Below are 57,671 nucleotides of genomic sequence, written 5' to 3'. Positions count from 1 at the left end.
TAAAGGCCGTTTAGATCCTTCACCAGCCGCTGAATGCCGACATGCTGAGGCCGGTCCAGCACATCCCAGGTCACCGACCCATCATGGTTCCACTCGCCAGGCTGGGCGATTTCGCTCCCCATGAACAAGAGCTTTTTGCCGGGATGACCCCACATGAAGGCGAGATAGCTGCGCAGATTGGCGAACTTCTGCCATTCGTCGCCCGGCATTTTCGCCAGCAGCGAGCCCTTTCCGTAGACGACCTCGTCATGTGAAATCGGCAGAATGAAGTGTTCGGAATAGGCATAGATCATGCCGAAGGTCATCGTGCCATGGGCGTAACTGCGGTAAATCGGATCCTTCTCGATGTAGCTCAGGCTGTCATGCATCCAGCCCATGTTCCATTTGATGTCGAAGCCCAGCCCCCCCTGCTCCGGCGGCTTTGTCACCCCGGGCCAGGCCGTCGATTCCTCGGCGATCGTCATCGCGTGCGGGCAGCGCTCGTGAATGATGCTGTTCAGGTGTTTGAAGAATTCGACCGCTTCCAGATTCTCGCGACCACCATATTGGTTGGGGATCCATTCGCCCTCGTTGCGGCTATAGTCGCGGTAAAGCATCGAAGCCACGGCATCGACCCGCAAACCGTCGATATGGTAGCGCTCCAGCCATTCCAGCGCGCTGGCAATCAGGAATCCTTTCACCTCTTTGCGGCCGAGATTGTAGATCAGCGTGTTCCAGTCGCGGTGAAAGCCTTCGCGCGGGTCTTCGTGCTCGTAGAGCGCGCTGCCGTCAAAGCGGGCAAGCCCCCAGACGTCTGTAGGAAAATGGGCCGGCACCCAGTCGAGGATGACGCCGAGCCCGGCGCCATGGCACCGGTCGATGAAATAGGCGAAATCCTCAGGCGTCCCATATCGGCCGGTCGGAGCGAACAGGCCAAGCGGCTGATATCCCCAGGAACCGCCGAACGGATGCTCCATGATCGGAAGCATCTCGATATGGGTAAAGCCCATGTCGCTGACATAAGGAACCAGCCGCTGGCTGAGTTCCACCCAGTCGAGCGACCTGTTGCCATCCTTTTGGTCGCGAAGCCAGGAGCCGACGTGCACTTCATAGACGGAGAAGGCGCCCTCCAGTCTGTCTTGCCGGGACCGTCCCTTCATCCAACCGTCATCGGTCCATCGAAACGGCGTCGACGATGCGACAATGGAAGCGGTCGAAGGGGCGGCCTCGCTCGCCCTGGCCACCGGATCGGCCTTCTGCGGCAGGCAAGTCCCTTGTGCATCGACGATCTCGAACTTGTATCTTTCGCCGGGGGCGAGGCGCGGAATAAACAGCTCCCAGACGCCCGCCGACGGTCTCAGCCGCATCGGATTTCGCCGCCCATCCCAGGCATTGAAGTCGCCGACCACCGAGACGCGGCGCGCATTCGGTGCCCAGACGGCGAAACGAACACCCGATATCCCGTCGATCGACATATCAACCGCGCCAAGCGTCCGGCTCAGACTATAATGGGTGCCCTCCGATATCAGATGAAGGTCGAGCTCTCCGAGCAGCAGGCCGAAACTGTAGGGATCCTCGGTGATCTGCACGGCATCCGGCCATGTGATCCGCAGCCGGTATCCCGTCCTCGACGCGGCTGCTGCCGCGAACAGGCCGGACGGATGGGCGATGCTGAACGGCGTCACCACCCGACCGGTCGCTGCCTCGATGAGATCGACAGCTTCCGCTCCGGGCAGATAGGCCCGCACGATCGTCATGCCGCCGGTTTGGTGGGGACCGAGGATCGAAAAAGGATCGCCATGGCGCCCGTCGATCAAGGCCCATAGCGCATCCTGGCCGATGCCCGCCAGAAGTTCCGAGCGCTCAACATTCATGCCGTGACCCCCGCCAGACGCGATACGATTTCGGTAAGGCCAGATAGCGGGATCGGCAGCCATTTCGGCCTGTTGCGAGCCTCATAGGCGATCTCGTAGGCGGCCTTTTCGAGAAGAAAGGCATCGAGAACCCTGCGTCTTTGATCGGGTGGCATGTCAAGCTCCTTCGATACGGAGACCGCCTGCCAGTAGGCATCCAGAAAGGCCTCCTCGGCATTGCGCCCGAAGCGGGCGATCGCCTCGCGGCGGACCTCGTTGTCGTGTTCGATGACCGCGTCATTATCGAGCTGCGCGGTGGCCACGAGGTAGCTCAGCGACCTCAAAAGCCCGGCGACATCGCGCAGCGGGTTTGTCTTGGCGCGGCGCTCGGTCAGATTTTTCGCAGGCTCGCCCTCGAAGTCGATGATGACGGCATCACCCTCGCTGACAAGGATCTGGCCAAGATGGAAGTCGCCATGCGTGCGTGTCATCAGCGTATGGCGGCAGCTTTCCGCCAGCGTCCCGGCGAGCTCTGCGAGTTCGGAGCGGCGCTCGAGAAGCGGGGCCGCCAGCAGGTCGATTGCAGGGTCGGCATTCTGCTCGCGTTCGTCAAGCTTCGACATGGCATAGGCTACCTCGCCGGAAACGGCCTTCTTCATCGCCTCGACCTCTTTGTCGCCTGATACCACCGGGCTGAAGGCCTCGTCCCCGGTCTTCGCAGCGAGCACGACATGCAGCTCTCCGAGCCTGAGGCCGACCATCGCGACGAAGCTGATCAGCGACTGGAAAACGTCGTCGTCTGGTTGGACCGCCGGATCGTTCAGCACCAGTTCGTCGGCCCCGCGGCGCAGATTGTTCAGCATCCAGTTCCAGGCGTCGCCCTGATTGCGGATCGCGCCCTGGACGATGATCAAGGTCGAACGGCGTCCGCTGGAATCGGTATGCGCGACCTCGCCGAGCAGGGGCGCTGTGTGGTCATAGCCGGCGCGGGTGAGATAGCGCGTCATCTCCACTTCCGGATGGATGCCCGGGAAGATGTGCCTGATCAGTTTGATCATCGCTACGTCGCCGACGAGCAGCGAGCTGTTGGATTGTTCAGCCGATAGCCAATGCACCGGCAGCTCGTCCGAAATATCGAGACTGTCGAGCTGTTCTGTCCCAAGGAATTCGAGCGTGCCGGTCCGGCCGGTGGTGCGCGAGCGGTCGCGAAGTCCGTGCAGAATGCCGCGCGCCATTGCCTCCACGGCAAATCCATCTGTGAGGAAACCAACGCGTCTACCTTGGCGAATCCTCCCAAGCGCAAGCTGCTGGGCAAGCGCGGAAGGGTGCGCATCGTCCCAGGCGACCGTGAGCGGCAGTTGGTAGGATTCGCTGTGGTTCGGCAGCACGACCTCCAGCTCGCCGAGGACGACGCCGTCGGCGAATGGGATTGGTGTCGCGGAGACCAGTCGGGCGGACTGAAGCGGCTGGTCCTTTGCCCCGAACCATCGCCGCCTGGAGAGATAGGCGGGCAAGATTTCGCCGCTCAGGATGCGTGCATGACCCGGTTCATCCACGAGGTCGAGCAGGCTACGCCGGATGACCATCGTCAACAGATCGGGAAGCTGTTCCGGCGGTGCGGTGCGCCACGCCGGCGGGTCGGCATCAGCCGTCAGCTGGAACCAGAAGAAGCCGTAAGGCGGCAAGGTCAGCAGATAGGTCAACTGGCCGATCGGCGGAAACGGCGACATGCCGGTCAGTTCAATGGGCACGCGCCCCTCGAAGCTCGACAAGTCGAGTTCGACGGCCTGGGGCAGCCGCGAGAGACTTGCGACACAAAGCAAGACCTCGCCTTCATACTCCCTGAGATAGGCAAGGATCTTGCGATTTTCCGGTGAAAGAAACCGCAGCGTGCCACGTCCGAAGGCCGGATGCCTGCCGCGCAACGCCAACATTCTGCGCGTCCAATTGAGCAGCGAATGCGCGTCCGTGCTCTGCGCCTCGACGTTGACGGCCTCGAAACCGTAGAGCGGGTCAGCGACGGGCGGCAGGACGAGACGCGCCGGATCTGCCCTGGAGAAACCTCCATTGCGGTCCGGAGACCATTGCATCGGCGTCCTCACCCCATCCCGGTCGCCGAGATAGATATTGTCGCCCATGCCGATCTCGTCGCCATAATAGATCACTGGCGTTCCCGGCATCGACAGAAGAAGCGCGTTCATCAGCTCGATCCGCCGGCGGTCGCGCTCCATCAACGGCGCTAGGCGCCGCCTTATGCCGAGATTGATGCGGGCACGTTTGTCGGATGCATAGGTCTCCCAGAGATAATCCCGCTCGGCGTCGGTCACCATTTCAAGCGTCAGCTCGTCGTGGTTGCGAAGGAAGATCGCCCATTGGCAGTTGTCGGGAATCTCCGGCGTCTGGCGCAGGATATCGGTGATCGGAAACCGGTCCTCCTTGGCGATCGCCATATACATGCGCGGCATCAGCGGAAAGTGGAAGGCCATGTGGCATTCGTCGCCGTCTCCGAAATATTCGCGCGTGTCCTCCGGCCATTGATTGGCCTCGGCAAGCAGCATCACGCCGGGATGGGTGGCATCGAGCGCGGCGCGTATGCGTTTGAGGATCGCGTGGGTTTCCGGCAGATTTTCGTTGATCGTCCCCTCGCGCTCGACGAGGTAAGGTATAGCGTCGAGACGAAAACCGTCGATGCCGGTTTCCAGCCAGAAACGCATCACCCTCAGCAATTCCTCCATGACGAGAGGGCTGTCGAAATTGAGGTCGGGTTGATGGGAATAGAAGCGGTGCCAGTAGTAGGCGCCGGCGACCGCGTCCCATGTCCAGTTGGATTTTTCCGTATCGATGAAAATAATGCGCGTTTCCGGAAATTTCTGATCGGTATCGGACCAGACATAGAAGTCGCGCTCGGGCGAGCCTGCCGGCGCCTGGCGGGCGCGCTGGAACCAGGGATGCTGATCGGAAGTGTGGTTGATGACGAGCTCGATGATGACGCGGATTTTGCGCTGGTGGGCGGCGTCGACGAAAGCCCGGAAATCCTCCACCGTCCCGTAATCGGGGCTGACACTGCCATAGTCGGCGATGTCGTAGCCGTCGTCTCGACGCGGAGAGGGAAAGAAAGGCAAAAGCCAGATGGCATTGACGCCGAGGGCTGCGATGTGATCGAGCTTCTGGTGCAAGCCGGCAAAGTCGCCGACCCCGTCACCATTGGCGTCGTAGAACGACTTGATGTGCAGCTGGTAGATGATTGCATCCTTGTACCAGAGCGGCTGCGACGCGCTATCTGCATTCATCGTGTCCATTCATGCCTCCGTTGAGCGAATACGCCAGATCGCATAGGGCAGGACCTCAGGATTGAGACTGATGCTCTGCCATTTGCCGGTCCACTTGAAACGATGCCCGCCGATCAGATCTTCGACATCCAGCGTGCCGCCGTCGCCCAGCGACCACTGCCAGAGCGGCAGCTCGACGTCGCTCTGCTGGAAATTGTGGGGGTCGAGGCTGATGGCGATCAGCAGGACATTGTCGCGGGCACGGCTCGCCTTCTCGAAAAACAGGATATTGTCATTTCGCGCATTCAGCAGCGTCAGCCCGAGATGCGAATGCAGCGCGGTGTTTTCGTTGCGGATGCGATTGAGCGTCCTGATTTCGGCGATGATATTGCCCGGCCGATCGTAGTCCCAGGCGCGGATTTCGTATTTCTCGCTGTCGGCATACTCCTTGCGCTTGGCATCGGGACGCCCCTCGCAAAGTTCGAAACCGTTATAAACGCCCCACAATCCCGACAGGGTAGCGGCAAGTGCTGCGCGGATCAGAAAGGCCGGGCGCGGCGCGTTCTGCAGGAAATCCGGATTGATATCATGCGTGTTGACGAAGAAATGCGGGCGGAAGAATTCCTTCGGCGCCGTCTCGGTCAGCTCCCGCATATATTGCTCGAGCTCCCACTTGGCATTGCGCCAGGTGAAGTAGGTATAGGATTGGGAGAAGCCGATCTTTGCCAGGCGGTACATCACCTTCGGCTTGGTGAAGGCTTCCGACAGGAAGACGACGTCGGGATGACGGCCCCTGATATCGCCGATCAGCCATTCCCAGAACGGAAATGGCTTTGTGTGCGGATTGTCGACGCGAAACAGCTTGACGCCCTGGTCCACCCAAAGCTGGACGACATCCCTGAGCTCCACCCATAATGAAGGCAGCGCGTCTTTCGTGTAGAAATCGACGTTGACGATGTCCTCGTATTTCTTGGGCGGGTTTTCAGCATATTTGATCGTGCCGTCGGGGCGCCAGTCGAACCAGCCGGGATGCTCCTTCAGCCAGGGGTGATCCGGCGACGCCTGGATCGCGAGGTCGAGAGCAATCTCCAGGCCATGCCGGCCGGCTTCCTCGACCAGCCGGCGGAAATCCTGGAACTCGCCGAGCTCGGGATGGATGGCGTCATGGCCGCCGTCCTCGGAGCCGATGGCATAGGGACTTCCGGGGTCGCCCGGCGCAGCTTTCAGGGTGTTGTTGCGACCTTTCCGGTTGGTCGAGCCGATCGGATGAATCGGTGGGAAATAAAGCACGTCGAAGCCCATGTCGCGGATGGCGGGCAGTCGCGGGATGACGTCGTCGAAGGTGCCGTGCCGGTCCGGATCGCCGCTCTGCGAGCGCGGGAAGATCTGGTACCAGCTGGCAAAGGCGGCCTCCTTGCGTTCGGCATCGACGGCGCTTGCCGTCGAGCGAAGCCGAAACGGCCTGTTGTCCGCCTTGTTCATCAATTCGGATGTTCCGGCATCGAGCAGTATCGCCGTGCGCTCGGTATCGGACGCCCCTTCGAGACTATCACCAAGGGCCTTCAATTCGGCATTGAGCGTTGCGCCGGCATGCACCTCAGCCGAGCGGATGAGGTTCAATCCCTCCTGGAGTTCGAGCTTCAGGTCCAGCCTGGCATCGTTCTTCTTTGTCAACTCGAAGCGAAAGATCGCAAACGGGTTCTTCCATGCCTCGACGGCAAACTCATAGCGTCCGATGCGCTCCAGCAGGAATTCGGCGCGCCAGCGGTCGTTTTCGACCAGCTGCATCTCCGTCTCGTTCCAGTCCGCCGCATCGAGCGGCCGCCAGAGCAGGACCACGGCGATCGGGTCGTGGCCGTCGGCGAATATATCGGCCTCGACGGTGAGGATGTCGCCGACCACCCGTTTGACAGGAAAGCGCCCGTCGTCGACCCGCGGCAGGATATTTTCGATGGCGAGTCGGGGTGAAGCTATCGCCTGCGCGACGTCGAGGATTGGCCGCGATGTGATCGGCGCCGGCGCCTTGCCTTCGACGACAAGGGTCTCCCCTGCCCGCAGCCGCAGAACCGTGCCGTCGGCTGCGACGGGAAGGAAACCGGAGCCCGCTTCGCGCAGTGCTGTTACCGGAGCGGGCGCACTTTTGCGAAGGTCCCTGTTGAGCAGGATGAACCGCACATTTTCGGCGCTGCGAGGGTCTTCCGCCGCCGATTGCAGCAGCGCCGAGACCGGTCCGTTGGCGTTGCGGATGAGCCGAAGCGATGAGGCAAGTGCATGGGGTTCCTTGCCGATCTCGGTGTTCGCAAGGCGAATTTCGGAGGAGATATCGAAAGCCAGATCATGGCGCAGTCCCCGCAAACCCGTTCCATTCCCATGGGTCGGATCGAGCGGCGTGGCTGCGCCATATTCGAAGCCCATCGGAACCATCAGGCCGCCGCCGAGCGTGGCGGCAAGGCGTAGCGCCCTAACGGCGCGCCGTTCGAGGATTTCGCGGCTCTCGGTTCCGTGGGCGATACGCCTGCCGAAGGGCGGTTCCGGAAAAGCGATCTGCCAGCCGAGCGGCTTCTGGACCCGGTGTTCTTCGATGAACCATCTCTCGTCAAAATCCCACCAGGCCATCGATGAAAAACATCCATCGAAGCCTGTATTCTTGACCGCGTCCCTCACGCCGAAATCAGTGCCGGGCGTCCAGGCAAGGAATTGCGCGTCCGTCTTCTCGCGCACCGCCGAAATCAGCGATTTGAAAACCGCCGGCCCAATGCGATCGATCCCCAGGGCCCGATAGCCGGAGAGGCCAAGACCGGCCAGCCCCCGCAGCCGTTCTGTCCATTCTTCCAACAGCCGGGATTGAGACTCCGCCTCCATCGCAGTCATCGGCTCTGCCGGATCCAATGGCGAGCGTCTCGGATCGACAGGGTGAAAGCCCACCTTGAGATCCCGGGCCTTGCCGTCGAGCATCAGGTCCATCATCAAGGCGACGCCGCTCTTACGGGCGGCCTCCGCTAGGCGTCCCACCCCATTTTCGACCGCGCTTCCGAGCGACAGTTGCGGATCAAGGCGCTTCAGATCCTGGGAGGCAAAGATGCTACGCTCCCCGCCCCGGTCGAAGAGAGGTGCCGTCAGCACGCGGTCGAAACCGGTATCCGCCGCATGGTCGAAAACCTCGCGCCATGCATCGATACCCTGAAGAAGGAGTGGATTGACATAATAGATCCGGGGTGGGGTGCTCAACACACCCTGGTTTGGAGAGAATGACATCGGCCGCCGCTCGAGTTTGCTTTGAAGGCAAACTTCTGTTGCCGGAGGTTGTTCCACCGAAAGTTCCAGTGACGATGCACCAGACATCGCCGGCTGCACTCGCGCAGGATCGATGGGACGCGCTCCATTCGCGCAACAAAGGCGCCGCTTCCGCAGATGGGCCTTGAAGTTTCGTGCCGTCTTTGGATAGTCTTCCGCTTCCCGGAAGGGTGAGCCATGGCGGCTCACGGCACACCATTGCTTCGATCGACACTCCTTAGCGCCGCCCTGTCGGCTTGCGCGCTGTGCCTCGCTTCCTGGAGCATCGAGACCGATCGCTCCACTGAGCACACCCATGGCCTGTTCGAAATCCGCGAGGAGGCCAAGCGCTTCATTTCGCACGAGAACGCCAAGGGGCATCCGCAATGGGACGTGCTGGAGCCGAACCTGAAGACGCTGGTACCCCGATGTGCAGTTCCGCTCGAAACACGGTGGACGCCGAGGAGTAATGGCCGCTCGAAATTGAGCGTGATGGTCACATGCACTGCCGCGGTGCCGAACACCGTGATGAGACGTTGGAATGTCGATGTTCCGGTAGAGCGGAAGCCAATTCAGGCGGAAGCTCGGCACCCTCTGAAAGAGTAGGCGCCCGAACGGGACTTGATGTATCCGAATGAAATCACTGCGATTGCAATAGAGGCGACCAGACATGAATCCATCGGTGGAGTTGTGTTCATATCCCGAACTCGATGATCGTATCGTGATCGTCAGGGCGGGGGACGAAGTTGATGCCGTGTTCGTCCGGACCGAGAGGTTCAATGTGCTGATCGATACGCTCGGAACGCCCGAACTCTGCATGGCGGCACTGAACCTGCTCGAGGCACAGACGAACGCTCGTCCGCTGATCGTCGTCAATTCGCACATGGATTGGGATCATTTCTGGGGAAATGCCGCCATTGCCGGGCGCGCGCCCATTATCGCGCATGCCGCCGCGCTCGACCGTTTGCGCGCCCCTTCCGCACGCGAGGTCCTGAGGGACAAGGCGAGCCAGGAGTCGAGGTTTCGGAACCTCGACCTTATCGGTCCCGATATCACCTTCTCCGCCTCTATGACCCTCAACGGCGGCGATCTGACGCTGGAGCTCATTCATACAGCGGGACACACGCCCGACCATATCGCCGTATGGATTCCGGAACTTCGCGTCTGCCTGGCCGTCGACGCAGTGGAATACCCGATCCCCGAAGTCTGGAGCAAAAATGCAGGCGACCTTCGCTTGATCCGTTCCTCGCTCGAGCGGATCCGTGACCTCAATGCAAGACTGGTCATCCCTGCGCACGGCCGGACGCGCTCCCCTTCGGCGGTGGATGACAACCTCGCCTATTTCCAAGCCTTGGCCGATCGGGTCGGCAGTATGAGCGAGAGCCAGCTGGCGGACCCGCAACTCGGCAGTTCAAGCGGCCTGCGGTTGGAAGACTTCGTCCTCATCCCCGACGGAATGGCTTCCGACACGGCGGCATTCTATCGGCAGTGCCATGAGACAAACCTTGGCGCGACGGTTCAGGCCCATCTCGAAAAACTGAAATTCGCCTAGAGAGACTTCAGGAGACCAAAAATGGAACCATTGGAGGGCGGACGAGCCGGGCAGATCTGGCGTGACGACAACACCGTGATCAGGCCTTCCGGCGCATGGACGCCGACGGTGCACCGGTTTTTGCGCCATCTCAGGAGCAGAGGCTTTCTGGGAGCGCCGGATCCTGTGGAGATAGCCGGGAACCGGGAAGTCGTCAGTTTTGTCAGCGGGCGCGTCTGCGAAGATTTGGGCGACCGGTTTGTCGGATCGGAGCGCATGCTGCTTTCCGCAGCCAAGCTCCTGCGCGATTTTCATTCGGCATCTCAAGGGTTTCTCGAATCGGACCGCGAGATCCAGACATGGATGCTGCCGCCGCGGGAACCGTGCGAGATCGTATGCCATGGAGATTATGCGCCCTACAACATTGCTACGGCAGACGATGAGGCTGTCGGGATCATCGATTTCGATACAGCCCATCCGGCGCCGCGCTTATGGGATCTGGCCTATTCGGTTTACCGCTGGGCGCCGCTTTCCGATCCCGCCAATCCGCACGTGACCTTCGGCCTCGACGATCAGTTGCGCCGGGCGGAAATCTTCTGCACGGTATATGGGGCGACAGGGGAAGACCGGCTCCAGCTCCCCGAGATGATCTGCCGGCGGCTTCAGGCGCTCGTCGATTTCATGCTGGTAAATGCCGTGGCCGGAGATGAGACATTCGTGGAGGACGCGGCTGCAGGAGACGCCCGGCTGTATTTGAGCGATATCGACTATATCAGAAGGCATCGGGATCGACTGCTAAACGCCCTGTGCTGACGCGCCTTTGCCAAGCAGGATGTCCGTCTGCCGCATACCCGCCCCCTGCGTCACATATCTAGAGGATGTCGCGCAATGTGCGGCGGTTTTGCGATAACGACATGCGCAATAACAAAGACCTAAAGCGCGAAGAGCGAATATGAAAGGTCGCGACGCGCTTTAGAGCCACTTCTTCCGACGGAAGAAACCGAAGAGGCCCAGGCACAAGGTGACGATGACGCCGAGTACGACGAAATAGCCGTACTGGGTTTTCAGTTCCGGCATATCGCTGAAGTTCATCCCGTAGATACCGGCGATCGCGGTGGGAACGGCGAGGATTGCCGCCCAGGCGGCGAGCTTGCGGGCGATCGCCGTCTGCTCCGTCTGGCCGATCATCACGCTGGCCTCGAAGGCGAAGGCAAGGACCTCGCGCAACGCATCGATATCTTCCTGAACCCGGCGCACGTGATCGGTCACATCGCGAAACAGCGACTGCAGCGTCGGGTCCATGCCGGGTAGATCGATGTGCTCGTACCGCCGGCAGACGTCCACGAGCGGCACCACGGCATTGCGCAGCCGCAGCAGCTTGCGCCGCAGCAGGTAAAGCCGCTCGATGTCGGACTTTTCCAGCTGTTCGCGCAGCACCAGATCCTCGAGCTTCTCGACCTCCTCCTGCACAACCTCGATGACAGGCATGTAGTTGTCGACGATGAAATCGAGGATGGAATAGAGAATATAATTCTCGCCGTGGGCCAGTGCTGCCGGCGTGGCCTCGCACCGCTGCCGCACCGCCAGATAGGAAGACGAATCCCCGTGGCGAACGGAGACGACATAACCGCGACCGACAAACAAATGCGTTTCGCCGAAGATGATTTCGTCATCCTTCATATGGGCGGTCCGGGCGACGATGAACATCGCGTCCCCGTAAATCTCCAGCTTCGGGCGCTGGTGCGGCTGTGCCGCGTCCTCGATCGCCAAGGCATGGAGATTAAACTCGGCCTGGACCTGATGCAGCAGCACTTCATCCGGCTCGTGCAGGCCGATCCAGACGATGGCATTCTCCCGGCTTCGCCACTCGCCGGCCTCTTCTATCCTGATGTCGCGAATGCGTTGCCCATGCTGGTAAACGGCGGCAGCCACGACGCCGGGCCGTTCATACGGAGGCGATGTGGAACCGCCACCTTCTCGCGCGAGAGCACTATCCAGATCCTTCAGCCGTTCCAAATCCTGCCGTCCTCCATTCCGCGCGGATCACATATCCGCAGCCAGCCCCTCCGCCGGTCAGGCGCTCGACCGATCATAATGCTATTTCGTAAAACATGCATCACCGCGTCGGCGCGGGGGTCTAATCGGGTTAACATGCCGCGAGGCGGCATCACGTGTCTGTGGAAATATCGTCCCAATCCTGGTCCATGTAACCAATCAGCCAGTTGAGGGCGTAGTGGCGTTGCTGCCCTATCGTAGCGGTAAATGAGGTCGGCAGCGTCGAGCAGCTCTTTGTGCGGGCGCAGCTTGGCACGGCGCATCAGTCCGTCCGTCCCCAGTTCACGCAGCGTGTTCGCAATCGAAGGCGACAGCGGCTTTCCGGAAAACTGGTAAACGACGTTTTTACATACGGAACAAATCGTTAAATTTTTTTCGATACAAAAGTCCTTGGGCCAATCCGGTACGAAGCCGGACGTTCGATGGGGACTTTCAATGCGTCGTCCAAACATAAAATCGAGTTTGCTGTTGATTTTCACCGGCATAGCTCTTCTTTTCGGGCTTGTCGCCTATCTCGCAGTCGACGGTCTTCAAAAGACGAACGGCTCCACCGAAGAAATTGCGACCAACTGGCTACCGAGCGTGCAGGCGTCGCAGGCGATCAATCTCGCCATGACGAATTTGCGCCTCGCCTACCGCGATCACATCATCGCGCAGTCGGATGCAGAAAAGAAAACGCGCGAAGACGCCATCAAAGTCGCCGAAGATTCGGTTGGCAAATCGGTAGACGCCTATCTTTCGCTGGCGTCATCCGACCACGAGCGCGAATTGATCAAGACGATAAAGGAGAGCGTTGGTGGCTATATCACCAGCAGCTCGCAACTGCTCGTCCTTTCCCGGGCCAACAAGACCGAAGAAGCCGGGCAATATCTGGGGGGCGAGATGCGCTCCTATTCGGATAAGCTCAAGGAAGCCACGGCAGCCCTGGTCGAACTGAACGTCAGCGGCAGCAACAAGGCCGCCGAACTCAGCAAGGAGGCCTTCGCCTCGATAGAATTCGAACTGTTTGCCGCGATCGGCTTTGCCGGATTGCTCGTTCTCGGCGCCGTCGTCTTCGTGCTGGCCGGCATTGCCAATCCGGTTACCGGCATCACCGCCGCGATGCGGCGGCTGGCCGAGGGAGATACCGGATCGGTGATTCCGTATGCCGACCGCGCCGACGAAATCGGATCGATGGCGGGAGCAGTGGAAATCTTCCGCCAGGCCGCGATCACCAACAAGCGGATGGCAATCGAAGCCGACGAAAACCGCAACAGGGCGGAGGCCGATCGTCTTGCCGCCCAGCAGCAGGCGGAAGCTGACGCCTCGGAGCGGCTACGCATCGCTACCTCGGGTCTTGCCGCCGGTTTGAAACGGCTTGCAGGAGGCGATCTCGCCTTCCAGCTCAACGAGACCTTCGCGCCCGACTTCGAGGCGCTTCGCCATGATTTCAACCAGTCCGTCACCCAGCTCGGCGCGACTCTGAGAGCAATTTCCGACAGCATCGGCACGATCGACGCAGGCACGCGGGAAATTTCCTCCGGGGCAAGCGATCTTGCAAAGCGCACGGAGCAACAGGCGGCTTCGCTCGAAGAAACGGCCGCCGCACTGGAGGAGATCACGGCGAACGTGTCAAACTCCAGCAAGCGAACCGAAGAGACGCGCACGGTGGCCACGGAGGCAAATCGCAGCGCCGGGGTCTCCGCGGAGGTCGTTTCCCACGCCGAAGAGGCGATGGAACGCATCGAAACCTCGTCACAGCAGATTTCCAACATCATCAGCGTCATCGACGAAATCGCGTTCCAGACCAACCTTCTTGCGTTGAATGCCGGCGTGGAAGCGGCAAGAGCCGGCGAGGCCGGCAAGGGCTTCGCCGTCGTCGCACAGGAAGTGCGCGAACTTGCCCAGCGTTCGGCAAGTGCTGCCAAGGAAATCAAGGGCCTGATCCAGAACTCCTCGAAGGAGGTGGAAGGCGGGGTCAAGCTGGTGCGCGATACCGGCCAGGCCTTGAAGACCATCGGCGGCTTCATCACCCAGATCAATCACCATATGGATTCGATCGCCACCTCTGCGAAAGAGCAGTCCATCGGACTCAGCGAAGTCAACGTCGCGGTCAACCGGATGGACCAGACCACGCAGCAGAACGCCACCATGGTGCAACAGTCGACTGCGGCATCCGATTCGCTCGCGCAGGAAGCCCAGAAGCTTCGCGAACTCATCGCCCAGTTCAGGCTCGACGATGCGGTCAGTCAGTCCTCGGCCCTTCGTTCGACGGCGAGAACGATGGCGCAGCCCGCGGCCCGTCCGGCCATGCATGCGGTTGCCGCTCGGCGCTGAAACAGGCCGCAGCAGGAAATCCGACATGAAAGGCGCCCGGCAATTGCCGGGCGCCTTTCATTCTGTCAGGACGCGAAGGCCGGATTACGCCGCGCGCCCATTCTCAACACGAAGTAGATCGCTCCGCCGATGGCGACGCCGAAGAACCAACCGTAGGTTCCCCACCAGTCCGGAAGGATGGTGGTGAAGGTCGGCAGGATCGAGGAGAACAGCACGCCCACCGCAAATGCGATGAAGGCATTGCCGTGCCATCCGCTCTGGAACCGGAACTCGCCATTCTCGTGATAGAGCGCCTCGACGTTCAGCTGGCTTCTCCGGATGAGATAGTAATCCACCATCATGATGCCGAAGATCGGCCCCATCGTCGATCCGATGAAATTGACGAAATGCGCAGCACCCGTCTCCCATGGAGCAAACGGGTACAACACGAGGGCGATCAGGGCGGCGATATATCTCCCGCGTTTGAAGTTGATCTGGCGTGGGAAGACATTGGAAAAGTCGAAGGCCGGCGACACGAAATTCGCCACGACGTTGATGCCGAGCGTTGCGATCGCGAATGTCAGCGCGGCCAGCAGCGCCAGGAACCAGCTGTCGAATTTCGCCGATATCTGTTCCGGATGCAGCAGCACCTCTCCGTAGACGGTGAAGGCGGCGGTGGTCGTCACGCCTGCGACGAGGCAGAACGCCAGGAGGTTGATCGGAAGCCCCCAAAGATTGCCCTTTTTGAGCGCCTTTTCGCTCGTTGCGTAGCGCGAAAAATCGCAGAAATTCAGGTAGAGCGCTGCGAAATAAGTGATCCAGGTGGCGGCTACGGCAGCAAGGGCTGCAATCGAACCAGGCTCGCCTGGCACGCCCGCATCCTTGGTCTTTTCGATCAGCACATCGCGCGGGATTTCGGACCCGAAGGAGAAAGTGCCTGACTTGACGACCAGATAGACCGCGAGCATCAACATCATGATCCAGACGGCCGGACCGGCCCAATCCTGGAACTTGCGAACCGTTTCCATCCCACGCTGAATGATCAGCAACTGAAGACTCCAGACGATGACGTAGCAAATGACCTCAAGCGTCGAGTGGCCGAGCAGGTGGCTGTTCTGGTGAAAGGCGAGCAGGCTCTCGTTACGGATCAGCAAGGCAACGATGGCGCCGGATGCGGCGGCAGTCTGCGCCCCATACCAGAAGCAGGCGACCACCGCCCGGACCAATGCCGGAACATTCGCCCCGAATGTGCCGAAGGAGGCGCGCGCCAGAACCGGAAAGGGGACGCCGGTGCGCACGCCGGCATTGCCGACCAGGCTCATCAGGCAGAAGATGACCAGAGATCCGAGACCGATGGCGATGACGAAATTGACGAAGCTGCCGCACAGCAGGAACAGGCTCGCCGCCAGATAGTAGCCCCATAGGCTATGGACGTCTGATGTCCAGACGTTAAAGATGCTGAATGCACCCCATTTACGCTCCTCGGCGGGTGCAAGATCCTCGTTGTATAACGAGGGAGACGGATTTCGTACGCTCATGAATGCCCTCCCATATCCTTGAGGCCAAATCGACCACAGGCGGAAGTCTGCTCTTCATTTGTGCAGCTGACAATTTAATAGTCACATTATGCACATCTCTTGACGATGCCTCAGGATTAGCCAGAGGCGCGGCTCTTACCTCGGTCTGTTCATTGCGAGCCGACGACACGTCCGGCCAGACGAAATGGACTTGCGACCGCGGCGCCGGCGGCATCGAAGACATAGGCGCCAACCTCGCCGGCGGTCGAACGCTTCCCACTTTCGAAGGAGGCAAGCTGCGCGCCGAACTTGGCGAGCGATGCGTAGCGGTCGTGCCCCATCCCGTCGGACGCCTGGATCGACGTGATGTCGATGACCCGAAGCCTTTCCTTCAAGGCAGCCTCCCTGATGACGGGATCGTCGATATCGAGGCGTCCGACCCGCGCCCGCTCTCCGGCTATGAAGCTCGAGGCCACCAGCGCCCTGTCGTCCTTCGAAACGAGAAGGGATATTGGGATCGGCATCCGCCCGATATCCTTCAACTGCGACCGGAAAACATCGACGTCGATGTCAGGGGCGGCGAGGATCACCGCCAGTTTACCGATGACGTCATCGCGATGCTGCAGTTTGAGCTCACGCACTGTCTCCATGACCAGGAATCCGCCCATGCTGTGTCCGAAAAGGATGATGCGTTTCACCTTTCCTGAAGCCGAGAGCGAGGTGATAAGCGAATCGAGGTCGCTACGCGAGGACAGCGCCGCATCGCGGTCGGCGACATAGCCGGCGACGGCAGCGGCCGAAGGCCACGAAAACAGAATCGGAGAGCCCGGAATATTGGCGTCCGCAGCGATCTGCGCGGTGCGAAACAGCGCCTCCTGATAGCTATAGTTATAGCCATGGACGAAGATGCCGACAGTGCCGTCGGACTGAACGGAGCCCAGCGCTGCCTGCACGAAGGCCGCCTTTGCAAGCTGCTTGCGCCCGATGACGGCAAATTGCCGTTCGGGATCCGGTCTCGCGGTCGGATATGTGATCGCGGTGTCCTTCCGGTTGGGAGGGACCGAAAACGCATATTGCTCGTAGGTGAGATTGTCAGCCCACGCGCTCCCGAACCCACCGCGCGCAGTGTCGGGGCTCCTGTTTGTCGCAGCGAGCACGTTTACGTGGTTCGCCGCGGCTTCATCGGAATGAAGCGATGCATTCAGATGACCTGGGAGATGAACCGGCAGACGGACCGGGTTCAACACATCAGGCGATGGTCTCGTGGCGCAACCGGCGAGCATCGCCAGGCCGATCGCGACCAGCATCGCCTTGGCTCCCATCGGAAACCCATTCAAACGCTGTTCCGTCATCGAGCTCTCTCCTCGGAAACCAGGACATGCAGCGGCCGCCGCGGCGGCGGCCGCATGCGATGGACGTCGAAGCCCATGCTCATGCCTTTGCCGCGGCTTCGGCCTGAACGCCTTCATCCCTCGGAATCCTGAACCACGCGACGTAGAGCGCAGGCAGGAACAGCAGGGTGAGCGCGGTTCCGACGACGATGCCGCCCATCATGGCGTAGGCCATCGGCCCCCAGAAGATCTCGCGCGAGATCGGGATCAGCGCCAGCGTGGCTGCTGCGGCCGTCAGCATGATCGGCCGCATGCGGTGTTCGGTGGCTTCCACGACCGCCTGCCATGGCGCCATTCCTTCGCTGCGCAAATGCTCGATCTGAACGACTAGGATGACGGAGTTTCGGATCAGGATGCCGATCAGCGCGAGCACGCCGAGGATCGCGACGAAGCCCATGGGGGCATTGCTGAGAAGCAGCGCCGCGACGACGCCGATCAGAGCGGTCGGCGCGACGGCGAACACCAGGAAGAGGCGGCTGAAGCTTTGCAGCTGGATCATCAGGATCGTCGCCATCGCAAACAGCATCAGCGGAGCCACCGCCGCGATCGGCCCCTGAGCCTCGGCGCTGGATTCGACCGCGCCGCCCACTTCCACCTTGTATCCCAATGGAAGGCCTTTCTGGAATTCTTCGACCTTCGGCCTCAGTTGGTCGACGATCGTGGCCGGTTGCGTCGGACCGACGACGGCAGCCTTGACCGTTATGGTGGGTTGCCTGTCGCGACGCCAGATGGTCGGCTGCTCGAGCTCGTAGCGGAAATTGGCTACGGCGGAGAGCGGCACGACCTTGCCGTTGGAGGTGGAGAGCTGCAGGTTCTGCAGTGTCTGGATGGAATCGCGCTCGGATGCCCTGGCGCGACCGATGACGTTGACCAGGTAGATGTCGTCCCGAACCTGGGTGGCCGTCGAGCCTTCGACGATGCCGTTGAGGGCGGTGGCAATGTCTTCGGAGGATACGCCGAGCTGGCGCGCCTTGTCCTGGAGCACATCGACCTTCACCACGCGAGAGGGCTCGTTCCAGTCCAGCACCATGTTCGTCAGAAGCGGGTGTGATCCCATGACGCCGGCAAATTGCTGGGAGAGATCGCGGACCTTTTGAATATCGGGGCCGCTGATCCGGTACTGGACCGGCTTGCCGACCGGCGGACCGATGTCGAGAAGCTTCACGAAGGCATCGGTGCCGGGGAAGGTTTTCGTCAGATAGCCCTGCAGTTCCGCCCGCACCTTGTCACGCACGTCGAGCCCCTTGGTGACGATGATCGTCTGCCCGAACGACACGTTGGGCGTCTGCACGTCGAAGGACAGGATGAAGCGCGGCGCCCCTTGGCCGACATAGGTCGTCCAATGATCGATATCCTTGTTGTCGGCCAGCATCTCTTTTTCGAATCTCGCCATCTGCCTGTTGGTTTCGGCGATCGAACTGTTGTGGGGGAGGTTCCAGTCGATAATGAGCTCCGGCCTGTCCGAATTGGGAAAGAACTGCTGCTGTACCAGCCCCATGCCGCCGACGGAAAGGCCGAAGACGCCGACCGTCAGGATGATGGTGACCCAGCGCCAGCGCATCGCAAGCCCCAGAAGCCAGGAGAAGATGGAGGCAAAGCGGCCCTTCTTCTCATAATGCGATTTCATGGTCTTCGGCAGGATCGTGACGCCGAGAAGCGGCGTAAACAGCACCGCCACTACCCAGGAAACGATCAGCGAAACCGCGATGACGACGAAAAGCGTGAAGGTGAATTCGCCCGCCGCGCTGTCGTTAAGACCGATCGGAATGAAGCCAGCCACGGTGACGAGCGTCCCCGTCAGCATCGGAAAGGCGGTCGATGTATAAACATGGGTGGCCGCCCTCCTGATATCGTCGCCCGCCTCCAGGCGGGCCACCATCATCTCGACGGCGATCATGGCATCGTCGACAAGCAGGCCGAGCGCGATGATCAGCGCGCCGAGCGAGATGCGCTGAAGCGAAATGCCGGAATATTCCATCACCACGAAGGTGATCGCCAGGACGAGAGGAATTGAGATCGCCACCACCATGCCGGCGCGAAGACCGAGACTGATGAAGCTGATGATGAGGACGATGGCAATCGCTTCGAAGAGCGCGCGGGTAAATCCAGACACCGCTTCGTCGACGACGGCCGGCTGATCGGAGACACGGTGGACGTCCACGCCGATCGGGAGATCGGCGACGACGCGTTTCATCTGCGCGTCGAGCCCCTCGCCGAACTCCAGAAGATTGGCGCCCTGCTTCATGCCGATCGCAAGCCCGATCGCAGGCTCGCCGTTGAACCGGAACAGCGCCGACGGCGGATCCACGTAGCCGCGTTTGATCGTGGCGACGTCGGTCAGCGGAAAGAAGCGGTCGTTTATCCGAAGATTGATCGATCTCAGACTGTCCTCGGAGGTGAACTGTCCACTCACCCGCAATGCGATGCGCTCCGGCCCGGCATCGACGAAGCCGGACTGCGTGACGGCATTCTGCGCCTGCAGGGTCTGGATGACCGACTGCTGGTCGATCCCGAGAGCTGCGATCTGGCGTGTGGAGAATTCGAGATAGATCGCCTCGTCCTGGGCACCGACCACATCGACCTTGCCGACGTTGGGCACGGTTAGGACCTCGGAGCGGGCGTTTTCCACGAGATCGCGAAGCTGCCGCTGGGTAAGGCCGTCGCTGGTGAAGGCGTAGATGTTTCCGAAGACGTCGCCGAAGCGATCGTTGAAGAAGGGACCGACGACGCCGGTCGGGAAATCGCCCTTGATGTCGGCGATCATGTTGCGGATGCGCAGCCAGGTGGGAGCGACATCCTTTGCCTTGGTCGTCGGCAGCAGCTCGACGAAGACGGTTGTCTGGCCGGCAACGGTCTCGCTCTTGGTGTAATCAAGCGATTCCAGTTCCTGGAGCTTCTTCTCGATCCTGTCGGTGACCTGCCGCGTCACTTCTTCGGCGGAGGCGCCGGGCCACTGGGCGGTGATCACCATCGTCTTGATCGTGAAGTTCGGGTCTTCTTCACGGCCGAGCTTCACGTAGGAGAAGGCGCCTGCGAGAATGAAGACGATCATGAAGTACCAGACGAGCGAACGGTGTTCGAGCGCCCAGTCGGAGAGGTTGAAGGACTTCACTGGCTGATCTCCTGGTCGATCCGGATGGCCTGGCCATCTTCAAGTTTATGCACACCTGCCACGATCACCCTTTCTCCGGGGGCGAGCCCCTCGGTAACGCGCACGGTGCCGCCGTCTTCGGCGTCGCCGTCGATCTGCACGCGGCGAAGCGATACCTTCCTAGCCGCCGCATCGACGATCCAGACGCTCGGGCCGTCGCTACCGACAAGGATTGCCGAGGAAGGCAGGACGATCTGCGGATCGGCGGCAATGGTTGCCGAGGCTGTGATGACCGAGCCGAGCCTGAAGGCTTCGGGCGAATTGGTGAGCGCGATCTTGGTCCGGCTCGTGCGGGTAGAGGTCTCCGCCTCCGGTGCTATTTCGCGCACGGTCCCCGACGTGCGGATGGTCGGGTCAAGCTGCAGCGTCACCTCGAAGGGCGCGCCGATCTTCAGTTTCTGGGCGGCGGCCTGGGGCACGTCAACCACGGCGTCGCGCTTGTCCGGCCGTGCGATGGTCACGACCGTCTGGCCGGCCGACACCACCTGTCCGACCTCAGCCGAGGTCGCCGTCACCACCCCGTCGAATTCCGCCCGAAGCTGCGCATAGCCGAGCTGCTCTTTAGCCTTGTCGAGGTTGGCCTGCGCCTTGGCGACGGCGGCCGCCGCCGTCCGCCTTGCCTGCTCAGCCTCTTCGAGCGAGGCTTCGGTGCCGGATCGCGACTCCAGCAGCGCGCGCTGGCGCTGCTCCGAGGTCACCGCATTCCTGAGCTGAGCGTCGCTGTTCTCGACATCAGACTGCGCGTTGCGCACGGCAAGCTCCAGCGCCAGCGGATCGATGGCGGCAACGACGTCATCCTTCTTGACGAGATCGCCGACATTGACGTTGCGGGCGATCGTCCGCCCGAGAATCCGGAAGCCGAGTTCGGTCTCGATCGTCGGCTCGATCGTACCGGTCAGGCTCAAGCTCGAGGCCGACGTCGGCTTGACTGTCATCGACAGCACGGGACGGGGCGCTTCCCCCTTCTTCTCATCCTGCGGCGCGCAGGAGGAGATCAGGGCCGTACCCATCATCAGAGCGACTATTTTGAGACGAATACTCACTTGGAAGCTTCCTTGACATAAGACACGATTTCACCCGGCCTGAGGAACTTGGTCCCGTCCGTCACCACGATGTCTCGTTCAGACACGCCTGACTTCACGATGAAGCTGCCAGTCTCATAGCCGGCGACATCCACCGCCCTTGCCGACACCGCAGACGATGCGGGATCGACGATCCAGACGGCCGGATTGCCGCCCTTGGACGTCATGGCCGACCAGGGAAGCTGGATGACGTCCTGCGAGACGTAATTGAATCTTCCGACGACGGGTGCGCCGAGAGGGATCGGAGCGTCGCTCGATATCGCGACCTTGACCTTGATGGTTCCGGTGGAAGAATCGATTGTCGGCGAAATTTCGCGAACCTTCGCGGCGATCTTCTGCGTCGGGTCCGACAGAAGCGTCACGGTCCCGTCGCCGTCGATCGGGCGCAGGAACGCGCTTTCGACCACCTCAAAGACGGCATCCCTGTCGCCGTCATGGGCAAGCGAGAAGACGACCTGGGCGGCCTGCGCCACCTGCCCGACCTCGGCATTGCGGGCGGTGATCACCCCGTCGGCGTCCGCCTTCAGCTCCGTGTAAGACAAGGTGTCCTGAGCGGTTTCCAACAGCGCCTGCGCCGACTTCGTCGATGCCTGCGCGGTCAGAAGCGCCTCCTGCGCCTGATCGAGTGCCGCACGCGTCGTTACCTGGGTTCGAAACAGGCTCTGCTGGCGGTCGTAAGCGAGCTGCGCCTGAGTTTGCTGCGCCTCGGCCGACTGAAGATTGGCGGCCGCCACACCCAGGTCGGCCTTCTGCTCTTCCGGATCGATCCGCGCGAGGAGCTGCCCCGCCTTCACGGATTGTCCGACTTCCACCAGCCGCTCGATGATCTTGCCGCTGACGCGGAAGGACAGATCGGTCTGAACGCGCGCCCGCACTTCTCCCGTGATCGCGCCGCCCTGAACCAACGACTCAGACTTGGCGACGACGGTGCCGACCACCCGTGGGGTTGGCTCAGTCGGCCCGCCCGCATCGCTGCATGATCCGAGACCGATGGCGCATATGATCGCTGCGGCGACCAGAATGGTTCTCATAGTTGACCTCTTGCTCTCAACGGCAGCTGCTATATAATTGACTGACCGATTAGTCAATGAAACATTGCGTCGCAGGGAGAGAGCGCACGCAACAGGTTGGAGGATCAGAAAATGACAGCCCAGAAGAAGCTCACACGCTCTGAACAAAAGGCGCTGCGGCCCATCCAGATTCTCGATGCCGCCTTCGAGGAATTCGTCAGATGCGGTTTCACAGGCACGAGAGTCGAAGACATCGCCGACAGGGTCGGCGTCACCAAGGGTACGGTGTATGTCTACTTCGAGACGAAGGAGAAGCTTTTCGAAGCCATGATCAACCACTTCTCCGTGCCGTTTCAGGAACTGCTGGGGATCACGGAGGGCCTCAGCGGCAGCGTCACCGACCGGCTGATTTCCATTCTCGGCCTGCTCTACGAACAAATCGCCGAGGATCGCACGACCCGCGAGCTGACGCGGCTGGTCATTGCCGAAGGACACCGGTTCCCCGACCTGATCGACCGCCACCACGATCAATTCATTGAGCCGATCATCGCCAAGGTCGACGCTCTCATTCTGGAGGGTGTGGCGTCGGGGGAGTTTCGCGAAATTCCGGTGGAATTCTCCGAAATCGTGGTCGCGCCCATCCTGACGACGACAGTTCTGCGGCTGATATTCGACGACCGCCGCGTGCCCACTCCCAACAAGGAGGCCTTCCTGCAGGCTTATTTCGACCTGCTGCTCAATGGCCTGCTGGCCAAACCTCACTGATCGCGGAATGGCGAAAAATACCGCGCCAGGCACGTAGCTTTTCTCAAGTTTTTATGTAAAAACATTGAGTTAGCTATGCCTTCGAAGGCACGCCCTCAATTCGCGACGGAAACAGTGGAACGCAAAGTCAATCTCAAGGATGTCGCGCGCGACGCGGACGTGTCGCTGAGCACGGCCTCGCACGCGCTCAACGGAACCGCGCCGCTGACGATCGAGGTGCGCGAAAGGGTTCTGGATTCGGCCAAACGCCTGGGTTACCTCGACCGCCGAAGGAAGAAGGCGACGATCGCGACCTTGCGCGTCCTGCTTCTCGCCATTCCCGACGATGCCGCGCCCGAGAGCGACCTCAATCTGGTGAGCTGGACGATCCTCAACGGTCTTCGCAGGGAGTGCGAACGCCGCGGCATCAGGATCGTACCCTTCGTCAGCACCGGCCGGCGCATTGACGGCGCTCAGGTCAGGCAGATCGCGCTCTTGGAACGTGCCGACGGCATTGTGGTTCTGAACGACGATCAGCCGGAACTGATTCGAAGCCTCGCCTCGCCTGATATGCCTGTTGTCATCGTCAACGGCGAAGACCCTGCCATGCTGGTCGATACGGTCACCCCGGAAAACCGCTTCGGGGCGCGGCTCGGCATCGAGCACCTGCTGGCGCTTGGGCATCGCCGTATCCTGCACCTGACATGGAAGGGCCGCACGACGATCCAGCGCCGATATGACGGCTTCTCCGATGCTTATTTCGCCGCGCAGCTTCCGGTGCCGGATGGCATGATCGTCGAGGCCGAGGGATATGAGCCGAGGCACGGCGAGGCAGCCATCAACGCGCTGCTCGACCGCGATCCCACGATGAAAGGCGCGACCGCCGTCTTCTGCGCGGCCGACAATCTGGCGCTCGGCTGCCTGAAGGCATTGGCCGATCGCGACATACGCGTGCCGGAAGCGATATCAGTGCTGGGGTTCGACGACATCGTCCCCGGCGAATTCAGCCGCCCGCCGCTTTCGACGGTCAGCGTTCCCACAGACAAGCTCGGCGCTGCCGCTTTGGCACTCATCGAACAGAGGCTGATCGCCAACGATCCGCAGCGGCCGGCCCATCGCCTGGAACTCGGATGCCATCTCGTCCTGCGCGGCAGTATCGCGGCACCGCGCTCCTAGAGCATGATGTTGTCCGAAAACCGTTCGCACTTTTCGGCGTCCTTGCTCATCGCAAGCGCTCAGCCTGCAGGCGCGTATCGCGCGGGCTTTCTCCAAAGGCGCTGCGGTAGACGATCGAGAACCTGCCGGCATGAGAAAAACCCCACGTCGCGCAGATTTCGCGGACGGATCGCTGATTCATCGGATCCCGCAATTGGTCGCGGGCTGCTTGCAGCCTGATCGTGCGCAAGTAACCGCCCGGTGAAGTCCCTCGGAAGGCCCTGAAACCCGTTTGCAGCGCGCGAAGTGAAACACCGACACCATCGGCAACCATCGTCATGGTGAGGGGCTCTGCGATGTTGGCGTGCATATAGTCAATAGCACGCCGGACATGCCACGGCGCGATCAAACAAACTTTCTGTTTTTCCAAATGGTCGGAAAGACGGTGGCGGCCAAAACGGATCACGAGGTTAGCAAGCGTTTCGCTCATCGCCGCCAAGGCCAGAGGTGAAGACAGAAGTGGACCGCCATTGCGCATGCCCTGCACGATCGTCTGCACCAGGCTGCCGATAAGCTGGCCCGACGGCGTTGCGAGATCCACAACCGGCTCAAGGTCAAGCGAGTCGAGGATCGGCATTTCCACCAGTGAAACGAGCATTCGCCTCACAACTTTCCAGTCCAGAAAGAGGGCGTCCGAGCAGTGCGGGCCACCTAGGATGAGACGATCGCCAGCCTCGTGGTTGTTGGCCATGAGGAGACGACCAGGCCCACTTTCAACCACGGTCTTTCCAATGGACAGCCGGAAGGATCCCGAGTGCGGAATGTAAAACGCAAGGTGTTGCGGCGTCTCATCGAGCGTCCGACTTGTCCAGGAACTCTGATAAACCGAATGAAGCACCGTAAATGCCTCACTTGTTCGCAAGTCCGCGGCCCAGGCAAAGGCCCGATCGTTGCTCAGCGGCTTGGCGCCAAACACCCCGTAGCCCGCCGAATAGGCTCGAACCATCGACTCGAAGTCAGTGCCTTCATGCGTTGGCGCAAACTCGGATGCCTCAGGCTCGGGCGCGCGCGCCGTATTTTCGGATCTCCACGATATCATGCAACTTGGTTCTTTCCCTCTCCACACCCCGCCCCGCTAACCGCCGATCAGGCGCTCCATCTCGTTCGAGACCGCCGCAACGCCGATATCGTGGCCTTCCAAACGCTCGGACACGATCCCCTTTGAAAGGCCGTCGGCCTGACTGGCTTGGCCAATCTCGATGAGGTAAGCAGGGCCGGCAAAGCGGGGATCGAATTCCTTGTTTGACAGAAGCAGAATGCCCTCCCAATGTGGTTCACACTCACAGTGTAAATCAAAATGAACCGAAAATGAAGTATGATCCGCTAGACCATGTTGCCGCGCATTTTTTGCGAGACACACAACCGATGCGCGTGGCTTCCCGCAACGAGCGCGACCTGTTGCGGCTGATCTGGAAGTCTCCGGGGATCGAACGCTCCGACCTGACAGAGCCGCTCGATCTCACCCAGCAATCGTTGCACAGGATCGTCGCGCGGCTTCATGAGCGAGGAATGCTCGTCTTTTCCCATTCGGAAACCCGGCGGCCGGGACCGCCCAGCCCGGAGCTGACCCTTCGCAAAGACTGGTGTTTAACCCTGGGCATCTCCGTGAATGTCGGTTCGATCGGCCTTTGCCTCATGGGTTTCGGCGAACCAATGGAAAACATGGAAATTCCACAGGCGGGCTCCTCGCTATCCGATGAAATGGAGCGGATCGAAGCGGCGGTCGAAGACATTCTTGCCCGCCGGGGCGCCAAACGGCGTGACGTCCTCGGCGTCGGTCTGGCCGTCGCCGGCCACCGCATGCTGGAGACGGCCTTCAATTGCCCCTTGCCGCTCGCTCATTGGTCGTTGATCGACCTGGCACCTTTGCTTGGAAAGCAACTTGGCCTGCCGGTCTGGGCAGACAATGTCGCCAGGACCGCAGCCTTGGCGGAAGCCATTTTCGGCGTTGGCCGCGATGTCGCAGATTTCGCCTACATCGCCCATCTTCATGGCTATGGCGGCGGCCTGGTTTCCGGAGGCATGCCGTTTCGCGGCAATTTCGGCAACGCCGGCGAATTTTCCGTTCTCTTCGGGCGTCAGGACTACGAGGAACGCCCTGCACTCGGCGTCCTGCTTGAACATCTTCGTGCCAAAGGGCGCATGAACCTGACCCTGAGGGACCTGAAGAACGAGGACCTGATGGACTGGGATGGCGTTGGCGAGTGGGTCGACCGCGTCACGCCGGCCCACAATCGAGCCATCAATGCGATCTGCGCAATATTCGACCCGGCATTGATCGTCCTCGGCGGCGAGCTTCCGCACTCACTCGCGAGAATGCTGATCGAACGGACCGAATTCAACAATCTGCCTCGGCATGGCGTTTTACGCGACGTCCCCAGGCTTGATGTGGCGCAGATAATCGATGCCCCCGGCGCAATCGGCGCGGCCTTGATCCCGCTCTTCGAAACCGTTTTGTGACGTGTGCAGGACGCCGTCGCACTTTGAAATCGATGTCGGCATAGCCCAAAAACGGCGGCCTACCAGGTCGCCGGGGCGGCTGGCCTCGGTGGCAAGCGCTACGCTTGCCGCGGCGAACCTCCCTCAGTATGAGCAACGGCCTTGGGAGTCACGCACAAAGACAACGACCGAAACGCGCCGCATGAACCAGGTTCATTGCGACGCGCTTCAGCCGGGAGGTAGGCGTGGTATGGGTCGTTCGGCGATTGTGAGGAGATCTCTATCTCCACGCCTTGCCGTTCACTTCATGCCTGTTCCGGCGATGCCCGTGGTGATGTACTTCTGCAGGAACAGGAAAACGATGGTGACAGGCAGCAGGCTGAGGAACGTCATCGCCAGGATATAGTGCCACTGCACCGAGAACTCGCCCTGGAACGCATTCAGACCGACCTGCAGGGTGAAATTCTCGCGGCTGTTGAGGACGATGAGCGGCCAGAGGAAGTCGTTCCATCGCCAGAGCACGGAAAATATCGCCAGCACCGCGAGAGCCGGCGCCGTCAGCGGCAGGATGATGCGCCAGAAGATGCAGAATTCGCTCGCCGCATCGACGCGCGCCGCCTCTATCAGCTCGTCGGGTATGGTCAGCATATATTGCCGCAGCAGGAAGACGGCGGTCGGAGAGGCGACCGTCGGCAGGATGACGCCCCAGAGGTTATCGGCAAGCCCGACCCCGACGATGACGAGATAGGCCGGCACCATGACGACGGCGAGCGGAATCATCAGCGTTGAAATGATGATGACGAAGACCGTCGTATCCCCTGCAAATTTGTATTTCGACAGGGCAAATGCCGCCATGGCGTTGACGATCAGCGTCAGCAGCGTTGCGACGAAGGTGACGAACACCGAATTCTTGAGGAAGGTCAGGAAGTTGAAGCGCGTCAGCGGATCGGTGTAATTCTGCGTGGCGATCGTCAGCTTCTGCACCGGCGTCAGCCCCTTGACGTCGACGCTGACGGGCTGTCCCGGATTTGCGGGATCAACCATTTGGGCCTTGAGGCCGATGCGGCGGACCATGGCCATTTCGCGCATCTGACCGTCGATGGTGACCTTCCAGAGGCTGAGCGGTTTGTCGAAGCCGGGTACGGTCTGCTCGACGGCGGCCCGAGGAAGCAGCGTTGGCGGAAATCGGGTGATCTCGGCGGCCGGCTTCAGCGAGGAGAGGCCGGCCCAGATGACGGGAACGAGCACGACGAAGGTTCCGCCGATCAGCCAGACCCACGACAATATGTCGGTGATATCGATGCGTCCGGCCCGGCGTGTGCGCTTGAAAAAGCTGATCGGGTTCATCTCAGGACTCCATTCGCTTGCCGATACGCAGCTGTATGAGGGTGAGAACCAGAAGCACCAGCCCCATGAGAACCGATGCGGCGGAAGCCAGTCCGAAGAGGCGAAGATCGCTGCCGAATGCCATCTGGTAGATATATTGGACGATGAAGCTGTTGGCCGTGCCCGGACCGCCGCCATTGGTCAGAACCCAGGCCTCGTCGAAGATCTGGACGGATTTGATCATCAGAAGAATGAACACGACTAAGAGGTTCGGGGCCAGCAGGGGCAGTGTGATCCTGAACAGCGTGCGGCGCGGCGAGGCGGCATCGATGGAGGCAGCCTCGTAGAGCTCCTTCGGGATGGCCTGGAGGCCGGCCAAGAGGATGAGCGTGTAAAAGCCCATGTGGAACCAGACCGACACCACGACGACGAAGAAGCGCGACCAGCCGACGTCGAGCAGGAAGATCTCAGGGGGAACGCCGATCATCTGGAAGAAGGCGTTCAGCAGCCCGTTGCGATCGAGGAACCATTTCCAGATCAGGCCGATGACGACGGGCGACAGCAAGACAGGATAGAAGAACATCGCCCTGAAGAAGCCGCGCGCCACGATCGCCCGATTGAGGATCAGCGCCGTGATCAGCGCCACGAGCAATGTGGCGACGACATTGAAGGCCACGAACCAGAGCGTATTCCACACAGCCGTCCAGAACAGCGATTCCTGGCAGGTTCCCGGCTGCAGATAATTGCCGCAGGAAAGCAGCGTGCGGAAATTGTCCAGGCCGACGAAAGGCCGCTCCGACACGAATAGATTGGTGCCGCCGGTGAAGGCGTAACCGACCGCGATCGCGATCGGAAGGAACGTGAAGATGGCGAACAGAACGAGGTTCGGCGCCAGGAACAGCCATGGCATACGCTTGCGGCCGAAGATGCGCTCGATCACATTTATCGGGGCTTCGACCACTCTCATCGCCGTTTCCCCTGCCTGGGACAGCAATGCACCTGCCTTGAGCGCCGCCATGTTCAGCGCCTCCCCTGTCCGGGCCGCCGGGCAAAAGCCAGGCCGCTTTCGGGATCGAACAGATGAACCCGCCCCGGGGCGGCATCGATCAGGATGCGATCACCAGGCGCCGGCGCGAAATGGCCGGCCTCGTGAATGATGATCTGCTCGTCATGGCCTGCAAGATTGCCATAGACATAGGTCTCCGTACCGAGGCCCTCGTGATACTGGACGATGAACGGCAGGCCCTGCTCGCTGGAGCGTGAAAAATGCGCGGGCCGGATGCCGGCGAGAACAGCCTGTCCGACCGCAATTCCGGCGGGATCGACATCGCTGACGACCTTGCCACCATTGCCGACATCGATGACGACGCCGCCTTCCTCGATGCCAGCGACCTTGCCCTTGATGATGTTCATGCGCGGCGAGCCGAGGAAGCCGGCGACGAAGAGATTGCGTGGGCTATCGAACAGGTCCAGCGGCGCGCCGACCTGCTCGACCCGCCCGGCGCGCAGCACGACGATCTTGTCGGCCATCGTCATCGCCTCGACCTGGTCATGCGTGACATAAATCATCGTCGTCTTGATCTCGCGGTGGAGCTTGGTGATCTCGGCGCGGGTCTGAACGCGCAGCGCCGCGTCGAGATTCGACAGCGGCTCGTCGAAGAGAAAAATGTCCGGTTCGCGCACGATAGCCCGGCCGATCGCCACGCGCTGGCGCTGGCCGCCCGAAAGCTGCTTCGGGCGTCGGTCCAGGTAGGGCTCGATCGCCAGCATCCTGGCGGCCTCGGCAATCCGCGCCTCGATCTCGGCACGCTTGAACTTCAGGTTCTCCAGGCCGAAAGCGAGGTTTTTGCGAACGCTCATATGCGGATAGAGCGCGTAGGACTGGAAGACCATTGCGATCTTGCGCTCGGCCGGCGAGAGCGCGCTGACATCGCGGCCCCGATCGCGATTGCGCCCTCCGTCACCTCTTCGAGGCCGGCAATGACACGCAGCAGAGTCGACTTGCCACATCCCGACGGCCCGACGAAGACGACGAACTCGCCGTCCGTGATATCGAGTTCGACGTCATGCAGGACTTTGACCGAGCCATACGATTTGTTGACGTTGGAAAGTTTCAGTTCTGCCATGCCCCACTCCCATCAGGTGCCGCCGTTTCGAAGACGGCGTCGTTTTTGTTCCAGCCTTGCGGCAGCGGTGTCGGCCGTGTGATCCGCACCTCGTTCATCAAGATCCCGGTGACATCAGCCACGTAGACGGCCGGCATTCCTCCCGGATAGTGCTCAAGACCGATTACCCGCCCGTCTGACCCGCGGGTCCAGGCATTGGCGCGGCCACCGCCATCGGCTGTCGGGGAAAGGTCTGCGTTTGTCGGACGCAGGTCGTAGGATCGCGCAGTGCCGAGCTGCCCCGGCTGCTGATCGATGGCGATGCGTGCCAGCGATGCGTTGCGGATGCCGGCCGGCGAGGTCGAAATGACGGTGATCGCCCCCTCCATCCGGCCGGTGATGTCCTCGACGATGAGATTTTCGATGGCGCCTGCCGCGCGTTCCGTAACACGGTCGACGACATTGACGGTCAGCGCCTCCCCCGAACCCCAGAAACCATCGGGCGTCTCGCGGCACTCCACCGCAATTCGTGAGAACCTCACGTTCGATATCCGGCCGCCGTCGCGGGAGAATACGCCGAGGGCCCTGTTGGAAGATGAGACGCTGCAATCCTCGAACACGACATTGGTGACATCGCCATGCGTTTCCGTGCCGATCTTCAGCGCGCAGCTAAGGCTCTGAACCGAGCATCTGCGGACGAGAATGTTTTCGCAACGCCCGATGGCGACACGGTCAGGACCGATGCTCGTCTTCAGGCATATGCCGTCGTCGGCCGTCGATATCCGGCAATCCTCGATAACGGCGCCGCGACAGGCATCCAGCACGATCCCGTCCGTGTTGGGAAGGCGGCGGTCGTTGTCGATGATCACGTTCCTGACCGCAACATCGGTGCAGTTGACGAAGTGCAGCGTCCACATCGGCGAGCGGCAAATATGGACGGAGCTGATCTCGACCTCGTCGCAGCCCTCGAAGACGACGACGCGGGGACGAAATTCGGCCGGGATGAAGGTTCCCACCGTCTCGTCGTCTCCCACGATGAAGCTGTCACAACCGGCTTCGATGCGCCCCGCCCCCGTCAGGCTGATCCGCCGCGCATCCTTGGCGACGATCATGCCGCGGTCGGATTTTTCGGCGATCACCGAAACGGTCGTCTGCGCATAGGCCGCGTAATCCGGAACGGGACGCAGGATCGCACCGGCGGCCAGATGAAGGTCGACGCCGGATCTGAGCTGGAGCCCGCGGCAGACATGGATGCCGGCCATGAGCTCAACGCGTCCGCCGCCTGAAGCCGACAGGCCGTCGATGGCCGCCTGCAGACGGACCGTATCGTCGCTCTGCGCCGGCTCGATCGCGACAAGAGACACGGGGCTCATTGGCGCTGGCCGTTCTCGAGAAAGACTTCCGTCAGCAGCAGCATGGTCAGCGCCTGGCCATAAGGCGTCGGCACGTTGGGGATGCGCTTGTAGAAATCGAGGTCATGACCCATCGGCGTGCCGTCCGAGACGCCGTGGACGACGCCTTCTTCATCGATCTGCGCCAGCACCGCCGCAAGCGCGCGCTCCGCATAGGCCCTGTCGTCCTTGTCGAGAATGCCGGCATCGATGGCGCGCAATATGCCGTAGGCAATGCCCGCCGTGGCCGAGGTTTCCAGCGGCGACGACGGATCGTCGAGAAGCGTCGTGAACATGCCGTCCGGCCGCTGGTATGCTTTCAAGGAGCGCACCTGGCTGACGAGGACGTTCGACAGAAAACGCCGGTCCTTCTCCCCGAGCGTCGGAACGAGGTCGAAGAGCTCGGGGATGGCGACGGTGATCCAGGCATTGCCGCGCGCCCAGAAGGCATTGGCAAAATTGTGCCGTCCGTTGAAGGTCCAGCCGTGATACCAGAGCCCGCTGACCGGATCGGAGAGATAGCGGGTGTGGATCACGAACTGATAGACGGCCTCGTCGATCCACTCGCTGCGCTCGCAGAGAACGCCGGCGCGGGCGAGAAACAGGCAGGCCATGAACAGCGTATCGTCCCACAATTCGCCGTCGTTGAGGCGCTCCTTGACGACGTGCTGAAAGCCGCCGTCCTCGGTCTTCGGCAGTTCCTTGACGAGCCATTCGGCCCAGTCCTCGACGAGCGCGCGAAAGTCGGGACGGTCGACATGCTGGACCAGGATCGCAAGCGGCAGCATCGGCGCCGTGCTGTTGATTTGGCGCGGCGGCAGGCCGCGTTCAATCTGGCCGGCATACCAGGCGACGAGTTCCTGCAGCGCTTTTTGATCATTGGTGGAAATGGCGCGGCGCAGGAAGCCGTAAAGACCGACGCCGACTTCCCAGTCCCACTCGTCGAACTGGATTCCGGAGGCCGAATTTCCCGTCACGAGACCTTCCTTGATGCCTCTGAGCCGGCTGAAAGCCGTTGCCACGCGATCAATCGTCGTCAGGAGGGCGGCGTTATCGACAGATGTTGTGTTCATGCTGGAGACCTATGTTTTCAGGAGTAGAACGGCCCGTCAGTGCCGGCGCCGGAGGCAGCACTGTCGTAGGTGAGGATCGGTTGCGGCTGATCGTGGGTGAAGGGCCTCGCCTCGCCGCCGATCGAAAGACCATCGGCGTAGGAGAGGTCGATCGCCGGGCCGCCCGGCGGCGTCAGAGAGAGACGCCGAAGCCCGGGATCGAAGGAAACCGTCGTCTGGCCCAGGCGTTCGACGAACGCCTTGAAGGCATCGTCGTTGCCGCATCCGACGATACCAGCCCAGCCGCAAAGCTGCCCGTAGGAGCGCGCCTCGCGGCCGGCGGTCGGGCCGTCGGTGATCAGCTCCAGGCCGTTCGACGCCCAGAGGGCGGAAAATCCCCGGCCCGATCGCGCGATGAGCCACTTGTCTTCGATGATGAGATCGTCCAGCCCGTCGCGGCCGATATAGGCGTGCGTCCATGCGTGGCGTGCGTCGCTTGTGTCCTCGATCAGGAGGGCAACGTCGCGATGCTGGGCAACGCGCGGCAGGATGCCGTTGCCGGCCCAATAGGACGGCCTTTGATTGCCCCAGGGGTCGTCCTCGCCGGGATGGTTGACCCACAGCCTCGCCATCGGATGGCCGGCCAGCCGGATGTCGAGCACATGCTGCTGGTGCCCCTTCTGGCCGGTCTTGTGATCGACGACCGTCGAAAGCTGCGCCGCCTCGTTCTTGAACAGCACGAGTTTTCCGCTCTCGAGGCCCTGGCTGTAGCGCGCCTCGACGCTTCTTGATCGGGTGAGCGGCGCAAGTTCGGCCAGATCGGCGGGCGGCTCATAGCTGCCGGCGCAGAACATGGTCAATGCCGCCACACCATTGTTCAGCCAGCCGGTTCCGAAGGCGACCTGGGCGAAGGGCGCAAGCTCGGTCAGCGGGCCGGCGCGCAACTCCTTGTCGTAGGCACGGCCCTGCGATCCGGCCGGAACGCCTGCGAGCGTGTGAAGGGCGATCATGCGGAAGATGAGATCGATCTGGGCGCGGGCGCGCTGGGCAACGGCCGCCTCAGCCCAGCGCTCCAGCGCCAGCAGGCCGATGAAATCGATCGGGTAATAGGCCGCCGAGTTCCACTCCGCCAACCCATGGGCTTCGACGCTGTCGAACCAGCGGCCGAGCCGCTCGCCGGCAAGTTCCGCCTGCTGCCGCCCCGTGCGGCCCGAGGCCGAAAACACCTCGTCGGGCAAAAGAAGTCCGGCCAGCAGCTGGCTGGTATGAAAGCAGAGCACATGGTTCTCGCTCCAGAACCACATCGCGTCGTTGCCCGGCTCGTCGACCCAGTAACGGTAGGAGCGGGCGGAATGCCGGATGCGAGCGATCACTGCATCGGGCATCCGGTCGGCATAGGCGCCGAGCAGCCACAAGAGCGGCACCATGATGAAATCCGAGCAATCCTCCCGCGCATCGATGGAGGCGAGCGTCGCCTCGATGATGCGGTCGAAGCTTTCCTGGTCGTGGTGACCGGTTTCCATCATCGCAATGAGGCGCCCGACGCGGTTCGCGCCGAAGCGGGCGCTGTATTCCAGCGCCTGCCGCTTGCGGGCGGCGAGCGACGCCTCGGCCGACAACGGCGAAATGCTGCTCATGAAAGCGGCATCGATGACGCGCGTGACCGAGCCCGTGCCGGAGCCGATCGTCATGTGGACGCCGTGATAACCGTCCGGAATGCCGCAGATATCGTCGGCCGTTAGGCTGCTCTGATGGGCCTTGAGCGTCAATCGGGAATGCGCGAGAACGGGCCGCTCGTGACCATGACCGACGACCTTGATCTCTACCGGCAGATCGCGTTCGGGCGCTGTGCCGAAGATGATCTCCAGCGGCTGATTGACGAAGACGTCGCGAGCCGGACGGACGCCGCGAGCAAGGGCTTCCAGCTCGCGGACCTCATCCTGATCCAACGATACGGGCAGCAGCACGCAGAGCGGCTCCTCGTCCAGCATCTCGAGCTCGAAGAACCACGTCGTGTCACGCTCGGCCAAGTCTTCGGTATGGACGAGGATCTGGTTGTCGCCGGCGTCCAGCGCCAGCCTTATGTCGGTTGCGCTCTCGGTGTTGCGCTTGAAGGGTTCGAAGCGCACCGCCTCCTGTCCGTTGACCCATATGCGAACGCCGCCGCAGGTCTTCAGTCTGAGATTGAGCGTTCGCGCGGTCTCCGTTCTGAACGTGCCCTTCAGCCATCGCCTGAGATGCGTCGGTACGTGCCAGAAGCCGGTGAACTCGACGCGACGGTTCGAGCCGGGAAGATTGAGGCTTTCGGTCGGCCAGGCGGTGTCGGGCAATAGCGGCCGCCCGACCATGGTCGACCAAAAGGCCTTGCGGCAGGGCAGATCTCCGACATCGACGAAACCGTTGATGAAACGATAGTTTACGCGATCTTCGGCCGGCGCGGGCTCGCCGGGAAAATAGCTGGCGATGAGGCCGGAAACGGCCCATGCCGTGATCGTCTGGCCCGTGGCCACACTGTATGCTGGCGCCATCTCGCCCGGCTGCTTGATGCATTCCGTTTTCACAGACCGCCTCCTCCGCAATCCTATGAAAATATTTTCATTAGGTTATTTGTGCGCGCCATTTTTGAAAAATGCCCAAAAACATCGCTATTGCCGCAGAAAACAGCTTGACGCAACGAATGTCAAGTATATGAAATTGATTTATCGATGGCTGAGGCCGCGATTGATGAAAATGTTTTCATGGGAGGATGAAAATGAAAACCTATCTCTCAGGGGCCGTCGCACTGGCGTTGGCAACCGTTTCTTTCGCATGGGCCGGCGCGGCCATGGCGCAAACCAAGACAATCACCTTTCTGTTCACCGACGACGACCAGGCTTACGTCGAGCGCATGGAAGCGCTCAGCAAGGAATTCGAGACGGCGAATCCCGACGTCAAGGTCAACTTCGTCTCTTCGGGCTATGATGCGGTCGCCAAGCAGCTGCCGGTGCAGCTTGCCGTCGGCGAGGGCCCTGACATCGCCAAGATCACCGACTGGCAGCTTGCGCCCTATTACCTCGACATGCGTCCCTACATGAAGGACCCGGATGGCTTCGCCAAGCTGCACGGCGACAGCCTGAACACGCTCCGCTTCCCCGGCGTCAACGATCCGCAGTCGATCAACGGCTATATCGCCTCGCAGACCTTCAACCTGCCCTTCGTCAACAAGACGCTGTTCGAACAGGCCGGCGAACCGCTTCCCAAGCCCACCGCCACGCTGAAGGATATCGTCGAAGCCTCGGCGCGCGTCGCCAAGGCGACCGGCGCTCAGATCCCCTTCACGATGGACCGCTCGGGCCACCGCTTTTCCGGCGCGGCATTCTCCTACGGTTCGAACTACGTCAAGGACGGCAAGTTCTTCTTCCCCGACGATGCCGCCAAGCGCTACGTCACGGATCTCTACGGTTGGACGAAGGACGGCTCCTTCCCGAAGGAAATGTGGGGTGCTGCCGGGGGAACCCAGTACAAGAACATGGGTGACGAGTTCGTCAACGGCAACGTCGTGACCTATCTCGCCGGCAACTGGATGGTCAATCCGTTCCAGAAGAAGATCGGCGACGCCTTCGACTGGACGGCGATCAGCGCGCCCTGCGGCGATGCCGGCTGCTATGCGATGCCCGGTGGCACCGCGATCGTTGGCTTCAAGCGCACCAAGTCTCCCGAGGCCGTGGCCGCGTTCATCGAGTTCCTCGGCTCTGAAAAGGTCCAGCGTGAAATCGCTGAAAATTACGTCGTCCTGACGGGCGCCGACATCAAGGACCCGCAATACAAGCTTGAGAGCAAGAATGCCAAGGAGGCGATGGCCGTCTTCCTCGGAAGCCGCAATAGCGTGCCGCAGGCAGCCCGGGACCTGGAACGTCTCAAGGGATCCTCCGCCATCTATCAGCTCATCGTCCAGAGGATGAGCCAGCTGATCGTCGGCGAGCTTTCCCTCGACGAGACCTTCAAGGCGATGAATGCCGACGTCGACAAGGTCAACCAGGCGCTCGCCGCCAAGTAACCGGTCACGCGTTGTCCCGCAAAATGCGCGCACGCAGCAGCCACGGCCTCGCAACAGGGCCGTGGCTTTTTCGTTTTTTCTCGAACACTTCGATGCGTTTCGAATTGTCGATGGCCTGAACGACGTTACGTTTCCTACTGCATAATTCCTTCCGGAATTGGCTTAGCGATAAAATTATCGCGGCAATTCAAAATGTTACAGCGTCCTTTGAGCGTCTAAAATGACGCGCGGCGCTGTAATGGAAAGGCAGCGTCATGAATTCAATCGAACAAAACTCCAGGGCTTACGCACAGTTGAAGCCGGCCTCTCTCGCCATTCTCTGCCTCGGCGTGATCGTGGCGCAGGTCGATACATCGGTCGTTAATCTGGCGGTTCAGCCAATCGGACTCGATCTCAAAGCCTCCGTCACCGAGCTGCAATGGGTCGTCGACGCCTACAATCTCGTTTACGCAGCACTTCTCATCAGCGGCGGCTTGTTCGCCGATCTTTACGGCCGACGTCTGATGTTCGTGATCGGCTGCGCTGTCTTGGCGCTGGCGAGCCTTGGCTGCGCATTCGCCTCGACCATCGCGATCCTCATCGCCGCGAGAGCCTTGACCGGCTTCGGCTCCGCCCTCCTGCTGCCCGCTTCGCTTTCGCTGATCCGGGTCATCTACCGGGATGAGAAGGTCCGTGCCCGAGCGCTCGGGATCTGGGCCGGCTGCAATGGAATGTCGCTTGCGATCGGCCCAAGCCTCGGCGGCTTCCTCATCCGTGATTTCGGCTGGCGATCCGTCTTCTTCGTCGTCATCCCCATCGCGCTGATCGCGGCGGCGGCGGCACGGTTTTTCGTTCCGGAAAGCGCCGATCGGCAAGGCCGGTCCTTCGACATGCCGGGTCAGTTGCTGGGGATAGCATCCCTCACCGTTCTTACCCTCACGGCGATCGAATCATTGCATCTGCCGCCTTTGTGGACGGCCCTCCTGGCCATCGCCGGCGCCCTGCTTCTGCTGCTCTTCATCATCGTCGAAAAGCGCCTGGAGCAGACGGCTCTGGTTCCGATCTCGATGTTTTCGGGCAGGCAGTTTCGCGGTGCGATGGCCGGAACGGCGGCAATGACGTTCGGCATGTATGGCACGCTCTTTCTCTTTCCACTCGCCTCCCTCAGCCTTCGACGCCTGGCCTCGGTGGAGGTCGGGCTGTCTCTGCTGCCAATGGCCATCAGCTTCATCGCGATCTCACCCTTCTCCGGTTCGATCTCGGAGCGCCTGGGGAAGAAACGCACCATATCGGCGGGACTGGCGCTGATGGGTTTGGGCAACCTTCTGCTCGGCTCATCCTTTCTGGCCGATTGGTTCATTGCCGAAGAGGTCGGATTGTTGCTGACCGGGGTCGGGATGGGCATGGCGACGGGGCCTCTGACGGCGGTCGCGGTTTCAACCGTGGCGGCCGATCGCGCCGGCACGGCGAGCGCCCTGATCAATGTTGCCCGCATGGTCGGGGCGACGATAGGCGTCGCCTTACTGGGAGCGATCTTCGCCTTTTTGGGAGAAGCAGAAACGGCCTTCATCGTCGCGATGTCGGTCGGCGGCAGCACGCAACTGCTTGGAAGCCTCGCTGCCTGGCGCTTGCTCTGAACGGTCAGGCACGATCACGCATATGCGGCGGAACGGCGGCGATGTCCTTCGTCAGCGCAACGAAATTCCGCACGATGGAGAGTTTCAGATCACGCCGGTAAGCGATGCAGAGCGGCAAGGGTGAAAGTTGGCCGGGAGCGAGCGCGCGATAGGCAATGGCCTCCGGATGGAGGACCTGCATGGAGGTTGGAACGATCGTGACGCCGCGACCGCCTGCAACGAGGTTGATCGCTGCGACGATGCGATAGACTTCGTCGACGATCGCAGGCGTCACGCCTGCACGATCGAGGGACTGCAAGATACGCTCGAATATGCCTGGGCCGTCGGGTCGCCGGTAAACGACCACGTCCTGCCCCTCCAGCATTTTCAGCGTGATCGGACCGAGGCGTTCATCCGCAAGGGGATGACCAAGAGGGATGGCGACGATCATGTCCTCTTCGGAAAGCACCGTGCTCGCCAGATCCGGAAATCGATTTGCGTCGATGTGCAGCAACGCTGCATCGATACGGCCCTCCTGCAAGGCGAGAATGAGTTCGTAGGTCTCGCTTTCTTCGACGGCGATTTTCACGAGCGGATAGGAAAGACGGAACTGCTGCAGCAGCTTCGGCGCCAGAACATGCAGCGACGCGGAACTCGTAAAGCCGACGGACAACTGGCCAGCCTCGCCTTTGTGGTAGCGGCGGACATTTTCGACTGCCTGACCGGCGCGCTTCAGAATGTCGCGGGCGTCGGCAAGAAAAACCGCGCCGGCAGCGTTGAGCACGATCTTCTTCGGATGCCGATCAAAGAGGGAAAGGCCAAGCTCGTATTCAAGATCGCGGATCTGCTGACCAAGCGGCGGCTGCTGGATGTTGAGACGCGCGGCAGCTCGCGAGATGCTCCCCTCTTCTGCGACGGCCACGAAATAGCGGAGGTGTCTCAATTCCATCGGCTTCCAACATAAACTTAAAAGGTTCCATGCATGAATTATATAAATATTTTACATACTATAGATGCCGGATTACGACTAGCGCCATCTTGATTGCCAAGGGAGGAAAATCGCATGGCTGGAAGTAAACCGAAAATCGCGATCGTTGGTGCCGGCATGGGTGGTCTCGCCGCCGCGGCGACCCTTCGCCAGGTCGGTATCGACGTGAATGTCTACGAGCAGGCACCGAAATTTGCCCGCATCGGCGCCGGCATCCAGATGCTGCCGAATTCGTCGCGCGTCCTGCGCGGTATCGGCGTTCTCGACAGGCTTCAGAAACTTGCGTTCGAGCCCTATTCTCATCTCAACCGCGTCTGGGATACCGGTGAGATCAAGCGCGAGCTTCCGATGCCGGAAAGCCTTTACGGCGCGCCCTTTCTCTGCATGCACCGGGCCGACCTGCATGAAGCGCTTTATTCCGTGCTGCCGCCGGAGATCGTTCACCTCGGCAAGAAGCTCGTCGGCCTGGATCAGACGAAGGGCGGCGTGACGCTCTCTTTCGCCGACGGCACGAAGGCGGATGCCGATGCGGTGATCGGCGCTGATGGCGTGCATTCGCTGGTTCGCGACATCGTCGTCGGCCCTGACAAACCGATCCACAAGGGCCGGATCGCCTACCGCGCGGTCTTCGACGCGAGCCTGATGAACGGCGGCGAGATCCAGGCGTCCAGAACGAAGTGGTGGGGTGTCGATCGCCACATCGTCATCTACTACACCGCCGCAGACCGCAGCTCGCTCTACTTCGTCACCAGCGTGCCTGAGCCTGCTGACTGGCTGACCTCGGAATCCTGGTCCGCCAAGGGCGACGTGAAGGAATTGCGCACCGCCTATGAAGGCTTCCATCCGGAAGTGCAGATGGTTCTCAATGCATGCCCGGACTGTCACAAGTGGGCAATCCTCGAACGTGAACCTCTGGCGCGCTGGAGCGACGGACGCGTGGTGCTTCTCGGCGACGCCTGCCACCCGATGACGCCCTATATGGCGCAAGGAGCTGCGACCTCGATCGAGGACGCGGCAGTGCTGGCGCGGTGCCTTGCCGGCGTCGACAATGACGACATCGAAGGCGCGTTCCGCCGCTACGAGGCAAACCGCAAGCCGCGCACCTCACGCATCCAGGCGATTTCGAGCGCCAATACCTGGATGTCGGGGGGCAACGAAGACACCTCCTGGCTCTATGGCTACGATGCGTGGAACGTGCCGCTCGTGGGCGAAAACGATATGGCGCTTGCCGGATAAGGGAATGTCGATGTCCAACAGTGCAGCAAATGCGCGCGAGACGGCTTCCGGCGTCGCCTATGCGAGAACGTCCGATGGTATCGGCCTTGCTTATAGACGCAGTGGACGGCCGGGTGGGCCGCGCGTCGTTCTGATCCATTCACTGGCGCTCGACGCCAGTGTCTGGGATCGGGTTGTCGGGCGGCTGGAGGATGCGGATATCGTCACGATGGACTGCCGTGGCCATGGCAGGAGCGACAAGCCTGCCGGTCCCTACGATGTCGAGCGGTTCGGCGACGATATCGCCGACCTGATGGGAGAACTCGGGTGGAGTGACGCCGTCGTCGCGGGCTGCTCCATGGGCGGTTGCGTGGCGCAGACCTTCGCGGCGCGGCACCCCGAGCTGGTGCGCGCCATGCTGCTGATCGATACCACCGCCTGGTATGGTGCCAACGCGCTCACGGAATGGCGGGCCCGGGCGGCAAAGGCTCGCAGCGAAGGGCTGGCATCGATGGCCGAGTTTCAGGCAACGCGCTGGTTCGGCGATCGATTCCGGATGGATCATCCGGCGCAGGTTCAGCATGCCATGTCGGTCTTTACCGCCAACGATATCGATGCCTATGCCGCGACCTGCGCCATGCTCGGCGATGCCGATCTGCGCCGGCATCTGGGAGGTTTCCTGTTTCCTGTTTCGGTGGTCGTCGGCGAGGAGGATTACGCCACACCCGTCGAGACGGCCCGAGATCTCGCTGCGGCCATTCCGGGCGCATCCCTCACCGTCTTGCCCGCCGCGCGGCATCTGACGCCGATCGAATGCCCCGACCAGATCGCCGATGCGATCCGATCGCTGTTCAAGCGGACCAACGGCTAACGCCTAATGCCGGCGCTACGAAGGCGCCGGCCATCATCAAGGTGCTGAATCTGGGAGGATAGAATGCACGACAACACAATTACGCTGGCCGCATCCGCGACCGCAGATGGGCTTGAGGCCCACGATCCGAGCCCGGCATCCGACCGCGGTCGCGCCGCAGCGCTGACTGCCCGTTTCGAAGCCATTCCCTTTACACCCTGGCACCGCCGGGCGCGGATCGTCATGGGGAGTGCCACGTTTCTCGATGCCTTCGATGCCCTTTCGCTGGCATTCGTCCTTCCGATTCTGATCAAGCTATGGGAGCTTTCTCCGGCCCAGATCGGCTGGATGATCGCCGCCAGCTACATCGGCCAATTGCTCGGCGCCTTGCTCTTCAGCCGTCTTGCCGAAAGTTTCGGCCGCGTCCCCATGGCGGCAGCGGCCACAGCGCTGATGTCGGTCATGGGCCTGGCCTGCGCGCTCACCGGCAATTTTCAGATGCTTTTCCTATGCCGGCTGATTCAGGGTATTGGTGTCGGCGGAGAAATGCCGGTCGCCGCCACCTATATCAGCGAGCTTTTGCGGGCGAAGGGACGCGGCCGCTATTTCATGCTGTATGAGATGATCTTTCCGGTCGGGCTGATGATCACCGGCCAGGTTGGGACCTTGCTCGTGCCGATCCTCGGATGGACATCGCTGTTCTTCATCGGCGGCATTCCCGGTCTCGTCATCGCCTATCTGCTTTATCGGCTGCCGGAATCGCCGCGCTGGTTGATCGGCCAGCAACGCCTGGACGAAGCGGAAGCGATCATCCGCCAGGCTGAGGCGAGCGCAAGAAAGGCAAACCTCGACTATCAACAGGAGCCGCAATCGGCGCCTGAAGCGCCGGCTGCAGCGCCCGCCCCCGCACAGGTCGCCCGGCAGCCGAGAAGCCGCTGGAGCGAGCTGCTGTCTCCACGCTTCCGCGCCAGGACGTTGATCGCCTGGGTCCTTTGGGCGAGTTCGTTCTTCGTCGCCAACAGCCTCAACAACTGGATGCCAACACTCTATCACACCGTCTACAAGCTCGAGCTCGGAAGCGCTCTTCGGGCGGCGTCGATGACCAATGTCGCCCAGGTCGCCATCCTTCTGGTTTGCGCTTTCTGCATCGACCGCATCGGTCGAAGAACTTGGGCCATTGTATCCTTCCTGGTCGGCGCGGCGCTGTTGACCGCTTTGGCTGCCGGTGGCGCAGGCCAGCTCTGGTCGTTGATCGTGCTGGCAACGCTTGCCTATGGCGTTGTCGGGTCGATCAATGCGGTTTTGTATCTGTACACGCCGGAGATCTATCCGACGCGGATGCGCGCTATCGGAACGGGTCTTGCGACATCATGGCTGCGCATAGCCTCGGCCGTCGGGCCGACCACGGTCGGTTATATGATGGGGACGCAGGGCATCAATTCGGTGTTCATGATGTTCGCGATCGTCGCCGCCATCGGTGCGGTTGCGGCTATCGGAATGATCGAGACCGGGGGACGTCGACTGGAAGAAACCTCATCGTAAGGTCAGCATCACCAGTTCAGCGGGTGACAATCGAGCAATAGGGCAACGATGTCGCGCAAGCCGCCGACATCGTTGCCCTTTATGGTGACATGCGGTTCGGGAGAGGCTATAGGCGTTGTCAGCCTTCGCCGGCTCGCAGGCGCCATGGTCAACTCACACATGCCGGCAACCCGCTTACATCCGGCGATCCAGCGACTGTCTACCGTATAGAGGTGCATTTCCATGCCGATGGGCTCCGAGCATCCGCTGCGAAGGGAACTTCACAACGAGCTCCACGCGCGGCCGTCGCTTTACTTCGATGGCGACACGGATGTGTGGCACGTCGCCATCGTCGGCGAGAATGCCCCTCCTCAGATACCAACTTCCCTGCCGGGACTAGAAGATGTCTCCACGACCCGCGAGGGCAACCACGGCATCGGCCGCATCGGCGACGGCCGGCTGAAGTGGGAGGCGCATACCGAGTTCCTCACCCTGACTTTCGTCGTTCCCGCATCGGCCGAACCCGGCAGCAATCCGCCGGAAGCCTTTCAGGCCTGCTGCCGTCAGATCGACGGGAAGATCATCGCAGCCGTCCGCGTGCTGGTGCGGGACGACAAGGACGGGCAAGGTCCGGAAAAACCGAAGCTCGACTATGTCGCTTCACAAGTCGGCGGCGGCGACGCGGAAGTGCATTCGAACTTCCGGCTGACCGATAGCGGTTTCGTCGAATTCCTGTTCTTCAACCGCAATCTCAACGCCTATCGCACCGGCCGCATGGTCAGGCGTTTCCTGGAGATCGAGACGTACCGGATGATGGCGTTGCTGGCGTTGCCGATGGCACGCGAGACGGTGTCGAAGCTTTTCGTCTTCGATCGGCGCCTCGACCTGCTGATCTCGCATATGCAGAGTGCGGTCAAAGTCGACAAGGCCCTGCTTTCCGAGGTCACCAAGCTCTCGTCGGATGTGCTCAATTTCTCCGCTCTCGCTCGTCACCGCTTCGGCGCGACGAAAGCCTATGCCGAGATCGTCGCAAGCAGATCGTCGGAGCTGCGCGAGGAGCGCGTCGAGCAGCGCCAGCGGATCGGCACCTTCATCGACCGGCGCTTTCAGCCGGCCGTCCGTGCGGTTCACGCCGCCGAACGCCGCCTCGATGAACTGGCCGAACGTGTGAGCCTGGCCGGAGACCTGCTCAGAACCACCGTGCAGGTTCAGCTCGAAGATCAGAACGCCTCACTCCTGACATCAATGGAAGAGCGGGCGCGCATCCAGGTGCATATCCAGCAGGCGGTCGAAGGCTTCTCCGTCATCGCCATCACCTATTACACCGTTGGCCTCGCAAAGATCTGCCTGGAAAGCATCTCCGAACTGGGCGTCGATCCGCACATCGCAAAGCTCGCCGTTCTCGGCGCCATCCCGCTCGTGCTCTTCGCCGTGTGGACGGCAGTTCGCCATGTTCGCAAGAGCATTGCCGGCCACTCTCACGGTCCCGCATCAGAGAGCCATTGAGGCGACGCTGGCCGATGACCGCTCACCGCCGCCCTTTCGCGGCGGCGGCGTTTTCTTGCCTGCATCGGCAGGACGTCAGGATGCCATCGCGTAGTGGCGATGTTCCGATGCCCGGCCGCTACCCGTCCTGAACCGCCGCAGCAGTTCGGCAAGGCTTTCGGTTTCATGTGTCAGGCTCTGCGCGGCCGCCGTGGTCTCTTCGACCATCGCGGCGTTCTGCTGCGTCACCTTGTCCATCTGGTCGCCGGCAGCCGAGACCTCGCGCAGGCTTGTCGCCTGTTCGCGGGCGGCAACGGCGATCTCGGCCACGGTCGCATTCATGGCGGTGACCTGCTCGACGATCTGTTCGAGCGAAAGGCCGGATTCGCCCACCAGCTGGACGCCGGTCTTGACCTGCGCCGAGGATGTAGAGATCAGCTGTTTGATCTCCCTTGCCGCGTTGGCGGAGCGCTGGGCGAGCTCGCGGACTTCCTGGGCGACGACGGCAAAGCCCTTGCCTGCCTCGCCGGCGCGCGCCGCTTCCACGCCGGCATTCAGCGCCAGCAGGTTGGTCTGGAAGGCGATCTCGTCGATGACACTGATGATGTTGCCGATCTTGGACGACGAATTTTGAATTTCCGTCATCGCATCGATGGCGCGAGCAACGATCTCTCCGCCCTTTTCAGCATTGGTGCGGGCGGTTGCCACAACACCCTGGGCGCGGCTTGCGCCCTCCGCCGTTCCATTGACGCCGCGGGTCACTTCACCCAGCGCCGCGACGGTCTCCTCCAGCGAGGCTGCCTGCTGCTCGGTGCGGCGGGCGAGATCGTTGGAGGCGGTGGAGATTTCCGCAAGACCGGATCGGATGGTGCCGACCGCGCGAATGACGGCGTCAACCGCCTCTTCGAGGCTTGCGACCGAATTGTTGAAATGATCCCGGATCCTGACATAGCGATGGTCGACTTCGCCGACGCGGACAGTGAGGTCGCCCTTCGAGAGTGCGTCCAGCCCGACAGAGATCTGGCGGAAGGCATGCTCCATCACCTGCGCGTCGCTGAGCCGCTCGGCCTCCTGGCGGAGCCGCTCTTCTTCGGCCGCCAGGCGGGCGCGGTCGGCATTGGCTTCCGCAATCAGCTTGGCGCGCCCCGTTTCCTGGAAAACCTTCAGCGAACGCGCCATGGCCCCCAGCTCGTGGCGATGTTCGACGCCCGTTATCACGATCCCTTCCTCGCCGCGGGCAAGCTGCTCCATGGACTGCGCCATGTTGCGCACCGCCGAGGAAATCAACCGGCCGACGAAATAGGAAAGGACGAGGCCGATGACGATCAGCAGCCCGCTGATAACAAGCGTCGTGCTGGTCGCGGAGGCAACCGTTGCGTCCACCGAACCATCAAGGGTCTTCTGCGCGCCCGTTACCGTCGCCTGCAGATCCTTGAAGCCGCCTGAGATTTTCGGCGCGAGCACGCTGAGCTGCGTCTGGCGGATGTTGCCCGAGGCCTGCAGCACGTCCTTCATGTCGCCGAGACGGGCGGTGTAATTCTGCATCAGCTGGCCGGCGCCCATCAGGCGCTTCTTCTGCAGCTCGTTCTTTGCGGCTTTCGCAGCCGCTTCGTTGAGCGCGACCGCTTCGGCCAGTGCTGCCTGCGCCGTGTCATAGGCTGCAAAATCATCGGAGTGCACGAAGCGTTCGGAGAAATAAAGGCTACGGTTCAAGGCCTCCAGTGTCGCCGCGGTCATCTGCAGCAGGGCCACATCGTTCTGGCGCCAGGCGCTGCGCACGACATCGTTGAGCGCAATACTGGTCCAGGGGCCGAATTCGGTGACCTTGGAGATCAAGGCATCACGCCTGGCCTGCAGCGCGACGATCTGTTCGAAAGCCTTGCCATAGGTGGCGATGTCCTGGCGGATCGCCGCAAGGCCGGACTGCAGGTCCTTGTTGCCGGCAAAACGCGGGTCGTCGGCGTCGAACGCTTTCACGCCGGCGCGGAAGCGATCGACGACATCCTGCGTCGGCGTGGAGCGGAAGGCTTCCGCCGACATCTGAATCTCGTTCAGCTGGTCGCTGTAGTCCGAGATGGCGAGACTTTGGCCGGCCGTGGCGCGATAGGAAGAGAAGATCGAGGCGAGCCCGTTCATGCCGGAGATCGCGCTGACCGTGAGCAGGCTCATCAACAGGATCAGCGGCACGAAGCCGGAGGTGATCTGTGCGCGAATGCCGAATTTATTCCAGAAATGCAACATCATAATCCTCTTATGCTCACTGGCTCTTCGGCAGATAGGTGGCAATGTTCTCAGGTGTGACGAGTTCGAAGGGAACGTTGTTTTCGCGCGGCACCTTCTCTTTGCGGATCAGCTTGACGGCAGCGTCGACAGCGGCAGCGCCCTGCCCGACGGCGCTCTGGAGAATGGTCACGTCGAGATCGCCGGCGACCATCGCTGCGAGCGCGTCGTCGGTCGCGTCGACGCCGGCGACGACGACATTTTTCATCGGTATGCCGGCCTTCTTCATGGCCCGGATCGCGCCGAGCGCCATCTCGTCATTGTTGGCGATGACCGCGTCGAACTTGACGCCGGCCGACAGCCATTCCTGCATCTGCTGGTCGGCATAATCGCTCGACCAATAGGCCGCCTGCCGCTCGACGATCTGAAGGCCCCTGCAATCCGGGGTGGCAATGACGTCTGATATATCCTGGGTGCGGGCACGCGCGGCGGCGTGGAATGGTTCGCCCATCAGCACGACGACGCGGCCGTTGCCTTTAAGGAGCGCGCAGACCTGCTTGGTCTCCAGCGTTCCGGATTCCTTCTCGTTGGAGGCGACCACCACCTGATTGTCAGGCAGGTCCAGCAGGTTGGAAGGAACGTTGTTGATGTACACCAGTGGAATGCCGGCATCTGCCGCCATCTTGGTCATTTGCGGCCCGAGGTCGCCATCGGAGACGGCAAGGATGATCGCGTCGACCTTGTCGGCAATGAGCTTCTGCACCTGCTGCTTCTGGAGCTCCTTGTCGCCATTGGCATTCTCGGTGACGAGTTTGAGGCCGGATATCGTCTGCCCATGCGAGACAACGCCGTTTAGAAGCGCCGTCCTGAATTTGTCGAGACCGGACATCGAAACCCCGATCGTCTGGGCATGGGCAGCAGAGATCGATATCGCCAAGGCGATGGATGCAAGCGTGGCCGTTTTCATGAATTCCCCTGCACAATTCGGATCTGAAAGGGTTATTTCAAATTTTGGTTAAATTTTACTTTTCGGCCGGAAGAAAAAGGTTAAGCGCCAGGATATGATTGCGGTGACAATTCGACCAGAAGGTGGAAGGCGCCGAGCGTGATTTTGTCGGTTCCGACAACCCGCTGACCACCACCATCCTGACGGGACATCTGCTGCAGCTCGGCCACAGACGGATCGGCTTCATCTCCGGGCCGAGCGGCCTGCACACTGCCGACGAGCGTCTGAAGGGTTTCATGAACACGATGGCCGGCGCCGGTGTGGACATCGATCCTTCGCTGGTCGTCGAAGGCGGCTACACCAGAACCGGCGGCCATGCGCAGGCGATGCGCCTCTTGACCCGCCGCGACCGACCGACCGCCATCATCGGCGCCAACAACATGACGGGCCTCGCAGCGCTGCAGGTGATGCAGGAGATGGGTTTCCGCTGCCCTGACGACGTGTCGCTGGCGATGGTCGACGACGTGCCCTGGAGCAATGTCATCACGCCTCGCATCACCATGGTGGTGCAGGATGCGCAGAAGCTCGGCGAGCTGGCGGCACAGCGTCTGCTGGCAAGAATAGCAAGCCCGGAGGGCGCCGCAGCACCGCCGCAAGACTTCATCCTGACGCCGAGATTCGTCCGCGGGGAGTCGACCAGGCGGTTGTGAGTGCTTCTACCTGTCCTCACGCGTATGCCAAAGGCGCAAGACATAGATCATCGACTGCTGGATTTCATAGCGCAGCTCGTAACGACCGACAAGAATACGGCGGACCTCTCGAGGATCGAACTCCTCGAGCCGCTCGCCGAGGCGCGGCTGCTCAAGCAGCCGTGCAGGCGCTGCCGTCAGTGCCCGCACGGTTCGGACCGCCGCTTGCCGGTCGACCGGAGTGAGAAAGTCGTACAAGCGGGAGACGTCCGAGACCGCTTTGCTCGTCCACTTGATCTCCATCACCGAGGCAAAGAGATCGGCTCGTCGCTATCGAGGCTATCGGCCCAGGCTTGAACAGACTGGTGCTCGATAACGTTACCATCATCGACGTCGGCCAACGCCTCGAGCGTCAAACGCCGGCGCTCCTCCTCCTGGTCGATCCATGCCATGAGAGCCTGCTTGACGATCCAGCCACGCGAACGTTCGAGCCGCGACGCGAGTTGATCGACCTTTTGCGCAAGCGCTAGCGGAACATGAGCAGTCAGAACCTTGGTCTCCATCGAAAACTCCTCGTCAATCATTTCTAATCGTAGCGATTAATTTTGATTATATCCAGTCGCATGTACATGGCGAAGTAAAGTCGCGGCATGGCAGTAAGCTAACGCAGCATCGAGAGTTTTGAGAGAAAGCGCAGTGCCGAATTTTCGTCGGTTCGCAAAAACAGTCAAGGAACAAAGCGCAGGCGCCGCTCGTCCATTGAAAGACCGTCAAATTTGTCATACATGTGTGATGAATCGCAAATTTCGGGTGCCGTGAGTTTGGGCGGCATTCGGATCAGAGCCGAGGCGGGGTCAGGCGTGGCTATGCAGATGAAGGATCGCAGCAAAGGCTCCGGGTCGCTGGTCACACAGGTCGGCGAAAGCCTCCGGCAAGCCATATTGAGCGGCCAGTATTCCGTCGGCGACAAGCTTCCGAGTGAACATGAGTTGACCGAAACACATGGCGTCAGCCGGACGGTCGTGCGCGAGGCCGTGGCCGCACTTCGCTCCGACGGGCTTGTCGAGGTGCGCCAGGGGGCTGGGATTTTCGTACTCGGTGCTGATCCGGCGCTCTCCGCGCGGAAAGTCGACAAAGCCCGCGTCGCCTCCGATCTTGAGGTACTTGAGATCAGAACACCTGTCGAAATCGAGGCGGCAGGCCTCGCAGCCTTGCGCCGCTCGCCTGCGCAGGAGGAGGCGATATTCGAATGTCATCGGAAAATCCTCCAATGCATCGAGAGCGACCAATCCATTCGCGATGCGGATCTGGAGCTCCATGCCGCAATCGCCGAAGCCACGAACAATCCGCTGTTCAGGCAGTTCCTGGAGTCCCAGGGTTCGGCGATCATCCCGCAGTCGAGACTCGTTCCGGAAACGAGGACGGCCGAACAGACGGCCTATCGAAAGCTGATCCACAGGGAGCACGAGGCAATCGTCGTCGCCATCTCGGACAGAGACGATCAGGCCGCCCGCAACGCCATGCGCGAGCATCTGGTCGGCAGCCAGGCCAGGTATCGCAACCTGCTGAGAGATCTGCGAAGCTTTACGAGCTGACATCTGATCCAAGAGCTCACACGTTCCAGCCGATCATCAGATGACCATAACGGCCGCGGACAAGTCGTCTCACGATTTTCATGTTGGAGCGGCTACCGAAAAGGCTGAACGCTGCCGGTGCGCTCGAAAAGATATGTCTGCAGCATATGTGTGTGGAAGGGACAACGCATCCGGCTTAAGAAATGCAGGCGCGCTTATTGCTCCCGCGCTCTGCGACAGGTGGTGCATGGGCGGGATGGGACGGGCTGCCTGCCCATTCGCGATTGAAAGCTAGTTGAAAGCTTCGACGTCATAGGAAGGGGCGGCATCGTGGAGGAGACACGGTCAAGGTGGCGAGACGACGATGCCAGCCAACCACAGGAGGAGATTTTCATGCGTTCTTCACGCAGCCTTTTTCACACCGTCGCTTTTTCGACGCTTCTCGCCGCAGCATCTTTCACGACCAGCGCCGCACATGCGACCGACAAGATCACCATCATGGTCGGTGGCTATGAGAAGCAGATCTATCTGCCCGCCAAGCTTGCCGAATCGCTCGGATACTTCAAGGACGAGGGTCTCGACGTCGAACTCCTGAATGAAGCTGCCGGCGTCGATGCCGAAAACCAGCTTCTGGCGGGCGCCGTCCAGGGTGTCGTCGGCTTCTACGACCATTGCGTGGACCTGCAGGCCAAAGGCAAATTCGTCGAATCCATCGTCCAGTTCAGCCAGGCGCCGGGCGAGGTCGAGATGGTCTCGAGCAAGTATCCTGACATCAAGTCGCCGGCCGATTTCAAGGGCAAGAGCCTCGGCGTCACCGGTCTCGGCTCGTCCACCAATTTCCTGACCCTCTTCATGGCCTCGAAGGCCGGCCTCAAGCCCGGTGATGTCGTGACAATTCCAGTCGGCGCCGGCGGCACCTTCATCGCCGCCATGCAACAGAATCAGATCCAGGCCGGCATGACGACCGAGCCGACGATTTCGCGCATGATCAAGACCGGCGAGGCGAGCGTGCTCGTCGATATGCGCACGGTCGAGGCGACCCGTCAGGCGCTCGGCGGCACCTATCCGGCCGCTTCGCTCTACCTGGAAACCTCCTGGGTCGACGCGCACAAGGAAGAGGCACAGAAGCTCGCCAACGCCTTCGTCAAGACGCTGCGCTACATCAACACGCATTCTGCCGCCGAGATTGCGGACAAGATGCCGAAGGACTTCTACGTCGGCGACAAGGACGGCTACATCAAGGCTCTCGACGAGGGCAAGGGCATGTTCACACCGGATGGCGTCATGCCGGAAGACGGTCCGAAAACCGTGCTTGCCGTGCTCTCTGAGTTCTCCAAGAACGTCAAGGGCAAGCAGATCGACCTTGCCAAGACCTACACGACGGAATTCGTCAAGAACGTCAAGTAAGGCGTCGCGTCGCTTCCGGTCCCAACCGGAAGCGACCCTCCCGATCGATCCATGGGCATTGCGTGCACGCGCCCAAAGCACGCCTCAGGTATCATCATGCAACATGACAAGAACGAGATCCCGGCGATCGAGCTGATCAACGTCAGCCGCCGCTTCGTCTCGCCGACCGGCAAGTCCCTGACGGCCTTGCGCGATTTCAACATGACGGTCGCCCGCGGAGAGTTCGTAGCCGTCGTCGGCCCCACCGGATGTGGTAAATCGACGACGCTCAACCTCGTGACGGGTCTCGCACGCCCCAGCGCCGGTGAAGTCCGGCTGATGGGCGGCCCGATCACCGGCATTGACCCGCGTGTCGGCTTCGCATTCCAGACCGACGCGCTCTTTCCCTGGAAGAACGTCATCGACAACGTCATGGCCGGTCCGCTGTTTCGAGGCAAGTCGCGCGCCGAGGCAGAAAAGAGCGCACGCGACTGGCTCGCCCGTGTCGGCCTTTCGAAGTTTCTCCATCATTATCCCCACCAGCTGTCAGGCGGCATGCGCAAACGCGTCTCGCTGGCACAGACCTTCATCAACGAGCCGGAAATCCTGCTGATGGACGAGCCGTTTTCGGCTCTCGACGTACAGACCCGCACCGTCATGCACGAAGAGCTCTTGAAACTGTGGGCCGAGCGCAAGGCCTCGGTGGTGTTCGTCACCCACGACCTCGAAGAAGCTGTCGCCCTTGCCGACAAGGTCTATGTCCTGACCGCCGGCCCCGCGACGGTCAAGTCGGTCTACACGATCGATCTCCCCCGTCCGCGCGTCGTGTCGGAAATCCGCTACGAGCAGGCCTTCATCGACTACTGCAAGACGATCTGGGAGGACCTCCGCGAAGAGGTCGAGACCAGCTACCGCCGCGCGAGCGAAGCGGCCTGAGGGAGGATATCATGGCACACACCACTCTTGAGGCCGGTTCGGCCACCATGTTTCGGCCCGGCACGTCGGACACGGAAATCGAGGCGTCGGCGCTGAAGGCGATGCGCCAGCGCAAGACGCTGGTGCGCTTCTGGCAGATCGCCATCCTGGTCTTCGTGATCGGCATGTGGGAACTGTCTTCCAACATGCAGTGGATCGATCCGTTCTTCTATTCGAGCCCGAGCGGCGTCGTTCAGCGCCTCTACGAATGGGCAACCGAAGGCACCACGGAAGGTTCGCTCTGGTATAATCTATGGGTGACGATGGAGGAGGCCTTGATCGGATTCTTCGCGGGTTCGATCACCGGCGTCTTCGTCGGCATTGGCCTTGGCCGCAACCGCTTCCTGTCGGACATCTTCTCCGTCTATATCAAGGCGATCAACTCGATACCGCGCGTCGTTCTCGCCCCCATCTTCATCATGATCATGGGTCTCGGCCTGCCCTCCAAGGTTGCTCTCGCCTTCATCATGGTGTTCTTCGTGGTCTTTGCAAACGCCTTCCAGGGTGTGCGCGAGGCCGACCGCAACATGATCGCCAATGCCCGCATTCTCGGCGCCTCGGATTGGCAGGTCACCCGCACCGTGGTCATCCCGTCAGCGATGAGCTGGATCTTCGCCAGTCTGCATGTGTCCTTCGGTTTCGCGATCATTGGCGCAATCGTCGGCGAATTCGTCGGCGCCCGCTTCGGCATCGGCCAGCTCATCTCGATCGCCAAGGGTACGTTCGATGCCGCCGGCATGTTCGCGGCAATCCTCCTCGTCATGGTCGTCACGCTTTTTGCCGAATACATCATGACATTGATCGAGAACCGTCTGGCGAAATGGCGTCCGCAACAGCACCTCGATACCCAGTGATCAAATCGGCCCCCTCCCAAGGCAGATAGAGAAGAAGGCCGGGTGCCATGCCCGGCCTTCTTCATTTGACGCGCTCGAGTTTAAGCGAGCGGAAGCCGTACCGTCACGATGAGCCCGCCGCCGCCTTCCGCATCATCGAGCGAGACTGAACCTCCTGCACCTTCGACAACCTCCCGAACGATCGACAACCCCAGACCGCTCCCCTCAGCTTCGGTCCCCATGATCCGGTAGAACCGTTCGAAAACCTGCTCGCGCTCCCCGCTCGGAATACCCGGCCCGTCGTCCTCGACGGTCACGACGGCATTGCCGTCAGCCTGCCCGACGGCGACGGTCACCCGTCCATTCGGGCGGGTATAGCGGATCGCGTTGTCTATGAGGTTGACCAACATCTCGCGCAACATCGTCGCGTCGCCGTCGACAATGACCGGGCGGACCGCTTCCAGACCGACGTCGATGTTGCGCCTGAGCGCCTCTTCGGCATGCGCTTCCAGGATCTCGCGGGCAGCCTTGCTGAGGTCTGTCGCATCGCTGCGCGGGCGCCGGCTTCCGGGCTCGGCCCGCGACAAGGTAAGAAGCTGGCTGGCGAGACGCGAAATCTGCTTCGTGCTGGTGCGAAGGGCGACAAGCGCCTCGTCACGGCGAGCCGGATCAGCTTCCCGGGCCGCCACGCTCGCCTGCGTCGAAATCAGCGCGAGCGGCGTTCGGAGCTGATGCGCGGCATTCGATACGAACCGTCGCTGCGCGGCCATCTGGTTCTGGACGCGCTCCATATGGTCGTTCAGGGCATGGACGAGCGGCTGCAGTTCGCTCTGCACCATTTCCGGCGGCAGCGGATCAAGACGATGGCGGCCGCGCTGGCGCACGGCGTCCCGCAGTCTCAGAGCGGGCGCCAGACCCCGTTGAAGCCCGAGGATGGTCACCAGGCTCGCGACGAAGACGAGCACGAACTGCTTCGAAAAGTCCGAAAGCCACAATTGCCGTCGCATCGCATACTGGCTGTTATGCGTAACGGCGACGGTCACGGAGATCGTGCCGTCATCGGGCAGGCCGACGACAGGATGGTCGAGCATCATGACACGCACATCGGCACCATGGAACGCGCGATCGGCGCCTGCCCGCTGGACGGCCGGCAACGGCAAGTCGGGAAAGCCGCTGACCAGACTGCCCCACGCGGTGATCACCTGGTAAGATACCCGGTCGCCGAAGCCTGTATCAAACATCTCCAGCGCGGAAGGCGGCACGTCCACCTGGACATTGCCGCCCTCGTCGACGCGGACGGCCTCGGCAATGACGCGGGCCGAGGCCAGAAGTGTTCGATCCGTCACCAGCTTTGCCGTCGCATCCGCCGTCCAGAAGCTGTCGTAAAGATTGAAGCCGATCGCGCCGAACAGGGTCATCAGCACCCAGCAGAGCAATTGTACCCTCAAGCTGTGGCTGAGCCGCGCGATCGCCGCGCCGACCTTTGTAACGAGGCTACTGGACATGTCGGAGGAGATAACCGAGCCCGCGCAACGTCGCAATCTGAACCGAACTGCTCTCCAGTTTCTTTCGCAGCCTGTGGACGTAGATTTCGATGGCGCTCGGATCCGCCTCGTCGTCGAAACCGAAGACGCTTTCAGAAAGCGCGGCTTTCGAAACCGTGATGCCATGCTTCATGACGAGCTGCTCGAGAACGGCATATTCGCGCGGCGTCAATTGCAGCGGCTCGCCTGCGACGAAAAACTGCCGCGTCCCACCGGAAAAAAGCAGGTTGCCGACGGTGATTTCCGACGAAGCCCGATCCTGGCCGCGGCGGACCACCGCACGGATCCTCGCTTCGAGCTCGGCGATTTCGAAGGGCTTGGCGAGATAGTCGTCGGCGCCGCTGTCGAGCCCCGCCACACGGCCGTCCAGGCTGGCATTCGCGGTCAAGATGATGACCGGCAGCTTGCTCCCGGACTGCCGCAATCGCTTTAAAAGCGTTAACCCGTCAAGTTTGGGCAGAGCAAGATCGAGGATCATCGCCGAATACTCAGCCACCTTGAGCAAATGCTCGGCGTCCTCGCCGTCATGGGCAATATCGATAGCATATTGCGCCTGTCGCAGGGCTTTGCCCAGCCAGGCCGCCAGATCCTTGTTGTCCTCCACCACAAGCAGTCTCATCCGACCTCCTTAGCATGTGCGGATGGTCTGGCGGAAGCGTGACCCGATTTCCTCCGCCGAGGCCTGGCATCCATGGCGCGAATTGTCCGTTATTTGTCCGGCGCGCGCATTTTCCTCTGTCTTCAAATCGCCGAATATGACTTCATGATCAACCTGGATGGAGCAAAAAATGTCCGGCCATGATACTGTCCTTCTCGTTATCGACGCCCAGGAGTCTTTCAGACACCGCGATTACTGGGATGAAAACCTCGCCTCCGCCTATATCGATCGTCAGCAGGCTCTGATCGACGGCGCGGAAGCCGATGGGATCCCCATCATCCAAATCTTCCATGTCGATGAAAACGGCCCGTTTTCGGAAGCATCCGGGTTCGTCAGCACACTCGCCCCGCTCAGGATCGCCCCCAAGGCGACGTTCAGGAAGAGGCGCCATAGCGCCCTGGTCGGTTCCGGTCTCGACGTGTGGCTGACCGAGAACGGCGTCCGTCGTATCCTCGTCTCCGGCATCCGCACCGAACAGTGCTGCGAGACCACGACCCGTCATGCCTCCGATCTCGGCTATCAAGTCGACTATGTCGGCGAAGCGACGCTGACCTTCCCGATGACCGACGCCACAGGACGCACTTGGAGCGCCAAGGAAATCCGGGACCGGACCGAATTGGTCCTGTCGGGCCGGTTTGCTCGGATCGCGACCGTCGACCAGGCCCTGGCGGGGCGTGGGAAGTCACTCGCCACATGACGGACGCCGCGCAGCCCTTCGATATTCCGGTCTTCGTCGTCGTGCCGCCGCGCGTGCTGCTGCTCGACGTCGCCGGCCCCATCGAAGTGCTGCGCAAGGCGAACCTCGAACAGTGCACAGCGCGCTTTACCGTCGCCTATATCGGCCCATCGGCGACGGTCGGCAGTTCGATCGGCCTTGCCGTTACGGGAGTCGCCGCATTGCCGGAGAGCTTGCCCGATACCGCGCTTGTCATCATTGCCGGCAGCGCCGATGCCCCGATGAAAAACAGCGCCCCAGGGAACGAACAGGAGCGCGCCGACCAGGCTGCCATCGTCGCATGGCTGAGGCACGCCATTCGCCCGGGAATTCGTCTGGTCTCGATCTGCTCGGGCGCATTGCTCGCTGCCGAGGCAGGCATGCTCGATGGCCGCGATTGCACCACCCATCATGGCTGCATAGAGGATCTGGCGAGGCTCGCTCCCACCGCGCGCGTCCGGGACAACCGGCTCTATGTCGAGGATGGAGATCGCCTCACCAGCGCCGGCATCACCGCCGGCATAGACCTCATGCTGCATATCGTTGCCGAAGCGGCCGGGCACGCGTGTGCGCTTGCGGTGGCACGATATCTTGTCGTCTATCTCAGGCGCGGCGGATCGGATCCGCAGCTTTCACCCTGGCTCGAAGGTCGCAACCATATCCACCCGGTCATTCACCGTGCACAGGATGCCGTGGCCGCCAACCCGTCTGAGGATTGGTCGGTGGTGTCGCTCGCCCGCCTCAGCGGCGCCAGCCCGCGCAACCTTTCACGGCTGTTCAACGAGCAGACGGGCATGAGCGTGACGGATTTCGTCAACCGTATGCGCGTGGCTCTTGCCCGCGAGATGCTCGCCGGTTCACGGCTGGACATGGAGGCTGTCGCGATGCGCGCCGGCTTCGGCTCGGCGCGGCAACTCCGCCGCGCCTGGAACCGTCTGAATGACGGCCCACCGAGTGCGGCACGGTCGAGGCTACCTACAGGCTCATAGCGCAAGAGGAAGGACGGACGGGCCGATGCCCTACACCTCGACTCCCCAGATTTCGATCTGGGTCAGCGCCGGATAGGGCGAGGCGTCTTCGGCCTTGATCAGGCCGTGGAGTTCCACCCATTCGACGATGCAGGGTTCTATGGAAAAGCCCTGCGCGGTGCCCGATTTCACCAGCGAAAAACAGGAGGTCTTGCCATTCGAGAAGGTGACGCTGGCCTTTTCCCACCAGGAATCATGCGGAAAGTCGGCCCGGAGATAGAAAACGACCTCGTCTATCCTGACCGGCCTGCCGAATTCCACCGTCAGTGCTGCTTGCGGATCGCGATTGATGCCCCAGCTCGTATAGGGCCAGAAGCCGTGATCATCGTTGGCCTTCTCGCCGTCGATCGCGTTGCGCGCGGCGAAGACCGCTTCGCCGCGGGTCTCGACGTTGGCGCGCGCATGCGGAAACAGAGCCCGATTGGCGTGATCGTCCCAGGGGTTGAGGGCGAGATTGCGCCGATGGACGATCTCGTCAGGGCGTGTGCTTCGCGCTGAAAGCAGGTGGATATCGCCCCTGAAGGCATTCGGCGAATAGGGCTTGCGCTTATCGCCGAAGGGCACGGCGAGCGAATAGGCGCATTCCTTCATATAGACCAGGCCGGGCTGGACCGCGCCATCAAGGGAGAGGAAGACATGTCCGGGCTCGGAGACCTCCACGACCACGCGATCGCCTTCGCGATAGCTCTGGCGATAGACCAGGAACGTCTCGTCCCGGCCGATGGAACTCGCCAG

The 57,671-nt window shown here is 61.5% G+C and carries 43 protein-coding genes and 3 pseudogenes (2 of these 46 running past the window's edge); 20 read left to right on the top strand and 26 right to left on the bottom strand.

Going from position 1 to position 57,671, the window contains the following annotated elements; translation table 11 throughout:
- The 3 genes in view from glgB to AC244Q_RS27865 are tightly spaced (each overlapping or abutting the next) and all read right to left on the bottom strand, a layout consistent with a single transcriptional unit that may run on beyond the window.
- Positions 1-1,853 carry the 5' portion of a 1,4-alpha-glucan branching protein GlgB gene (gene glgB / locus AC244Q_RS27875; RefSeq protein ID WP_017996333.1) on the bottom strand. The gene continues 358 nt to the left of window position 1, outside the view, so only the first 1,853 of its 2,211 coding nucleotides appear in the window; it begins with the start codon at positions 1,851-1,853; its stop codon lies beyond the left edge, outside the window.
- Positions 1,850-5,131 carry a maltose alpha-D-glucosyltransferase gene (gene treS, locus AC244Q_RS27870; protein WP_128406887.1) on the bottom strand — a complete coding sequence of 1,094 codons (3,282 nt, stop codon included), beginning with the start codon at positions 5,129-5,131 and terminating at the stop codon, positions 1,850-1,852. Before treS ends, glgB begins: the two co-directional genes overlap by 4 nt.
- Positions 5,132-8,356: an alpha-1,4-glucan--maltose-1-phosphate maltosyltransferase gene (locus AC244Q_RS27865; protein ID WP_128406886.1), complete on the bottom strand. Its 3,225-nt coding sequence runs from the start codon at positions 8,354-8,356 to the stop codon at positions 5,132-5,134.
- Positions 8,357-8,572: 216 nt separating this feature from the next.
- Between AC244Q_RS27865 and AC244Q_RS27860 the strand changes: the two genes are divergently transcribed.
- The 3 genes from AC244Q_RS27860 to AC244Q_RS27850 all read left to right on the top strand — a co-directional run bounded on the left by AC244Q_RS27860 (position 8,573) and on the right by AC244Q_RS27850 (position 10,718).
- Positions 8,573-8,980: a hypothetical protein gene (locus AC244Q_RS27860; protein ID WP_245460528.1), complete on the top strand. Its 408-nt coding sequence runs from the start codon at positions 8,573-8,575 to the stop codon at positions 8,978-8,980.
- 64 nt (positions 8,981-9,044) lie between these two features.
- The gene (locus AC244Q_RS27855) at positions 9,045-9,926 is read left to right on the top strand and encodes an MBL fold metallo-hydrolase (RefSeq protein ID WP_128406885.1); all 882 of its coding nucleotides are present in this window, start codon (positions 9,045-9,047) and stop codon (positions 9,924-9,926) included.
- Between the two features lie 21 nt (positions 9,927-9,947).
- Entirely contained in the window at positions 9,948-10,718 is a 771-nt protein-coding gene (locus AC244Q_RS27850) for a phosphotransferase (protein ID WP_003562775.1), read from the top strand.
- Positions 10,719-10,877: 159 nt separating this feature from the next.
- Here the strand turns inward: AC244Q_RS27850 and AC244Q_RS27845 are convergent, their stop codons facing one another.
- Together AC244Q_RS27845 and AC244Q_RS27840 are read right to left on the bottom strand one after the other, a co-directional pair.
- Complete coding sequence (locus AC244Q_RS27845) at positions 10,878-11,921, bottom strand: magnesium and cobalt transport protein CorA (RefSeq protein ID WP_003562777.1); 1,044 nt, start codon at positions 11,919-11,921, stop codon at positions 10,878-10,880.
- 151 nt (positions 11,922-12,072) lie between these two features.
- Positions 12,073-12,268: pseudogene (locus AC244Q_RS27840) on the bottom strand (DUF4272 domain-containing protein); the annotation flags it as partial.
- 127 nt (positions 12,269-12,395) lie between these two features.
- On the opposite strand from AC244Q_RS27840, the gene AC244Q_RS27835 reads away from it, so the two are divergent.
- Positions 12,396-14,276 carry a HAMP domain-containing methyl-accepting chemotaxis protein gene (locus AC244Q_RS27835; RefSeq protein ID WP_128406884.1) on the top strand — a complete coding sequence of 627 codons (1,881 nt, stop codon included), beginning with the start codon at positions 12,396-12,398 and terminating at the stop codon, positions 14,274-14,276.
- Positions 14,277-14,341: 65 nt separating this feature from the next.
- On the opposite strand, the gene AC244Q_RS27830 is transcribed toward AC244Q_RS27835, so the two are convergent.
- The 5 genes from AC244Q_RS27830 to AC244Q_RS27810 form a co-directional block, all read right to left on the bottom strand.
- Positions 14,342-15,793 (bottom strand): NCS1 family nucleobase:cation symporter-1, encoded by a 1,452-nt coding sequence (locus tag AC244Q_RS27830; protein ID WP_128406883.1) that lies wholly within the window; start codon positions 15,791-15,793, stop codon positions 14,342-14,344.
- 149 nt (positions 15,794-15,942) lie between these two features.
- On the bottom strand, positions 15,943-17,124 hold the full coding sequence (locus AC244Q_RS27825; RefSeq protein WP_128406882.1) for an alpha/beta hydrolase: 1,182 nt from the start codon (positions 17,122-17,124) through the stop codon (positions 15,943-15,945).
- Between the two features lie 79 nt (positions 17,125-17,203).
- On the bottom strand, positions 17,204-20,275 hold the full coding sequence (locus tag AC244Q_RS27820; protein ID WP_128406881.1) for an efflux RND transporter permease subunit: 3,072 nt from the start codon (positions 20,273-20,275) through the stop codon (positions 17,204-17,206).
- Positions 20,272-21,357 carry an efflux RND transporter periplasmic adaptor subunit gene (locus AC244Q_RS27815; protein WP_128406880.1) on the bottom strand — a complete coding sequence of 362 codons (1,086 nt, stop codon included), beginning with the start codon at positions 21,355-21,357 and terminating at the stop codon, positions 20,272-20,274. The genes AC244Q_RS27820 and AC244Q_RS27815 overlap by 4 nt, the downstream gene beginning before the upstream one ends.
- Positions 21,354-22,427, bottom strand: a complete 1,074-nt coding sequence (locus AC244Q_RS27810) for an efflux RND transporter periplasmic adaptor subunit (protein WP_128406879.1) — start codon at positions 22,425-22,427, stop codon at positions 21,354-21,356. Before AC244Q_RS27810 ends, AC244Q_RS27815 begins: the two co-directional genes overlap by 4 nt.
- Positions 22,428-22,538: 111 nt before the next feature.
- Here AC244Q_RS27810 and AC244Q_RS27805 point away from each other — a divergent pair, with 111 nt between their 5' ends.
- Both AC244Q_RS27805 and AC244Q_RS27800 read left to right on the top strand, forming a co-directional pair.
- Positions 22,539-23,171, top strand: coding sequence for a TetR/AcrR family transcriptional regulator (locus tag AC244Q_RS27805; RefSeq protein WP_012755447.1), 633 nt, complete (start codon positions 22,539-22,541; stop codon positions 23,169-23,171).
- Positions 23,172-23,246: 75 nt separating this feature from the next.
- The gene (locus AC244Q_RS27800) at positions 23,247-24,326 is read left to right on the top strand and encodes a LacI family DNA-binding transcriptional regulator (protein ID WP_012755446.1); all 1,080 of its coding nucleotides are present in this window, start codon (positions 23,247-23,249) and stop codon (positions 24,324-24,326) included.
- A gap of 46 nt (positions 24,327-24,372) precedes the next feature.
- On the opposite strand, the gene AC244Q_RS27795 is transcribed toward AC244Q_RS27800, so the two are convergent.
- Positions 24,373-25,404, bottom strand: coding sequence for a helix-turn-helix transcriptional regulator (locus AC244Q_RS27795; RefSeq protein WP_128406878.1), 1,032 nt, complete (start codon positions 25,402-25,404; stop codon positions 24,373-24,375).
- Between the two features lie 269 nt (positions 25,405-25,673).
- On the opposite strand from AC244Q_RS27795, the gene AC244Q_RS27790 reads away from it, so the two are divergent.
- A complete protein-coding gene (locus tag AC244Q_RS27790; RefSeq protein ID WP_128406877.1) occupies positions 25,674-26,825 on the top strand; it encodes an ROK family transcriptional regulator in 1,152 nt (383 codons plus the stop codon).
- A gap of 279 nt (positions 26,826-27,104) precedes the next feature.
- Here the strand turns inward: AC244Q_RS27790 and AC244Q_RS27785 are convergent, their stop codons facing one another.
- From AC244Q_RS27785 to AC244Q_RS27760, 6 genes and pseudogenes are all read right to left on the bottom strand, one after another.
- Entirely contained in the window at positions 27,105-28,151 is a 1,047-nt protein-coding gene (locus AC244Q_RS27785; protein ID WP_012755443.1) for a carbohydrate ABC transporter permease, read from the bottom strand.
- 1 nt (position 28,152) lies between these two features.
- A complete protein-coding gene (locus AC244Q_RS27780) occupies positions 28,153-29,148 on the bottom strand; it encodes a carbohydrate ABC transporter permease (RefSeq protein ID WP_128406876.1) in 996 nt (331 codons plus the stop codon).
- Between the two features lie 2 nt (positions 29,149-29,150).
- Positions 29,151-30,256: pseudogene (locus AC244Q_RS27775) on the bottom strand (ABC transporter ATP-binding protein).
- Positions 30,244-31,608, bottom strand: coding sequence for a polygalacturonase PglB (gene pglB, locus AC244Q_RS27770; RefSeq protein WP_128406875.1), 1,365 nt, complete (start codon positions 31,606-31,608; stop codon positions 30,244-30,246). The pseudogene AC244Q_RS27775 and the gene pglB overlap by 13 nt, the downstream one beginning before the upstream one ends.
- A complete protein-coding gene (bglB, locus tag AC244Q_RS27765; protein WP_128406874.1) occupies positions 31,605-32,699 on the bottom strand; it encodes a beta-galactosidase BglB in 1,095 nt (364 codons plus the stop codon). The genes pglB and bglB overlap by 4 nt, the downstream gene beginning before the upstream one ends.
- Before the next feature lie 17 nt (positions 32,700-32,716).
- Positions 32,717-35,239, bottom strand: coding sequence for a hypothetical protein (locus AC244Q_RS27760; protein WP_128406873.1), 2,523 nt, complete (start codon positions 35,237-35,239; stop codon positions 32,717-32,719).
- Positions 35,240-35,430: 191 nt separating this feature from the next.
- Between AC244Q_RS27760 and AC244Q_RS27755 the strand changes: the two genes are divergently transcribed.
- Both AC244Q_RS27755 and AC244Q_RS27750 read left to right on the top strand, forming a co-directional pair.
- Positions 35,431-36,714 carry an ABC transporter substrate-binding protein gene (locus AC244Q_RS27755; RefSeq protein WP_012755437.1) on the top strand — a complete coding sequence of 428 codons (1,284 nt, stop codon included), beginning with the start codon at positions 35,431-35,433 and terminating at the stop codon, positions 36,712-36,714.
- 254 nt (positions 36,715-36,968) lie between these two features.
- Positions 36,969-38,330, top strand: a complete 1,362-nt coding sequence (locus tag AC244Q_RS27750) for an MFS transporter (RefSeq protein WP_017996352.1) — start codon at positions 36,969-36,971, stop codon at positions 38,328-38,330.
- A 4-nt stretch (positions 38,331-38,334) separates the two neighbouring features.
- Here the strand turns inward: AC244Q_RS27750 and AC244Q_RS27745 are convergent, their stop codons facing one another.
- Positions 38,335-39,258 (bottom strand): LysR family transcriptional regulator, encoded by a 924-nt coding sequence (locus AC244Q_RS27745; protein ID WP_012755435.1) that lies wholly within the window; start codon positions 39,256-39,258, stop codon positions 38,335-38,337.
- A gap of 114 nt (positions 39,259-39,372) precedes the next feature.
- Here AC244Q_RS27745 and AC244Q_RS27740 point away from each other — a divergent pair, with 114 nt between their 5' ends.
- The 3 genes from AC244Q_RS27740 (at position 39,373) to AC244Q_RS27730 (ending at position 42,904) form a co-directional block, all read left to right on the top strand.
- Positions 39,373-40,533 (top strand): FAD-dependent monooxygenase, encoded by a 1,161-nt coding sequence (locus tag AC244Q_RS27740; protein ID WP_012755434.1) that lies wholly within the window; start codon positions 39,373-39,375, stop codon positions 40,531-40,533.
- Positions 40,534-40,537: 4 nt separating this feature from the next.
- Positions 40,538-41,383, top strand: coding sequence for an alpha/beta fold hydrolase (locus AC244Q_RS27735; protein WP_128406872.1), 846 nt, complete (start codon positions 40,538-40,540; stop codon positions 41,381-41,383).
- A 63-nt stretch (positions 41,384-41,446) separates the two neighbouring features.
- Entirely contained in the window at positions 41,447-42,904 is a 1,458-nt protein-coding gene (locus AC244Q_RS27730; protein ID WP_128406871.1) for an MFS transporter, read from the top strand.
- Positions 42,905-42,912: 8 nt separating this feature from the next.
- Here AC244Q_RS27730 and AC244Q_RS27725 read toward each other — a convergent pair whose 3' ends face one another.
- Positions 42,913-43,128, bottom strand: a complete 216-nt coding sequence (locus tag AC244Q_RS27725; RefSeq protein WP_128406870.1) for a hypothetical protein — start codon at positions 43,126-43,128, stop codon at positions 42,913-42,915.
- Here AC244Q_RS27725 and AC244Q_RS27720 point away from each other — a divergent pair.
- On the top strand, positions 43,127-44,389 hold the full coding sequence (locus AC244Q_RS27720) for a DUF3422 domain-containing protein (RefSeq protein WP_128406869.1): 1,263 nt from the start codon (positions 43,127-43,129) through the stop codon (positions 44,387-44,389). The two genes, AC244Q_RS27725 and AC244Q_RS27720, sit on opposite strands and share 2 nt — an antisense overlap.
- Positions 44,390-44,464: 75 nt before the next feature.
- Here AC244Q_RS27720 and AC244Q_RS27715 read toward each other — a convergent pair whose 3' ends face one another.
- Both AC244Q_RS27715 and AC244Q_RS27710 read right to left on the bottom strand, forming a co-directional pair.
- Positions 44,465-46,609, bottom strand: a complete 2,145-nt coding sequence (locus AC244Q_RS27715; RefSeq protein ID WP_012755430.1) for a methyl-accepting chemotaxis protein — start codon at positions 46,607-46,609, stop codon at positions 44,465-44,467.
- A gap of 16 nt (positions 46,610-46,625) precedes the next feature.
- Positions 46,626-47,555: a substrate-binding domain-containing protein gene (locus AC244Q_RS27710; protein WP_128406868.1), complete on the bottom strand. Its 930-nt coding sequence runs from the start codon at positions 47,553-47,555 to the stop codon at positions 46,626-46,628.
- A gap of 110 nt (positions 47,556-47,665) precedes the next feature.
- Between AC244Q_RS27710 and AC244Q_RS27705 the strand changes: the two are divergent.
- Positions 47,666-48,244: pseudogene (locus tag AC244Q_RS27705) on the top strand (substrate-binding domain-containing protein); the annotation flags it as partial.
- Positions 48,245-48,250: 6 nt separating this feature from the next.
- On the opposite strand, the gene AC244Q_RS27700 reads toward AC244Q_RS27705, so the two are convergent.
- Both AC244Q_RS27700 and AC244Q_RS27695 read right to left on the bottom strand, forming a co-directional pair.
- Positions 48,251-48,526, bottom strand: coding sequence for a type II toxin-antitoxin system RelE/ParE family toxin (locus tag AC244Q_RS27700; RefSeq protein ID WP_012755427.1), 276 nt, complete (start codon positions 48,524-48,526; stop codon positions 48,251-48,253).
- Positions 48,526-48,786, bottom strand: a complete 261-nt coding sequence (locus AC244Q_RS27695) for a CopG family ribbon-helix-helix protein (RefSeq protein ID WP_128406867.1) — start codon at positions 48,784-48,786, stop codon at positions 48,526-48,528. Before AC244Q_RS27695 ends, AC244Q_RS27700 begins: the two co-directional genes overlap by 1 nt.
- A 303-nt stretch (positions 48,787-49,089) precedes the next feature.
- Between AC244Q_RS27695 and AC244Q_RS27690 the strand changes: the two genes are divergently transcribed.
- The 4 genes from AC244Q_RS27690 to AC244Q_RS27675 all read left to right on the top strand — a co-directional run bounded on the left by AC244Q_RS27690 (position 49,090) and on the right by AC244Q_RS27675 (position 53,012).
- Positions 49,090-49,818, top strand: coding sequence for a FadR/GntR family transcriptional regulator (locus tag AC244Q_RS27690; protein WP_206641091.1), 729 nt, complete (start codon positions 49,090-49,092; stop codon positions 49,816-49,818).
- 372 nt (positions 49,819-50,190) lie between these two features.
- Positions 50,191-51,204: an ABC transporter substrate-binding protein gene (locus tag AC244Q_RS27685; RefSeq protein WP_128406093.1), complete on the top strand. Its 1,014-nt coding sequence runs from the start codon at positions 50,191-50,193 to the stop codon at positions 51,202-51,204.
- 96 nt (positions 51,205-51,300) lie between these two features.
- Entirely contained in the window at positions 51,301-52,119 is an 819-nt protein-coding gene (locus tag AC244Q_RS27680; RefSeq protein WP_012755423.1) for an ABC transporter ATP-binding protein, read from the top strand.
- Positions 52,120-52,130: 11 nt separating this feature from the next.
- Positions 52,131-53,012: an ABC transporter permease gene (locus AC244Q_RS27675; protein ID WP_113547399.1), complete on the top strand. Its 882-nt coding sequence runs from the start codon at positions 52,131-52,133 to the stop codon at positions 53,010-53,012.
- Positions 53,013-53,092: 80 nt separating this feature from the next.
- On the opposite strand, the gene AC244Q_RS27670 is transcribed toward AC244Q_RS27675, so the two are convergent.
- Together AC244Q_RS27670 and AC244Q_RS27665 are read right to left on the bottom strand one after the other, a co-directional pair.
- A complete protein-coding gene (locus AC244Q_RS27670) occupies positions 53,093-54,496 on the bottom strand; it encodes a sensor histidine kinase (RefSeq protein WP_128406094.1) in 1,404 nt (467 codons plus the stop codon).
- The gene (locus AC244Q_RS27665) at positions 54,486-55,154 is read right to left on the bottom strand and encodes a response regulator (RefSeq protein ID WP_113547397.1); all 669 of its coding nucleotides are present in this window, start codon (positions 55,152-55,154) and stop codon (positions 54,486-54,488) included. Before AC244Q_RS27665 ends, AC244Q_RS27670 begins: the two co-directional genes overlap by 11 nt.
- A 157-nt stretch (positions 55,155-55,311) precedes the next feature.
- On the opposite strand from AC244Q_RS27665, the gene AC244Q_RS27660 reads away from it, so the two are divergent.
- Both AC244Q_RS27660 and AC244Q_RS27655 read left to right on the top strand, forming a co-directional pair.
- A complete protein-coding gene (locus tag AC244Q_RS27660; protein WP_206641052.1) occupies positions 55,312-55,890 on the top strand; it encodes an isochorismatase family protein in 579 nt (192 codons plus the stop codon).
- Positions 55,887-56,897, top strand: a complete 1,011-nt coding sequence (locus AC244Q_RS27655) for a GlxA family transcriptional regulator (RefSeq protein ID WP_128406096.1) — start codon at positions 55,887-55,889, stop codon at positions 56,895-56,897. The genes AC244Q_RS27660 and AC244Q_RS27655 overlap by 4 nt, the downstream gene beginning before the upstream one ends.
- A 30-nt stretch (positions 56,898-56,927) precedes the next feature.
- Here the strand turns inward: AC244Q_RS27655 and AC244Q_RS27650 are convergent, their stop codons facing one another.
- Positions 56,928-57,671, bottom strand: partial view of a carbohydrate-binding protein gene (locus AC244Q_RS27650; protein ID WP_128406097.1) — the 3' portion only. 42 nt of this gene lie beyond the right edge of the window; 744 of the gene's 786 nt are visible here — the last part of the coding sequence; the start codon falls outside the window, past its right edge; it ends in the stop codon at positions 56,928-56,930.

The sequence above is a fragment of the Rhizobium sp. CB2179 genome, assembly GCF_057653455.1.
The sequence above is the reverse complement of the archived record's forward strand: the minus strand, read 5'-3'. Positions and strand labels throughout refer to the sequence as shown.

Excerpts from the sequence above, each read along its gene's own strand:
- treS (WP_128406887.1), bottom strand. The coding sequence starts at position 5,131 with ATGGACACGATGAATGCAGATAGCGCGTCGCAGCCGCTCTGGTACAAG.
- AC244Q_RS27865 (WP_128406886.1), bottom strand. The coding sequence starts at position 8,356 with ATGTCATTCTCTCCAAACCAGGGTGTGTTGAGCACCCCACCCCGGATC.
- AC244Q_RS27860 (WP_245460528.1), top strand. The coding sequence starts at position 8,573 with ATGGCGGCTCACGGCACACCATTGCTTCGATCGACACTCCTTAGCGCC.
- AC244Q_RS27855 (WP_128406885.1), top strand. The coding sequence starts at position 9,045 with ATGAATCCATCGGTGGAGTTGTGTTCATATCCCGAACTCGATGATCGT.
- AC244Q_RS27850 (WP_003562775.1), top strand. The coding sequence starts at position 9,948 with ATGGAACCATTGGAGGGCGGACGAGCCGGGCAGATCTGGCGTGACGAC.
- AC244Q_RS27835 (WP_128406884.1), top strand. The coding sequence starts at position 12,396 with ATGCGTCGTCCAAACATAAAATCGAGTTTGCTGTTGATTTTCACCGGC.
- AC244Q_RS27830 (WP_128406883.1), bottom strand. The coding sequence starts at position 15,793 with ATGAGCGTACGAAATCCGTCTCCCTCGTTATACAACGAGGATCTTGCA.
- AC244Q_RS27825 (WP_128406882.1), bottom strand. The coding sequence starts at position 17,124 with ATGACGGAACAGCGTTTGAATGGGTTTCCGATGGGAGCCAAGGCGATG.
- AC244Q_RS27810 (WP_128406879.1), bottom strand. The coding sequence starts at position 22,427 with ATGAGAACCATTCTGGTCGCCGCAGCGATCATATGCGCCATCGGTCTC.
- AC244Q_RS27805 (WP_012755447.1), top strand. The coding sequence starts at position 22,539 with ATGACAGCCCAGAAGAAGCTCACACGCTCTGAACAAAAGGCGCTGCGG.
- AC244Q_RS27800 (WP_012755446.1), top strand. The coding sequence starts at position 23,247 with ATGCCTTCGAAGGCACGCCCTCAATTCGCGACGGAAACAGTGGAACGC.
- AC244Q_RS27795 (WP_128406878.1), bottom strand. The coding sequence starts at position 25,404 with ATGATATCGTGGAGATCCGAAAATACGGCGCGCGCGCCCGAGCCTGAG.
- AC244Q_RS27790 (WP_128406877.1), top strand. The coding sequence starts at position 25,674 with ATGAAGTATGATCCGCTAGACCATGTTGCCGCGCATTTTTTGCGAGAC.
- AC244Q_RS27785 (WP_012755443.1), bottom strand. The coding sequence starts at position 28,151 with ATGAACCCGATCAGCTTTTTCAAGCGCACACGCCGGGCCGGACGCATC.
- AC244Q_RS27780 (WP_128406876.1), bottom strand. The coding sequence starts at position 29,148 with ATGGCGGCGCTCAAGGCAGGTGCATTGCTGTCCCAGGCAGGGGAAACG.
- pglB (WP_128406875.1), bottom strand. The coding sequence starts at position 31,608 with ATGAGCCCCGTGTCTCTTGTCGCGATCGAGCCGGCGCAGAGCGACGAT.
- bglB (WP_128406874.1), bottom strand. The coding sequence starts at position 32,699 with ATGAACACAACATCTGTCGATAACGCCGCCCTCCTGACGACGATTGAT.
- AC244Q_RS27755 (WP_012755437.1), top strand. The coding sequence starts at position 35,431 with ATGAAAACCTATCTCTCAGGGGCCGTCGCACTGGCGTTGGCAACCGTT.
- AC244Q_RS27750 (WP_017996352.1), top strand. The coding sequence starts at position 36,969 with ATGAATTCAATCGAACAAAACTCCAGGGCTTACGCACAGTTGAAGCCG.
- AC244Q_RS27745 (WP_012755435.1), bottom strand. The coding sequence starts at position 39,258 with ATGGAATTGAGACACCTCCGCTATTTCGTGGCCGTCGCAGAAGAGGGG.
- AC244Q_RS27740 (WP_012755434.1), top strand. The coding sequence starts at position 39,373 with ATGGCTGGAAGTAAACCGAAAATCGCGATCGTTGGTGCCGGCATGGGT.
- AC244Q_RS27735 (WP_128406872.1), top strand. The coding sequence starts at position 40,538 with ATGTCGATGTCCAACAGTGCAGCAAATGCGCGCGAGACGGCTTCCGGC.
- AC244Q_RS27730 (WP_128406871.1), top strand. The coding sequence starts at position 41,447 with ATGCACGACAACACAATTACGCTGGCCGCATCCGCGACCGCAGATGGG.
- AC244Q_RS27720 (WP_128406869.1), top strand. The coding sequence starts at position 43,127 with ATGCCGATGGGCTCCGAGCATCCGCTGCGAAGGGAACTTCACAACGAG.
- AC244Q_RS27725 (WP_128406870.1), bottom strand. The coding sequence starts at position 43,128 with ATGGAAATGCACCTCTATACGGTAGACAGTCGCTGGATCGCCGGATGT.
- AC244Q_RS27715 (WP_012755430.1), bottom strand. The coding sequence starts at position 46,609 with ATGTTGCATTTCTGGAATAAATTCGGCATTCGCGCACAGATCACCTCC.
- AC244Q_RS27710 (WP_128406868.1), bottom strand. The coding sequence starts at position 47,555 with ATGAAAACGGCCACGCTTGCATCCATCGCCTTGGCGATATCGATCTCT.
- AC244Q_RS27700 (WP_012755427.1), bottom strand. The coding sequence starts at position 48,526 with ATGGAGATCAAGTGGACGAGCAAAGCGGTCTCGGACGTCTCCCGCTTG.
- AC244Q_RS27695 (WP_128406867.1), bottom strand. The coding sequence starts at position 48,786 with ATGGAGACCAAGGTTCTGACTGCTCATGTTCCGCTAGCGCTTGCGCAA.
- AC244Q_RS27690 (WP_206641091.1), top strand. The coding sequence starts at position 49,090 with ATGCAGATGAAGGATCGCAGCAAAGGCTCCGGGTCGCTGGTCACACAG.
- AC244Q_RS27685 (WP_128406093.1), top strand. The coding sequence starts at position 50,191 with ATGCGTTCTTCACGCAGCCTTTTTCACACCGTCGCTTTTTCGACGCTT.
- AC244Q_RS27680 (WP_012755423.1), top strand. The coding sequence starts at position 51,301 with ATGCAACATGACAAGAACGAGATCCCGGCGATCGAGCTGATCAACGTC.
- AC244Q_RS27675 (WP_113547399.1), top strand. The coding sequence starts at position 52,131 with ATGGCACACACCACTCTTGAGGCCGGTTCGGCCACCATGTTTCGGCCC.
- AC244Q_RS27670 (WP_128406094.1), bottom strand. The coding sequence starts at position 54,496 with ATGTCCAGTAGCCTCGTTACAAAGGTCGGCGCGGCGATCGCGCGGCTC.
- AC244Q_RS27665 (WP_113547397.1), bottom strand. The coding sequence starts at position 55,154 with ATGAGACTGCTTGTGGTGGAGGACAACAAGGATCTGGCGGCCTGGCTG.
- AC244Q_RS27660 (WP_206641052.1), top strand. The coding sequence starts at position 55,312 with ATGGAGCAAAAAATGTCCGGCCATGATACTGTCCTTCTCGTTATCGAC.
- AC244Q_RS27655 (WP_128406096.1), top strand. The coding sequence starts at position 55,887 with ATGACGGACGCCGCGCAGCCCTTCGATATTCCGGTCTTCGTCGTCGTG.